We start from the raw sequence: 52,588 nt of genomic DNA on the forward strand, positions 1-52,588 counted from the left end.
CGATCAGGTCAGCTATATCGCCGGCCTGAACCAGACCGACAAGCACTTTCCGCAGATGGCGGCAGCAATCGCCCCGCAGGGCAAGATCGCGCTGATCGACGACCCGGCCGCCATCGACGTCCGCTTGCTGAAAGGCAAATCCGCGTCGCTGCATTGGGAATTCATGTTCGCGCGCCCCCTGCACAACACGCCCGACATGATCGCCCAGCACGAACTGCTGAACCAGGCGGCCCGCCTGATCGATAACGGCACCCTGCGCACGACGCTGGGCGAGCACTACGGCACGATCAACGCCGCCAACCTGCGCCGCGCCCACGCGTTCATCGAAAGCGGCAAGGCGCAGGGCAAGGTGGTGCTGGAAGGGTTCTGAACCGGGCCTTTTGCGGGGCATCCCAGGGGCTCCGCCCGTTCCCGGGCGGGGCCCCTCGCCATTCAGGCCGGAAAGCGGTAAAAACGCGGGCGGACTGTTCCGCACGAAAATTACCGGGAGCTTCCCCTGCTTGCCCATTTGATCGATCAAACGCTAGAGCCGCTCCTGTGGGGAATGGTCGCGTTTACCCTGTTGATGCTTCGGCTGGCTCCGCTACAGGGCTGGAAGGCCGTCATCGTCGCCGGCGTGGCTGCGGGCATGGTGTTCGACACCATCCAGTTTCGCGTCGGCCCTCCCCGTCTGTGGGATTCGCTGGTCTTCAGCTCCATGCTGGCGGCCCTGCTGGCGGCAGCTGTATTGGAAACCGCCGTCCACCTGTACGCGCGGATACGCGCCGGGCGTGCTCAACGCTGAAGGGTAGGCTAGCCGCGCCCTTCCCGCTTGGCGCGGGCGTGCGGATCATTGATCTCGGTGTCGAGTTCCGTGATCAGCCAATCGAACCAGCCCTTTTCCGTGCGCGCGTAGACCACCGCGGCTGGCGTCTTGCCGTCGCGCCAGCCGGCCTGATGCGTGTCCATCCACGACGCCAGGCTCTTGTGCGGCGCCAGCAGGCCCGACAACCAGCTCCAGAGGTAGTCGGGCACATTGCGCCGGAAACCCTTCGCGCTGGCATAGATGGTGGGCTCAAGCGGCAGGCTGCCCGAGCGGGCCAGCTTCTCTTGCACCCGGCGCAACGTCTCGGCTGCGGCCTGCAATTGTTCGGTGCTGAGCTTTTTCACGTAGGGACTCCTGGGTTGGATTTGCCCGGATTATCGCCGGAGGTACCGGCGCTTTCCAAGCACTGCGTTCTGACGCCGCAGGGTTCAGCGCTGGCCGCGCGGCAGGGTCAGGCCCAGCAGACAGGTGGCGCTGAACCGGGCTCCCGGCTCCAGCGTCCGCATGCCCGTGCGCGTATCGCCGTCGGCAGCCCGGTTGAAGGCATCCGCCACATTGGTGACCGGCTCCACGCACAGAAAGTCCGAGCCCGGCGCGGTATAGACCACAAGATGCGCAAACGCGGGATCCGCGTGCAACGCCAATTCACGCCCGTCCGCCCAGTGCAGGGTGGCGCGCCCTTCCCATTGCGACAGATAGGTATCGCACCCTTCGGCCGACTGGCGCAACTCGCGCACATGCTTGACCCGGCTGCCCGTCGGTATGCCATCGGCATCGGCCGGCCACACCCGCCGCGCATTCAGGGTGACCCGCTCGGCGGTGAAGTACGGATGGATGCCCAGACCGAAAGGCATGGGCGTGTCGCCCTGGTTGGTGATGCTCAAGGACAAGCTCAACCCACGCGCGTCCAGCCGGTAGCGCTGCACGCATTCGAACGGCCAGGGCCATCCCAGCACGCCGGCCGGCTGGCTCAGCACCAGATCAATGCTGTCTGCCGCAAGGTTGCGCACCTGCCACGCCTGGAACAGGCCGGCGCCATGTATCGCATTCGGGCGGCCCGCCACGGATTGCAGCGCATGCCGCGCGCCATTGAAGGTGAACACGCCATCGCGGATGCGGTTGGAATACGGCGCCAACGGGTACGACCCTGCCCGCGGCCATTTGCCCGCCGGCCATTGGGTTGGCGTCAGCGGTACGATCCAATCCAATGCGCCAGTCGACAAGCGGGTCAGACGTCCACCGCCACCGGGCGCGAATTCGGCTTGGTGCCCACCGCCTGAAATGACGACGCGCTCGGTCGCATCCAAGGGGTCGGCAAAAGGGTATTCCTGCATCAGCGGCTCCCGCGGCAGTCACAGTGCCACGTCGCAAGATTGTGACGCCGGCATCCTGCGGGGGCAAGTTGGGCTAGCGGGACGGCGCCGCCGCAACGTCCGATGCGCCCGGACAAACAAGTCCCACGCCCTTCTCCCTGCCCCCCGCTCCGGCCCGATACAATCACGGGCATGAATTCAGCAACACAAAACACTGCCGCCGACGCCCACGCGGGCCACACCCCAATGATGCATAGGGATGTTTCATAGGGAGCTTCTGGCAATTATGGTATTGGTTACGCCAAAAGTTACGCCAGAAATCCTTAAATCCGACGGTGAGAAAGTCAGCTTGCACCCACCCAATTGGTAACATTTTGCCTCACATCGTTTACTTCCTGCATAATCCTCACGCAAAAGTGAGGACCACATGGATCAACGAGTTGCTGAAGACCTGCCCGTGAACCCTGAAATGGCCGAGCAGCCAGTGAATGAAGCATCACTGCGGACATCCGCAATGAAGTTTCTCGCTTGGGCTCACCAGCGGGGTTTGCTTTCGACCGACGCTTATTATCCAGGCGATGGATACGAGGCACCGGTACTCGCAAATGCGACAGATGCTGCAGTATCTCTCCTACGAGCAAAGCTCATACGCGCCGTTGGAATAAACGTGTCTGTTCCAGAGATAGTGGTATTTCTCCAGCGGGCGGTACCAGGAGTTCGACAAGTACTAACACTGCCGACTGCTTGTGACGGCATTCAGTTGAAGTATCACCAGGGGCAGCCTGACCCGGTCACACCGTCAGCAGTTGGTCAAGCAGCCAACCCGTGCGCAGTCCACCAAGCTCAGGCGGGCGGACAGTTTTATACGTGCGGGAGTTCCATTTCTGTGGGGAACGCGGCCGCCGCCGGAACGCTTGGGTGTCTGGTACGTGATGCCGCAGGCGATCTTTACGGCCTATCGAACAATCATGTCTCGGGAGGTTGCAATTACGCTCCAGGGGGACTTCCCATTCTGGCTCCTGGCGTAATGGACGTCAGCCCGAACATGCCACATCCGTTCACCATTGGCACCCACCAGCGCCAGCTTCCGATGAACATGGGGGATCCAACCACTGTAGATACGCTGATCAATCAAGACGCCAGTATTTTTAAGATTGTGGCGGTGGATCGGATCTCGTCGATGCAACAAAATAGTTACGACACGCCGGCTGCCAGCATGCCTCTGATGGGCGGCATGCATGTCAAAAAGGTCGGCCGAAGCTCCGGCTTTACAGAGGGCGTCGTGTTGGGCGAAATGGTGGGCGCCCACCGTGTAAACTATCAAGCACCGGAGCACGCTTTCAGCGGCCCCGTGTACTTCGACCGCATGTTTGCAGTGGTGGGTAAGGCAGACCGCTTCTCCGAACCGGGCGACTCTGGGTCGCTAGTGGTACATGAAGCTCCTGATGGGATTGACTACGCAGTCGGCATCATAGTTGCGGGGTATACCGACAACCGGGCGCCGGGCAATATCGTTTCGCTGATCATGCCCATCGAGCCTATCTTGGTCAGCTTCAACGTGACTCTTGTTGCTGGCCACAACGTGTGAGAACCAAACCATGGACGCTGCCAGAGAACTTTACGAGAAGCTCGGCACGCCTCGCGGCCAGTTGACGGTGACGTGGGGCTTAGACCCTTTGGGAAACCGCTTTTTGCAGGTATGGATTCAATCGGGCTTTCCTGTGCGAGGAATACCCTCTTCGTTTCGTGGGTACAAAGTTGAGTATTCGACAGCACCACAAACGAAGGCGTTTCGCGGCTTCGCACTAGGCATATAGACCTGGCTCATTCGCCATGTGCTCGCTTTACCGGGCCGACAAGAAGGCCGAGGACGCTATTCCGCGACTATCACCAGGCCGGCAAGGAAAAGCGCATGGTCGTCATCCTGCCGGAGGGCGCGTACAGCGATTGGCTGACCGCGCCCGCTGACGCCGCCAAAGAATTCCTCGCGCCCTTCCCGGCGGATAAGCTGGTCGCCACCCCGATGAAGTGAAGCGGCGCGAGGCGGACTATACTGGATATATAACCAGTGTTCTCCGCCATGACGTTCAAACCTCCCCTCACCCACGCCGACCTCCGGACCATCCGCGAGCGTCAGCCCTGGAACCCCGATGTGATCGCCCTGCTATGGGAGGTCAAGCGGCTGCGCTCGGTCCTGCTGCGCGCCTACCAACTGTCGGACGACTTCAAGCGCCCGGCCGGCATCACGGGCGGCCTCTACGACGACTTCATGAAAGGGCTGCGGGAAGAACCCTGTGTCATCGAGCGAGACAAGGACGTCCAGGAAATGATGGAAACGCCGGACAAGCTGCGCAAGGGGATGGCGCCGCGTTAGAAACAAGGTGCCTGACTCGCAGTGTTCAAGTAGGCCAGATTTGGCTGCGAAGCTATGCGATCACTCGGACAATTGAGCGCGGCGCGCTTGCTCATCACGCTGGCCAAACTCAGCCCAGACGCAATGTCTGGCCAAAGTTACGTGTTGACGGCTTCGTCAATTTTGAGTAAATTCCGCTTAGCCCTTCGTTCAGCGAACGCCCAAGTTCCACTTGGGACACTTATGTAGCTGGCGCGGGGCTTTTCTATTTCCGCTTGGCAAATTGGGGCCGAATCTCAAGCTCCGCGGGCTTGAAAAGCCAATGACGATACGGATGTTGCCAACGCATCTCTGGCTCCCCACCAGTGCTAATCCCGATGTTGAAATTGGGATACATCTCTCTAATTCGGCCGTTGATGTGCTTGTAAACAGCCTCTTTTGCCCTAGTTCGCTTCCCTCGTACTCGAGCGCCCTCCGGCTTCTCCTTGTGCTTTTCGTTCAGACGAAACTGCATTGCACCGAGAACAACGTCGAGGCACTGCAAAAGCACATGTTCCTTCGAATCTACCTCAGCTAGTTGGTCCTCAGCGATCGTCAATCCGGCGCCTCGGAATGCTTGGCTGCCATTGAGCCCGGACACATACCCCTTAAATGCGAGGCACTTTTCATCGGTATCCGGAAGTTTGTCAAAATAAATGCGCACCTTCGCCGGCCCAAGATCGCCGCCACAATATCGGAAGCCGAAGGCATGTTTGACAAACTGATAGTAAAGCAGAAAGAAACTATTTTCCCGTTGAGCCGGCGTAAGTTTCTTGGCTCCGAAATAGTTCTGAGTGAACATGACGCGCATTTTTAGCTTGCCTGCGCGCATTAGCGCAAAGGTTTCGTCCATCAGCTCCATGTACTTACCGGCATAGGCCTCGGTGATTTTTTGCCATTTGACTTCAGCCCCCAGATTCAGACGATTCTTGGCCGCCTGCAGAGTCGTAATCACTTCATGAAGGTGAGCGGACTCGACCAACACTCCTCCATAAAAATTCGCGAAATGCTTGCCTGAAATATCAGACTCGTCGCAATAAAGAATCAGCTCACGGGACATATTGTTTGTTCTAAGCCGCTAAATGGGATTGCCCATTCTACCCATTGCGTACAATTCCAGGCACGAGAGCAAACCAAGCCATTGGTTCTGGCTGGCCCAACGCGCGGAGAGGGTCTAGCTCCGAGCAAGCTGCGTAAGAGACTGGCGCCCCGTAGAAAGCGCCGAAAGCTCATAGACCGACGCGTTAACAGTAAGACAAAAACCAAAACTGTTAACTCTAGGAGCGTCAATGAGCTTTTTCTTTTGCCGAGCATTCATCACCGTCCGCCTCAAACCCTGGGCCTTTATTTCTTTGTGCGCGCTGTTTGAGCCTCGCCTCGGAGAGTTGGCCTTATCGATTGCGCGCCTGGCATGCTGCTAACTGCGCTGTCATTCGCTGGATCCCAGCCCGGAGGGCGAAATAATCCGATCGAGCAGCGGGAGCAAGTTCGGCGCGGGCTCCATCACCCATGCCGGCGCCGGCTCCGGTTTTGGGCACTCCACTGCCGGCGGCGGGGCAGGTGGCAGCGACGTGCAGCCGCTGGCGCCCAGTGTCAACATCAGCCCGTAGGCCGTCATCCTGAACTTGCGCATTGCGCATCCCCCCGTAAGCGGCCCATTCGGCCTTGGCATTCCGTTCGTTGATCTGGCCAACTTCCGCGACGCGCTGCGCCAGGATCTCGCGCGCATGGCGCTGCGCCTCGGCGACAAGGGCCGACCGATCGGCCTGCATTGCCGCAATCTCGGCGCCATAGCGCCAGCTCTGCGCCTTCCAAGCCGCTCCGCCGGCCACGATGGCGCCCACCGCCAGAGCCGCGGCGTAGCCCTTCCAACCGGCCAAGGTGGCAACGTTCGACAGCGCGCTCATGGCACCACCTCGGCCACGGCCTGGCGGTAGAAGTCCGGCCAGGTCTGCGGGTGCGGCTTGCCGGGGCGCCAGGTGCGCAGGTACAGCGCCCAGGCGGCATCCGCGTCACCCACAGCCGGCAGGCGGCCGGGATCGCTCCATAGAAGCAGACGCGCCAGGCCAGCGGCCAGAACATCGTCGTTCTCGATTGCATCCCACACAGCCGCATCACGGGCCGGAACGCCGCGCGCTTGATACAGAGCCGCGGCGGCCGCGCTGGTGGCGGTGTGCAGGCGGACGCCATGCACCATGCCCCCGCCCTGCTCCGCTTGCCAGAAACTCTTGGCCGGGCCGGTCGGGCGCGGCGGGTTGCCCACGAGCTGGCGGCGATGTTCGAACCGGCTTTCCTGCAAGCCGATGGCCAGCAGCATCACGCGCGCGGCCGGCGTGTCCATCTTGGCCGGCAGCATCGCCAGCGCGGGGGTGATCGCCTCGTCCGTAATCGTCTTCAGATCCACAATCACCCCTCCCCACCAGGTCGCACGCCGAGAATCTTCGTGCGCACCTCGGCCAGCCATTCAAGCAGCCCTTTTTGGCGCATGCTTGCCATCCATCGCATATACGCCCCCAACACCCACCACGCAGGTAAGCCGGCCAGCAGCATGCTCGGCCCCAACACATAGAACTTGGCCAGCAACGCGTCATCGGTGCCGGCGCCGTGTTGCGACAGCCAGATCATTGCGTCCATCAGCCCCGGCTTCCAGGCGATGACGCCTGCGGCGAGTGCCGGACCGAACATGAACGAGCAGGCAACCGTCGAAATCGTGCGGACCGTGAACTCGCGCGCGGACTGCGGCGGCATGATCAGCAAGCCCAGCATGGCCGCCACCGCCGCCGGCACGCCATACGCCATCGCGACCTTCAAAGCCGCGAGGCCTCCCAGCCCCGTAGAACCTGGTTCCATAGTTGCACTGCTCCTGTAGACGGTGCGCATGATTGCCTCCCGTATGGACGAAAAAAATCCCGCCGGAGCGGGTTGTGTCATCGCGCACCGATCAAGCCGGTATGGATGGCACCGGCTCCACTTGCGTCAGCCAATCCGGCAACGGCCCCCAACCGGGGTAGCTGACATTGCCGCCGGCCCCATCAAGCACGGCGCCGATCGAGTACGACGCGCCCGTCTCCACCACCCACACCGGCGTGGTGCGAAAGTCTTCCACCATGACCCACGCGTCATCCACTCGACGCGGCCACTTACCCGAAGACGGCTTCGGCGGCTCGTCTTCATAAGCTCCATAGGGGATGTTGAACGCGCCGGGCGTCAGGTCCAACTCGTTGGCGACGGACCGGAACAAGAGCAGACCTTCGTTGTCAGTCTGGAATACGATTTTTTGCATACGGCAGTCTCCTAGTTATCAGACGTGGATGCGAGGGTGGTAAGCAGCGTTAGCGGGCCGTGTCTCCGTAGATGTGCGAGCGACCCGGCTCGCATCAAAGCTCACGGTGTTTTGAGTAAGGGGTGATGCATTGGAAACCATGCGGGCCGCTCCGGTCGATCCTGCGGCGGTAACGACGTTGAATGCACCGCTGGGCGTATTGAGGATCGGCGCGCTGCCGGTGTCATCCGGCCGCAATTGCAATTGACCGGATATTTGTTGCAAGGCATCAGCCTGCTTGCTGCCGAGCGCCCTCGCATTTGCAGAGTCAACATCTGTGCCGGAGAAACGGCGGAACATGTTGCGCAAATCAGGGGTCCGAAATTGCGTGCTGTTGACGTCCACGAAGTAGTGAGCACCACGGTTTGCATCCCAAACTGTCTGGGTCACCACCAGTGCATTCTCTTTGGCGTAGCCCCACAGCCTTGCGTATGACGCCTTCGACAACAACCCACCAATTGCATCCACCTCGCTTATCAGCGGAACCGCCGTGTGCCCATCCAGAGGTCGACCACAGAGCGAAGACCGGTAGCCGTTGAAATAGGCACTCGCAGACCAGCGCCACACCTCTTCGCACTCGGCGACGATGATCGGGCCGATGTCTTGCGCGGGGAGCGTCGTAATGGAGAAAATCGGCGGTCGGTTTTCGAGAGCCGCGGCAATCATCTTCTGGATCGCCTTTAACAGCAATGTGTTGTCGCTGCGATTCAGCACAAGGCCGCTGCCCTGGATGACCCCGGTCAACTCTTCCTGCATAGCGTTAAACGCATATGCCGGCCATTGCGTCGCGGGCTTGTTCGTCGCCGGATTGCCATCGGTCGCCCACCCGGGTGTGCCCGCGGCGGGCGCCGTGTCGGCCTGCTCCTTGATGACGGTGTAGGGTGCAATCAAGAGATCCATTCAGCTTTGCTCCAAATACGAGAAATTGAGCAAGGTGTGCGCGGGCTTGGCGGCCAGCAACTCACATTGCAAAACGTTGTTGTTCCAGTATGAAAAAGGACCGCCGAACGAATCGCCGAAATGCAGGCGATTGACGGTAAAGGTCGGCGCGTCCACCTCCCATGCATGTGCCCAGTCCTTTCCCCCGAAGTGCGTCCCAAATCGCTTTCCAAATCGGGAGGGCATAAATTGCCTCACCGCCACCCCGTAGCCCAGGCTCCTAGCCAAGCCAATGAAGTACGGGATTGACTGGCCGCCGGTGGCGGTAAGCCGCGCAACTACCTGCGCCCGGCGAGCTTGGATCGTGGGAGCAGGGCCGGCGCAAGGGTCGGGCAGTCCCATGGTCAGCTCCCACTCGGGAAGCAGTTCGTAGGTCGACCCAGGGAATGCGTCGACAAGTAGTTGATTTGCACGAGCCGTGCTGGTTTCATAGACCGTCACCAAGCCGAGCAACGCACGGCCTTGGACGCTGCTGACATCTCGCGACCAGACCCGCCCCCGAGGCAGAAGACTCATGAATGCCTGGAGGAAGTCCCCAGCTCGCAGTTTCATACCCATACCTCGCCCCTTATAGGTAGGTGACCCCACCAAGCGTTGCCAGCTGCCCAATTTCGTTCGTGACATTGCCCGGGTACACGGTCACAACGCCATTCACCGTGCCGGCGACCTCGACCAGAAGCCAACCTGAAGCGCCCGAGACGCTGTTAATCGCCCCCTCGATGTCATTACGGTTGATCGCCCCTCCGCGGGCATCGCCTGTTCGGAACAGCACATCGGCCAGCGCGGCAGCAATCGCGCTTCGAGTTGATGCGCCAGCACCAGACAACCCAGACAGTTTGAAGTGCAAGCTGTTATCAACTGGCGCACATGCGAACACGAGCGCCGTGACAGGCTGCAGGCCGATCAGAGCGTCGGCCAGCACCAGCTGGTCCCCCGTCCCGATCACGTCGCGCGGCAGGCCGTCAGGCCCCTGATCGTGCTGCGATACGCCATTGGATCCCTGAGGAAAGCCGCCGTGTTGGGACTGCGCTGTATCCAGCATGAACCGCAAGACCACGGTGCCAGGCCCCATACCGTTGGGCGAACACCAGGCGCGACTGACCCCGGGCACTGCGAGCGCCCAACGAACGTAGTCGTCCCGATTGCCGCCGTGTGGCGTCTCCTGATATGCCGCGATCACCCGCTCGCTGTATGCGTCCTGCGACTCCACATCGGCCCCGGTTGAGACTGCCCCCATGACCGTGCCCGTGGATTGCACGCCGCTGATGGTTGAGGACAGGGTCACCGGCGTACCCGCGGGGCAGTTGCCCTCAATACCAGCCGCTACAGCACGAAGGACGACTACCGCCTTTCCATCCGGCCCAATCTCCTTCGTTTCTCCGACGGTGTAGGCGCCTCCGTCCGCACGCTTGACCTCTATCCCGGCGCTGATGACAACTCCAACTGTGCCGCTGAACTGCGCCGTTACCACAGCCGCTACAGCGTCCTTCCGAAATACATTCTTCATCGCCCCCCAGCCCGCGAGGTACTCGTCTGTCGCGGTCCAGGGAACTGCCTGCTTTGAAATCCAATCGATATAGCCGAAGTGCAGATGTGCAAGTCCTGCTTGGGCCACCCCCAGCACGCGCAAGACCGCCTTGCGCAGTAGTGCGTTCGCCCCATCAAGGGTCGCGTTGATATCTGCCAGAACCTGATTCCTCAGTTCTGACAGCGTAGGACGAGAAAAAGGCATATCAGTTGATTCCGTTCCAGGCCCACAGGTACTTCCCTGTATGTAGGGAAGTACCGTCAGGCGAATAGGCAATGATCTGGGCGCCAAGAAAAGACTCTCGGACCCACTCCACGGTGATTTCAAAGCGAGCCACAACCCCGTCATCGACCAGCCACTTCAACGCTTCGACCAAATAGTCGTATGCGCGATTCAGCGTCGTCCTGGTCTGCTTTTCACGGTGCAGAAGCCAGAGCTTGCTGCCGAGCGGTTCATCGGGGTCGAACTGATCACCCCACCATCCCCGAGGGTCGCCCGTTCCATCTGGAATGACGTCGTCAGATGCCGCCATCGCGTCGGTGAAAATGCTGAGAAGCATCGCTGTTGCGAGGTCCGCGCCCGACTCAAGATCGCCTGTTCCTACGGATATAGGCTTTGAATAGCTGCCGGTCCAGGTCAGGGCCGCGCCGATAGCGGGGACTTGCCCCATGGTGATCAGGCCGGTGGCAGAGGCGGAATAGTCCGTAACCGTCACAGCAGCATTGCCTGTGGGGATGTACGGTGTAGGCGCAAGCCCTACTTCGACCTGCGCACCGAACACCCGCATGGTGTTGCCGATGTCAGCAGTAAACTGCGTGCCGGCATTGGTGGCCAGATACGCATACAGCTGCCCGTCGAGATCCGCCCCCGTCATCGCAGGCGCGATCGAGCATCTGTACCACCCGCCTTGAGACGCCTCGATCTTGCCGATGAGCGGATTGCTAACTCCACCTGTCGCAAGGTTGAAAGTCACGATTATGTTTGTGTCGAAGCTTACGTAACGCAGAGTTAAGGTGCTGGAGCTCCCCGGCGCGACATAGAGGCTGAAGGCACTTTGAGCCTCTGGCAGTACGACGGACTGGAAAATGGCGCAGCTGTTGGCGTGTTGGACCGTTATTAATGTCCCGTTGTCCGAACCGTCAGGTGCGGGATATCCAGTTGTCCGAATGGCAGTTGCATTTCCCCAAGCGGCATTGGAGAAGTCGTTGCTGTATCGAAACAGATTCGTGCGCGGTGTCGGGTACAGCCGCCGATTGCCCTGCCAGTCGTTCCGGAATATTTTTTCCGCCAGATCGATGACGGGAGGCTTGCTAAGCTGAAACTGCGTTCGCACTCCATCCCCAGTGCCAAAGACAGCAGGCTCGGAAACGACGACGTGTTCAGTACTACTCGACAGAGGTCGAAGCAGCCAGTCACCGTGCGCAACCGCGTCATCCCAAACAATTCGAATATCGCTCATTGCGGCTCCCCAGGCCTATCGGACGTCACAGTCGAGCCACCGGACTGCACATTGCGTACAGGATGATGGTGATCGTTAAATACTTCGCGCATGCCTTTCATGGTGCGATCGTTTGACTGAAAGTTGTCCTGCATGTCACCAGTCGACTTCACCATGGGTGCATGCAGCTCGACCCCGCCTGGCGCAACGATAGTTAGCTTGCCACTCAAGGTCCATGTCACGTTCTTAGCGTTGTTCACCACAACGTCTTGGCCCTGGGCCTCGACGACGATGCCGCCATCATCGGTCAGGTAGACATACTTGCCATCCTGGCTATAGAGCTTGGTCTCACCCGGCTTCAGATCACGGGGTCGGCTCTCCTGATGATTGACACCCACAACGATCGTGGATGAGCGGTCGCCCGACACCGATACCAATGCGGCATCAGATCCGAGGGGCGGGTAAGAGGAAAGGCCGAATTCCTGGGGCCGCACTCGTCTATCGGCCACTTCCAGTCCGCTGGCTCGCACCTGCATCATCTGCACCGGGCCCCTATCATCCACGGACGTGACAACACCACGCCCAACCATCATCTGAAGCCTGCGCCACAGCCGCTCAATTGCTTGCTCCATATCACCCCACCACTTGATCGGGCGCAAATTGCGCCCAGATGAACGGCTGCTGGTAGAACGCTTGCGGCGGCATCAGCACAACGTCGCAGGTCGTACCGGCGCGGCCGCGGTTGTATGTAGTCTCGGCGATCAGCCAGGGCGCCGGCGCGGCCACCGATCCTAGCTTTAGCGAGGGCAGGACAAGCGGGGCCATCGTGTTGGGGGTATAGAGCGCCCCCGCGGAGTCCCGCCAAGAATCGGTATTCAGACGGACATAGAACGACCGCCCCTGCCTTCTGGACATTTCCCACTTCGCACGGTCCTCTGCCACCATGCTGCCGCCCAGCAGGTTCTCCGAAAGAACAACCCTGGGCCGATACCGAGGCACACTCGCATCTACCAGATGGGCAATCTGGTTGGGCGCGCCACCGACATCGCTGAATTGGTCCAGACCTTGATAGATCGCGTAGTAATCGCTGAACTTCTGATCCATGGAGTACGACGCAACGGCCGAGCCGACATTCACCCCCTCCTGAAACCCGCTAGCAGCAGTCTCAAGCCCGATTCCTGACAACATCAGGTCGCCGGATGGGGTGTCGTACAGCAGCATTCCCCGATACCGGCAAACCCGCTCCAAGACGTCGTAAGCACTTTCTCCTGCAATAATCACCACCTGTTCGATCGGTGCCCCTTGGTTCGTCCCCTCGGCCAAACTGGCCTTGATACCGAACGGCGCGCATAGCGTCTGGGCGATGTACAGCGCTGTGGCATTGGTGAGCTGAAAGCCGTCGAACACGGCGGCGCAATCCACGATGTCCTGGCACTTTCCTCGCCCGATCAGCGTGACGGAATGCTGGCCGTCGTTGAATGCCGGCACAAAGCGGTCGACCCAGCCGGTGGATACTCGATCGTCTCCCAGGAAGACTTCGCAGTAATCCCCAGGCTGCACCTGCATATCTGGCCGTGTGGCGATGGGATAGCGATCGGTCATCTTCACCAGGAAGTCTGAGGGACAGCGCTCCACCCCTCTCGTAAAGCGCACCTCTTGCCAACCGCCGAGGAGCCTTGTGTTGGAAAGCTCAAAGCCGTTTCCCACGCGAGTAGACGTGGAAATGCGCAACGTCAGATCGTCACCTGTCATTTCGACAATGCCTCAAAAGCGGGTGGCATGAATGCCGGATGAATAGGGTTGACTTGGCGCACCAGTTCGCCAGCCCGAGCTGGATCTCGATATATTCGATTCGCCAGCACCAGTGAAGGCTGGGAGGCATTGAAGGAAAACACCCCCATCTCAGCCAGGTCGCCGCCCCGCGACTGCAAATCGGCGACAACCGCCTTTCGAAGCTGCCGAAGCGCTTCATAACTGGTGTCGTCCCCGGTATCTCCCGCGATCAATATCTCGGAATCAAGGATCCCAACCACGTCCGTCTGCACCCTGGTGGCATCCTCCTGCGAGTACGGCTGATAATCGACCGCAGACTGCGCCAGCGCAGCAATTGCTACGCGGCGAAGGTGAGCCGAGCACGCCACATTCGCCGTCTTGATGGCTTGCCCGATTGGCGACTCGGTCGACTCGCCTACAGGCTGGAAGGTCGCCAGACGGCCCAGCATCGCCATGCCGTCAGCAGGATCTACGGCAGTTGCAGCTACCGACTGCACAAACGCATTCGCCGCATCACCGTATGCTGTGGTGTCGCTTATGTTGGCCGCTGCCCGTTGTAAGGCCGCGCCGGCAGCAACCACAGCCGCACTGGCAGCCACGTTGGCGGCCAACAGATCAGCAGCCGAAGCGCCACCAGACGCCTTGCGGTTGGACGTCAAAAAGCCAGAATTGCCACCTCCGAACAGCCGCCCGAAGTTACCCCTTAGGCTGGACACCGCATTGAAGACCCGGCGAACGCTATTCACAATGCCGACGGCCGTCTGGTAGTAGCGCAAGGCAGTATTGACCGCCTGGCGGACAACCGCCGCCCCCTGCTTGATTGCCACCGCAACCTTCCGGGCCATATCCAGTAGGCTGCCCTTGCGGACTGCGTCCGCAGCCTTGGTCACTTGATCACCCGTCGATTCGCCGGCCTGCGGATACTTCCGTTCACCGCTGACGATAAGAGCCATCGTGAACTCGAAGACGCGACCCAGATCTTTACGCTCTTCCAGTTCCAGATCCAGGCACACCACGTTCGCGACATTCCCCAACGTCGGATGTACCAATGTCTTCGGGCCGGCCGTCTCGCAGACCGTCAGGAAGGCTTCCCGCTGACCGACCACGCCCCCACCACCGTATATGGCGCTGTCCTCGATGAGAAAGCCGTGGATCCGGAACTGCCTGGGCAGCTTCCCCTGATCCTCGGCCCACACCTCGTCCCGATATGGGTAGACATGGACGGCCTGGCGCCGTCCGGCGTGCAGGCGCGCCCCGTTCACGCCGAACGGAACGCCACCGTATGACGCTTGCTGCAGCGAAGCCTCCCAGCTACCGGCGCCAGGTCCAAGGAGGTCGCTGACGGCGTTTGCCACGCCGCCAATACTGCCCGCGACCTTTACAACGTCAGAGATTTTCATGGCATGGCTCCCAGGCCCATTGAATAGTTCACGCGGGCCGACATTCCTGCGCCATCACCACTGGTTGCGTCAACGCGAGTTCCAGGCGGCGCCGAGACGTTGACTTGCAACGTCAGCTTTTGCAGAGATGCATCCAGCGCATCCTTCAGGCCATCAAACCCTGGACCATTGCCCATTCCAGGCGCACCCACGGCCGCTCCCGTCGCAACGTTGCCCGCTTGGCCGGAAGCCGCTGCGCCCCCTGTCATGGCTCCGAAGATCCGGTCCGCCATGATTCCGCGCTTGTACTTTTCCCCCTCTACGTCTTTTGGACGCTCGTGGTACTGGGACACGATGGCGGCGGCACGATTGGCGTCGGTCGCCCTCGACAAAAGGTCACCAGCAACACGCTGCTGGCCTGGCCCGTTGCGCAGTTCCCAATCGAAGAACTTCAACTGGTCGTCCAGCGTGGAATCGCGAATATCGCGCTTGAACACTCGCTTGAAGTCCTCTTGACGGTCTGGGTGCCACTGGCCGATCCCATATGCCTTGCCACCATCCCCGACGCTGAAGGGGTTCCCGCCAGACTCCTGCAGAATGTTCGCGGCGATACCCGAGGCCTGCTCCTTGGTCCACCCCATACCCATGAACTTCTGGGCGATATCCAAAATCTTCGGATCGGTCGTGCCCCCGGGGGAATACTCTCCCGGCGTCAGGTAGCTCTTGCCCTGCGCCCGACGCGCACTTTCCAGCACCGCGGCCTCGCCGCCATTCAGATCCTTGCTGTAGAACAACGCGCCGGCGCCAACGGCATACGGGTTCAGGAATCGGGCGAGCCATGGCGCACGCGCAGCCGCCGCCCCCGCCCCAGCTGCGCCCGCGGCACCTGCGGCAGCCGTACCGCCTGCAGTCGCCTTAAGCGCAGCCGCCGCGGCCTCGGCAGCCGTTAGGCTGGCAACGAATGCCCCGACGGCAAGCCCCCACTCGGCCAGGGTGGCGACAAACTTGATGCCGACGATCCCTGCCAGCACATTGCCCCACCCGCCGAATGCGTCGGCAATCTTGTTCACGCGGTCGTACCAGGCCCCCCAGTCGACACTGGTAATCCACGTAGTCAACTTGCCCACCGCGTCGGCCAGCCGGTCCGCAATGTTCACGCGGTTCTCATCGAGCCAGGCGGTTAGCTTCTCGACCATAGGGGTCAACACAGGAATGAGCTTGTCCCCAATAGTGTTCGCCAGTGCCCCCGTGCTGCTCTTGAGGTCGTTGACCTTGTCATTGAACGCCGTGGCCCGTTGAATTGCCTCGTCGCCGAATACGTAGCCCTTGCGGCCGGCTTCGCTTCGATCTGCGTCGAATGTCCCGCGCTGGATCATGGGGAGCAACGCCCCCATACCGAGAGCGTCGGCTGCCGTTCGTTGGCCGGCAGGGTTCTTGACTTTCCCAAGCGCGGACAAGATGTCTTGCTGGGTTCGCTCATAGTCGATCTGTCCATCCTTGCCACGCGATATCCGCACGCCAAGGCGACTCATGAGCATCATTGCCTGCGGGTTGGCTCCGAACGCCGCCTCTCGGATGGTGTTTTGCGACGACAGCATGCTTTGGTCGAACTGCTCCGCCGTCACACCGGCTCGCTTGGCCGCGTAATGCCACGCCTGCAGCCGGCTTGTGGACATGCCGAGTTGCCGCGATGTCCTCTGAAGACTGGTGCCGAGGTCGCCCCACCGTTGCGCCAGCGCCCCTACCCCAGCGGCGCCGGCCAGTCCGACCAGCGCCGACATGCCGGGAATGATCGACGAGATGCGGTCGGCCGCGGTGCGCGCCCCTTGAGAAATCGAGTTCAGGCTGGTGGTGATCTTGCCCAACGCAGTGACGCCAGTTTTGCCGATGCTCGTCAGGCGCGTCGACATGCGTGTGGCGCGGTCACCGATTCGTGAGAACGAATTTCCGACCTTATCCCCCACCTTCGACGCGTTATCAATCGCAGATATGCGGAAAGCTAGTTCATTGGCCATTTTGTGCCTCCAGGCGTTCTGCCATGTCGTACCACCACCGCAGTTCGCTCAACCGCAGGCCGAGGACCTCTCGCGGCGGCCAGGCATAAAATTTCGCCGTTGCCGCAGCGATCAGTCCCCAGTCTGGCACTGGCCGGACTACTTTCCCGCAGTGTCGCCCTCGACGCCGTCGACGGCCTCGTCGCCGACTTCTTCCTCGGCCATGAACGAAGTCAGGTAGTTGGCCGCCTTGATGAAATCTCGCGCGCCTATGCGGTTGATGACCGCTAGCGGCAGCGTGGAGACCTTGGCGATCATCTTACGAAGGGCGTCGCCAGAATCCTTGGCGTTTTCCTTGTTGAATGCGAGGACCTCTTCCACCACCGGTTCGCGCAAGACCATTTCGGTGAAGGTTTCTGCGTCATTCCCCTGGCCCAGCGTGATGGCCTTGCGCAGGGTGATGGTCAGTTCTTCAGGAATTTCTTTCTTGGGCATGTCAGTTCGCAGTCTGTTCGGAGACGAGGGGACCTTCGAACTTGACATCGAAGGTGGCTTCGGTAGTGTCGACTTCCTGCGCATCAACGCAGGCCATGCTGCGGCCCACCACGGTCTTGCCGTTGGCGAGTTGCAGCACCACCGTCGCATTACGCATACGGTTGAAGTCGTAAACCGTCAGATCCCCAGCATCGCGGGCGGTGAAGGAAATCGAGCCAGCGACGGGCATCTCCTTGACCCCGTGATACCCGTCCTGGCCCACGAGGCTGGTGCGAGTGACAGTGGACGGGCTGTACTTCGCCGCCCCCTCCAGCATGTAGGAATTGCCGTCCACCGTGATTTGGGCGGTGCCGGCCAACAGATTCGCCATAATCGGCTCCTATAAATGAACACGCCGCCCGAGGGCGGCGCAATGCCACTACCGCGCGTACTTACGCGCTGGCGGCCTCGCTGGCCGGCACGATGTTGCTGAACTGCATGAGCAGGGCGAAGATGCGTAGCTGATTGATCAGAATCGCCGGATACAGCACGTCCACCCGGTTGGGATTGGTACGGTTCTGCTCCACGATCAGACCTTTGGCGAACACATCTGCACCCTGCACCCAGCCGCTGTCGTCCTGCATGGACTGATAGTCCGCTGTCAGGTCCGCACGGATGGTGCTCGGCGTCACGATGTTGGAGCCGGGCGCCGGGCGCGTGCCGTTTGCTGCCAGCTTCTTGCGGGCGTACTTGGACGTAACAACCAGCTTCAGGCGCCGCAGCACCGCCGCCAACGTGTTCATCGTCTCGACCTCCAGATAGCTGTTGTCCGGCTGTCCAAACGCGTTCAGCTGGTACGTCGTGATGAGGTTTTCGATTGCCACCGTACCGTCGTCCGCCACGGTGAAGGTGCTGATGCCCGTGTAGAGCAGCGTGTTGCGGTCGGTCAGTTGGAACCGCGATTCCAGCGGCGGCGGCAGGAAACTCGCCAGCGCAACCGTCTGCATCGGCTGGGCCGGATCTGCTCGGCACGATATCGCCGCCGCCGCCGTCAGATCGGCGGCCAGGATCCACGACGGCGTCGGCGAATTGTTGAACCCCATGATGGACACATGCTCGTCGTTGCGGGTGGCGCCGAAGGTATGGCATTCACCCAGCGTGCCGCGGAAGCCGCCGTAAGCGTGCCCATACAGGCCCTGGGACCAGCTCCAACGACCTGTCGTCGTGGACAGAAACGCCTTGACCGAATTCAACGACGCCGCATCGTTGTACGGCATGGCGATGAAGTCGAAGGTCATGTCTCCCAGGTTCGCCAGCGCCGTGGTCAGCGTCGGATTAACCTGCCCTCCGGACATCGGGGTAATGGTGACACCCAGTCCCGCAGGCAGTGCTTCGCCACTGAGAGCGCCATAGAAGTTCAGGCGCACGTCGATGTCGTTGCTCGCCAGGCCCTTGTTCTTGGCCGTCAAGTTCACTTTCGTGGTGGTCCCTGCATCCACCGCCGCCGAGACCGGCAGGTCCGCCACTGCGTTGATTTGCGCAGCCAGTGCGGTCGCCAGTTGCGCGGTCGTCATGCTCGGCGTGCAAACCAACGAGATTACCGGCGAACCGGAGAATGCCGCGATGTACAGGGACAGCACGCCGGTGGCCGTCGCTGCCGCAGTGAAGCTGATCGCGCCCTTGGCCTCGGTCGCCGACGCATCATCAGCCACCGGCAGATACCAGACCTCGCCGAAGCTGTCACGCGCGCGATACGCCGCGGTCATGAGCGCCAGCATCGAACCCTGGCCGCCCAGTACCTTAGCCTCGTTGGAACCCTGGGAAATTGCCGGCTTGCCGGGAATCGCGGTGCCGGCGCTCGTGATCTGGCCGATGATCAGCGCTCGCTGGTTGATCTGACCAGTGTTCGCACGACTGGGGTCGATATCGGCGTAAAACAGTGGAACCCGCAAATTCTGCGGGATATTGGGAAACTGGATCATTTACTTGCCCCCTTTATTGGGCAGTGCCGGAAGCACGTCAGTGGTCGGCGAAGCTTGAACACCACGGGCGTCCGCCTTGACCACATCGCCGTCGCGCAGCCGCGCAGCCCAGTACAGGTCGTTTTCGTCCACGGGCATGCCCTCTTCGGGCATGAACTGTTTGCGTACCGGATCGAACACCTTCAATCCCGAACGAGGTTTGATGTACATACGAAGCTCCTATTGCGGAAGGTCGATATCCACGCCGGGAATGGCGGTGCCGTCTGGCATCTGAATTCGCGTATCCACCCCTTCCAAGGGGTTGGTCGGCACGGGGAAGAAGTCCTCCGGCCCCTGCACAAACTCCAGCCCCAACTCCACCGTCACCGCCCCCAGGTGGTGCCCGGCATCATCCGGGCCAGCCGTAATGCGAGTGCGGAAGTAAGAGAACTGGTTGAGTTCCTGCATGAGCGGCGGGAAGTTGATGACAGCGGCCTTGATCTGATCCCGCAGGGCTTCCAGCTTGACCTGCAGGGCAGCTGCGCCGGCGTCGTCCAACTCACCAGGGTGCTCTGCCCTTGACTCGACAACCAGCGCCGAAGTCACCGTAAAAGCAGGAGCACCGCTTCGGCCAAAGGAAACACCATCCTCACCGTCCGTTCTCACGAAAACGACGGGGTACTCGCCATCCCAGGTTGCCTGATCGCGTGGCGAATACACCCGCGAGCCTGCTGCGGTCGTGTTCGTCAGCGCCTGCACCGCCAAAGCGCGCAGTTGATTTGTCGTGGTCATAGCTTTTTCAGTTTCAGATGGACCCAGCCCATGCCGTCTGGCTGCTGTTCGAAGACAAGGAATGTCTCGCCCGTCTTCTTGCGGGTGATGCGGTCATCCTTCGTGGGCGCACGCGGGAGATCGGCCAGGCGAATGCCCGCGCTAGGCGCAGTCGTCACCCAGCCGACACCGCCCTGACCGTCTTGGAATGCCGTCTTGTAGGCATCCGTGAAGACGCCAGGCACCGGCTTAGGCGTGCCGCCCACGGGTTGATAGACCAGCTCTTCGCCAAACGCACCGTTGATGGCCTGGTTGACCTGGTCAAAATCAACCATGTCAGCCTCGGCGGATCTGCGGGCCAGCGGCCGAACCGAAGCGCGGGCCGTTGTCCCGGCGGATCACGGGTGCGTCAGGATCTTCCAGGAAGCCGAGCAGCTGCAGCCGCTCGACCTCGTCAGCCGGCAGCTCCAATTCATCGCCGGCCACCAGCGATTTTCCGTCTTCAGCCTGGAGGATCCGCCCGTGCGCCACCACGGCCGTCACGAGCTTTGGGGCGGCCGGCGCCTTGTCCTTCGGGTTAGTGGCTCCGCTCATCAATCCACCGCCGGATCGCAGACGTTGGCCGACAGGCAGGCATTCACGCGGCTGGGGATGACGATGGGCGACGACTGCATCATCAGGAAGCGCTGCGCCGGGTCTTCCTGGACCCAGGTCTTGGGCGCAAAAGGCAACGATTGGTAGTTGAAGGCCGGATCCTTGATCATGCCGAACGCTCGCGTGCCTTGCAGGTTGGGGCCGGACATGACCAGGTCACCGTCGTACAGCATCGGCCGCTCGACGTCGTTCTCGTCCACAAACCAGTCGTTGTAGAGCCACAAGTCGAACTGGCCCCACTTGCCCTTATAGGCCGCGCCCTGCTTGACCTCGGTTCCCGGATTGATCGCATTACCAAACGACGCCTGCGCCGGCAGAATGGTCGCCCCTTTCAGCTTCGGATCGAGTTGAAAGCCTGCCCACGAACTGGGCGTAAACACCAGCTCCGAAACCGTCGCACCGGAACGCTTGAGGATGCGGGTAGCCCAGGCGTCGATATCGCTCGTCGGCGAAGCCGTGCCTGCGGCAATGTTGGCGGCTGTCCACTTGCGACCGGCGGTCAGCGCAACCGTCAGGTCGGACGCACGACCGAAATCGACAATCACGGTTTCGAAGCCTTCGCCCTCGATGGTCACCTGCCCCAGACGCAACGCACTGGCGGCCATCCATTCGAGGCGGCGCGTCAGGATATCCACCTGGTCGGACATTTCTGCTTCCAGGTTGGCCATCTCGCGCTCGGCGCCCGTCAGGTCACCGCCGACGCGTTCACCGATCAGGCGGCGCACCGGCTTGAGCAGATCGGGCGCCCGCTTGTCCTTGACGTATGCCGGCTTGAAGCTGTTGGTCTGGAAGCGGCGCTGCTCGACCAACTTGCCTTCGACCAAGGGCGAGACGAAAGGCGCCATACGGCGCTTGCCGATGTCGACGTCGATGGCGACCTCTTCGGTATCGGACGTCACGATGTTGGGGAAGAACCGGTCCAGCAGGAAGGACTGCGCGGTTTTAAGGTTCGGAACGACCTGGATCAGGTCGATGGTGCTGTAGATCAAATTGGAAGGCATTCGTCCTCTCCGTGCAATTTTGTCCAGACAGAAAAAAGCCCCGCTAGCGGGGCATTCCTCGTGACTGGCGCGTGGCGTTAGGTCGGCTCGGCGGCCGAGACCGATGACTTGACGTGAATGGCGTACTGGCGCAGGGCGGCGGTCAGCGCGGGAAGCGTCCAGCTCGGGTCGTAGTGCAGCGCGCGGCCGTTCACCTCGACCTGCACATATGCACCGGCGTTGACCGGGCCGGCCGTGGCATCCGAATAATCCGCCAGAATGGCCGAGGGGACCTGGCTGCCGTCGGTCGCCCCCTTCACCGAAAGAACAAACTGGCCAACCGCATCGTTGACATCGATCACGAACGAATCGCCGGCCACAAACGCCGTGGCGCCAGCGGCGATGGTGAATCCCAGGCCACCCAGCGTGTACGCCGTGCCGACCGTCGCATTGGCGAGCGCGGCCCCTTCCGGGTCCACCACCTTGAACGTGGTGGCGCCGGTGGCCGTCAGTTGGTAATTCCCCAGCTTGGCGTCGGCGCCGACAGTAACCGCACCGATGGTGCCATTACCGGTATTGGCGCCGGCGGGATTGGCGACCGCGGTGCTGCTCGCGATCATGCCCAACACGGCACCACGCGGCAGCTTGCCAGCGGCGAGGATGATGGGCTGCGAAACGATCTGCAGACCGCCCGCAATCAGTTGATCGGGGACGAAGACATCTGCCCGGATGCCGGGCTGTTGGGGACTGTTCCCCACGGGATTGACGGGAAGCGTCATGAGTATTGCTCCTGAATGGCTGAATTGCGGGGATTAAGCCTCGCCGCGGCGCTTCTTGCCCGCCGCGACGATCTTCTGGGCGAGGGTCATTTGACCGCCACCACCACCCGAACCCGGATTGGGAACGGTCGTAGCTTGCATGCGCTCCGACAAGCCGCGATGTGCCGGCGGCGTTTGGTCCGCCCGGCCGGCGTCCAGCGCAGCCACGGCGGCCTTGGACGACATCCCGGTGTCGAAGGCGAAGACGGCGGCCTGGCGGACCACGCCCAGCCGCAGACCGTGGGCGACGATCCGGGCGCAGCGTGCCCGTTCAGCTGCCCGCGCCGCCTTCTTGGACTGGTCCTTTTCCTTGTCGTCGCCGTCGTCTTCGGATTCGGCATCCGGGTCTTCCCCGTTTTCCAGCACGTCGTCGCGTTCGTCGTCTTCGCGGTCGAGTTCTTCCATGCGCTTGGCATAGTCGTCGTCCGACTCGTCCTCCCGCTGCTTGCGTTCGTCGTCGAGCTTGTCCTTGTCGTCCTCGTCGTCTTGCTCGGCGCGGGCGCTACGAGCGCGGCCCAGGCCCAGCAGCGAAGCAAAGGGGGCAGAAGCAAAGGTTTTCTTCTTCATTGCAGTAGTCTCACAGGTTGTTTACCGGCCCAGCAGGTCCAGCAGTTCAAGAAAGGCGGCGTCGGGCGCCATGACTGCGTCCGCCAAGCCGCGGCCGACGCCGACCGCCCCCATGAAGCAGGCGGCCTGGGTGTCGCGCACAGACTCGGGCGCGATGTTCCGATTGCGGGCGACGGTTCCCACGAACAGCTCGCCCATGGTGTTGATTTCGGTCTGGACGCTGTTCAGCGCCTCTTCCGATAGCGGGAGTTCCGGGCGGAAATCCGCCTTGTGACTGCCGTAGGTGATGAAGGTCACCGCCACCCCAGACGCTGTCAGCGCCTTGGATAGATCGACGTGCATCACGATCACGCCGATGGAGCCAACGCCACCGGTGCGTGGCAGGATGATCCTGTCAGCGGCGCTGGCAATCGCATAGCCCGCCGAATAGGCCGACTCCGTCAGGATGGCCCAAATGGGCTTATCACCCCGAAGGCCGTAGATGGTGTCGACCAGGTCGAAGCAGCCCGCGACCTCGCCGCCCGGTGAGTCCACATCGAGCACAATCGCCTCGACTTTCGGGTCCGCGTGAGCGCTGAGAATGCTCTGCCGGATCCCGTCATAGCCGGTCATGCCCGAGTAGGGACGAAGTGAGCCGAGCTTTTGCACCAGCGTGCCGTGCACCTTGATGCAGGCCACCGGCGTATCACCCACCATGTCATAGCCGGCGTCGCGAATCGTCTCGCCCGGCCTGGTCAGGTCGTCGTCATAGTCGTCCCAGGCCATCGGGCGAAGGTTCGCTCCGTCCAAGCGCATGATCTGGCTAACTCCCAGCCGCTCGGCCAGCGCCGCCATGATGACCTCGGCCTTATCCTGGCGAATTGCCAGCGGCGTGTTGAACAGCCGCTGTCCCAAGTGCGCAAAACGCATTTATTTTTCCTCCGGTACTTGGGCAGCCTCTTTCGAATCCACCCCTTGAAGCACAGCGGGAATGGGAAGCCCCAATCTTTCGTAGCGCTCCATTTCGATAGCGCGACGGTCGGCGACGTCTCGCCAGTCCGTGCCAGAAATCTCGGCGCATTCATCCTCAAGCGACGACATGCCGCCGTCGATGCCGAGCAGCGCGCCTTGACGTTCCTTCACGATGTCGACCAGCCCCCGCCCGGGTCCCATCCACTTGGCTCGCGCATACGCCGCGCGCGCCTCTATGAACTCCGGCGCGTTCTTCGGCATCGGATAGTCATCCACTTCCATGGATTCTTCCAACCATGCGCAATAGATCGGGTGGGCCTGCCCGGAGGCGAAGCCGATCCGTCGACGGGAGAAGGTTTTCCACGCCTCCAGCATGGCGGACCGATAGGCGCTGTAGTTCACCTCGGCCCAGTTCTGGCTGATTTGCTGCGCCGCCAAGCCGGTGCCGGCCGAAAAATGCCGCAACATCGCGCTTTCGAACGACGCGAAATTGCTGCTCGGCCTACTTGATGCGACCGTGCCGATGGTCTCGCCTGGGTACAGGTGCGTCATACCGACATCGCCCATGCGCGTTCGGCGTTCTTGGTGAAACTGCGACCGTTCGTGTTGATACGCGCTCACCTTTTCCGAGCCGGACAGCGCCTCTTCGACCAAGTCGGGATCGAACGGACTTTGGATGTATGCGGCAAAGAACGCATTGATGATGGCCGCGTCAAGCTCGGTGCTGTCGTACTTGATCAACATCTTGAATCGCTGTATCACCGGCGTCAGAAAACCCACGCCGCGATGCTGCGAGGCCCGATCATGATCGAAGCTATGCACCACAACCGGACGCCCCCAATCCGTCTCTCTAGGAATGCGATCCCATCGCACGCTGTCGCCTGCGCTGAACCAATCCCCCTGATGCGCGCGGCGGATGTGATACCAGGTCGGCACGCCATAGCCATCGACCTCCACACCTCCCCGCATAACCTGTTGGTCGAAGTTCTGCTGCGGATTGGAGAGACGGTCCGGATCCATGATCTGCACAGCGGTTGCGTAGCGGGCGCGCCCGATCCCGATACGCTCCGGCAGCCAATGCAACATCGAGAGCGAATCCCCGTCGATGAGGTGGTGCCGAAACCCCAGCTGCATCATCTGGGGAAACGACAGCATCCGTTCCGAATCGCAGTAGAAGGCCGGGTCGTTCGCCCACGACCTCCAGTTCGCTTCCACCGCCTGACCAAACTCGTCGGCCCAGCGATGGTCGAACGCCTTGATACCAGTCACCGTCCGCAGCCAGCGATAGTCGGGCTTCGAAATTGGTCGGAAGTCCGGCCCGATGACGTTGTCGACGGTCCGCATCACCGCAGCCGTTGCCCAGCCGTCATTGCGGATCAGGTCACGCGATCTCGCCGCCAGGCGGTCGCGGTACATATTGACCTCGCCGTCCGGCGACCCAAGGTATGGATGCCAGTCGCGAACGTGACCACCGTTCTGATCGGCAGCGTCATAGGGCGCGTTGCTACCTGGCGCCAACATGGCCCCACGGCGGCGGACGGTGGGCAAAGGCTTACCGTGCCTGTCGAGGATAGAAATTGAGTTTTCCATCAGCGCATCACGAAGTTGATCTGCCGGCGCCCCCGAGGGGCAATCCCGAGCAGCTGCTGCAGGAGAGCGATTTCGCCCTGGAGCCGGCTCAAGTCCGCCGCCCTATAGGTGACAGACTTCGACCCGTCCGACTGCGCGTAGCTGGCCGCGGCCACCTGCTTTCCCGTCAGAAGTTCAAAATAGGCAGCTTGCAGGGCGGCCAGCCGCGCCTGCATGTCCGCCCGGCTCATTCCGTCATAGACGCTCATTGCGTACCTCGTTATGCAAGTTTGCTCACCCGCGAGCGCGCTGGAACCGCTGCCTTGACTCGCACCGTTGGACCACCCTGGACGACGCCAGCCGATGGAGTCGGCGCGACGGAGACCTCGCCCTCAGGCAAAGGAGGCGCTCCATGCAGGACCTCGGCCAGTTCCTCGACAGTTCGATTCAGCTTGAGACCGAAGTGGATCAGCGCGCATAGCGCGGCATAGGCGTAGACCCGGCAATCCAGCGCCTCATTGGCGCGTCCCGATGGCAGCTCCCACACCCGGAACTTGTGCCCGCTCGCTTCCTTGACCACGATTCGCTCAGACGTGAGCTGCGCGTAGTAATTCAGGTCGCGGTCCGCTGGGAAGTGCATAAATCCAGGCCCCGGCGCGTCCTTGTTCAACCGGTTCCGAATCGTGTCCTTTGCCGTGTTGACGCCGATGATGGTCGGGCGATACGTGGCCTTGTTTCGTCGGCTGGGCACCTTCGTGGGCCAAACCGGCGAGCGCTGCCCGTTCCGTGCAGATTCTCCCTTGATGGCATAAATCCGTCTCCCCAATCGGGCCTTGGCGAATTCATACACGCGCTGCGTGTTATGACCGCCAGAGTCGATACACGCCGCCGACACGCTGTACGGCCTGCCGTCGTGGCGATACCACTTCTTCAGCAGATATGCGTCAACGCGCGCCCACAGTTCTGGCGTTTCCGGATCACCTTCGAACACCTCATAATCGATGGACCAGCTTTCTTCATCCCGGCCCCACCCGACCACCTCACACTCAACACGGTCCGGCTGAACATCCAGGCCGGCAGTTAGCACCCCAACGCCGAAGGGCACCTGAGCGGCCCATAGCTCGCCACGCGCAGCCAGCGTTTCCAGATCCAAATCCTTGCCGCTGTGCGCCCGGTAGGGCATGCCCATCTGCGTGTTCCACCATGCCTGCTTCAGATCCTCATCGTCCTTCGCCGCCAACCACTTGGCGGCGATGTCTGAGGGTTTGTCCTTCGTCCAGGGCGAATACAGCTTGCTGGCTTGGAAACCGGCGTGCTGATTGTCCACGGCCCAAGTACCGCAGTCCGGGCACTTCGACCGATAGACGGCATGGCGATCGCTGACCCACCAGTCCCAGACGTCATCCACTGCAGCGATGCCGCCGCTGCCGGGGTCCTTGGCTTCGGCATCTCGCCAGGCACGCTCGTACATATCTAGAGGGACGTGACGGCCACCGCAGCAGCTGAACGGCCGCGTCTGGTGCCACCGCACAGTTTGAAGCGCCCGCAGTCGATCGCCCTCCGACCAGCCCAAGCCGCAGGCCTCGCAGAAGATCCGAGCGGTCTTGGGAAAATGCTCCTGCACGACGCCCTTATCATCCTTGCGCTTCTTCCAGTCGACATGACGAAAGAAATCCAGGAACTGACGATGGCCACACCCAGGGCAACACACCGAGGCGCGCCGCTGGTCCGATGACAAGTAGCTTTTCTCGATGCGGCTTTCGTCCTGTACGGTCGGCGAGCAAGCACGCACCGACAGCCAGTTGGCGCCGAAACTCGCGGTGCGTTCCTCGGCAAGCGAAATCGGATCACCCTCGCGGGTGACCGGGTACTTGTCCACTTCGTCAGCGAGAATTACCCGTACCGGCCGACGCGCCAGGTTGTCAGGGCTACCGGCGCCTGCCAAAGCCAAGAAGCCACCGGGGAACGACTTAAACAGCAGCGTTTCGTCGGCGGTTCTCGTCTTGCTGGATCCCACCAGTTCGCGCAGCACCGGCGTCACACGCACCATGGGGTTGATACGCTCCTTGCTGAATTGCTCTGCGGCGTCTTCCTTGGGCTGCAGCAGCAGCATCGGGCAAGGGTCCAGGTGTGCGAAGTACCCGAAAATGTTCTCCAGTAACGCGGTCTTCAGCATCTGCGTGCTGACCATGGCCGTGATCACATGCACGCCAGGTTCCGTCGGCGCGAGCATGGGGCCACGCGCGACCTCTACAGTGCTGGTCGACCAGTTCCCCGAGGTACTGCCGGCCTCTTTCGCCAGCTTCCGAAAGCGATCCGCCCAGTCCGGTACGCTGATACGCGGTGGTGGCGTCCAGCCCTGGCGCGCAGCCCGCAACAGTGCGTCCCGCTTATCTCGGGCTGAAGTCGGCGGCGGGTTCGCCAAGTTCTGAGATTTGTTTGTGGACATGCGCAGTCAAAGCCTCGGTGACCCGGTCGGCCTCTTCCAGCCCAAGCTCGGCGGCCAGCAGCGGCCCAATCTTCGCGGGCCAGTTCAGCCACGCATCGCGCTGCCCCCGAGAGGCTTCGAAAAGTACGGCCTGAGCCACGGCAAGCTCCACCAGCACCCCGGATTTCTGTTCGTATTCAAGCTGCCGCAATAGCGCCAGCCAGTTTTCCTTTCGACGCAAGGCCTCGGCGTAGTCGACGCCGTCGCCCTCGTTCAATATCCGGGCGGCCTCGGCCTCCAGCGAATCGCCATCTCCAGCCGCCCCATCTGCGGCGCCCTGGGGATCGACCGACTGGCGACTCGCCGGTGGCTTCGCGGCCTTTGCCGCAGGCTTCGAAGCCGTCGCATTAGCCTGACGCCATGGCGAGCCGATAAGAGCCGGGTCGAGGGTTCCATCCTTCTTCGCCTTCAGCCGCCCTTGCGTGATCGCGCGCCGCACCAGCGTGTCGGAGCAGCCTTCCCGACGAGCGAACTCCCGGATCGACAGACCCTTTTCCGCTATTGCCACGGTGCGAACACCTCCTAATGTCATGTTCGCACCTCAATTCCAGGCGTGATTGCAGCGGCGCAAAACACCGCAAGCCCGCACGGGCATTGCGTTTCAACTGAAAGCGCGAACGTGCCCGTGCGAACAGAATGCGAACACCAGTGCAAACACCTGTTTGCACCCCCAGAAATGCGCTAGAGCCGCGTAAATGCGCGCTCCTGGCCTGTTTGATGTGTCGGTGCGAACAGGGTGCGAACACCTTTAGCACCTCAGCGCTGGGCACAAAACGCGGCGCGCAATGCCCGCGGTGCTTACCCCCCCAGAGGGGACCCATCGGCGTTGAACCTGGCCGCGTATCCAACGATGGTCGCCACGACGCCGTCCACCTGCTCACCAAGCGGCAGCGCTCGGGCTTCGCTGTCCTGCACGAATGCGTCGCGGTCGGCGCGCACGTCCAGTTCCCAGGCGTTCACGGCAGCGCGCAGCTGGGCAGTGGTGATTGCGGTCATACCTTCCATGTGCTTCCTCACTTTGCAGTTTTCAGGGCCTGCGCCAGGGCGGCGTCGAAGTCCCCCGGGAAATGCCGCTCGACCACTTCGCGCGCGGTCGTGCCGAAGTTCAATTGCTTCTTCACGGGGAGCGCATCGCCGAAGCGGATCAAGAGCCTCAGGCTTCCGCCCCGGTTCTGCTGGTTGGCCAGTTGCCCAGTCTTCACCGCCTGGCGCCGCCCACCTGCCTTCACGCCACGCGCCCGCTTGGGCGCAACGCGCTGCCACACCCCATTTACGGCCTGGCCATTGCGCGTGCGTATCGAGCCTACATAGACGTCCGGCCTTGCCTTCAGGCGCCCCATTGCGGCGCGCGACAGGTTGCCGTAGCTATTCAGCTTCACCCCCTTGGGATTCAGCAGCGCCCGGCTATTCAGCTTATGGACACCGCCTGTCTCGTAGGGCAGCAGGTAGGCGGCCGCGATCTTCTTGATGTAGACCACTGCCGCCGGGGAAGACTTGCGCGCCTTGCTTACCCCGACAGACTTCTGCGTGAATGGCGTCGGGCTGTCGAAAGTCGCCTTGATGTTGTCCTGTTCCGCGGCTTGGACACGTGCAGCGGTCGCGTTGATGGCCTGCGCCATCGCAAACGGCAGCTGCTTCGAAGTGAACGTGTCAATGCGCCGCAGGACGTCTTTCAGGTTGGACGTGATCTTGATTTCGATCATCACTCGCCTCAGCCAATGTCATTTCTTACAAAGTCGTAAGAATTCATTGCTATGGTGGATTGGTGCTTCCACCTTTTGGAGAGCCAATATGGCTGACTACAAGATCGCGCATATCAGACAACAAGGGCAAGACATGATCATTGTCCCGCTTGATCCAGCGTTTGGAACAAAGCCGCCCGGCGTCCAACAAGACATCATCGATCAACTTCAGATTTGCGCTCAGTCAGCGGGATTGGCCGGAACAGTCGTCCCGGTTTGGAGATACGGAAATGGATTCAAGTTCATTGCACCCACGCCATGGAAGGCCTTCTTCCAGAGCCTGCACTGGAACGACATCATCCACAATCTCAACAAGACACTCACCTCTCATTAAGAAACCGTCTCTCCGTCGCATCATGCGCTGTAGATTGGCCCAGTTATTTCGAGCGACACGGTCACCGTCAAGAACCGGCTCCGTCAATAGTTGTGCAAGAGCTTTCACTTTCACCTCACTTTGGGATCTCGCATGGCGCATTTCATCGTCACTTTCAGATTCAAGAACGACTCGACCTACCAGGACCGCTACGATTCTTTTGTCGACAAGGTAAAAGACCTTGCCATGCTCTCGCCCTGGGATGAAACATCTTCATTCTTCGCCCTCCAAGCCGACGACAATGCCGCCGGCCTGTGCAGCACTCTGTATCTAGAAACGAGGTTTGACTCCACCAAAGACCGCATGGTGGTAATTGATCTAGATCGGAAAGAAAAGGCCACAAAGGGGAATTTTGACTATCTCCCCCTACTCAACTACGGTCTTGGCTTCTGAGCAACGAGCGGCCCGACGCTGCCTTGATTATTTTGCGGTCCACGTAAAAGGTACCGGGTGCCACCAACCGCACACCGCCCGGCGGCGATGATCCCATACCCGCACGCCATGCCCAGCGTGCGGCCCTCGATGGCGAAGGTTCGGATTGATTGGGGCCGTCAGTCGGCCCAGTTCTGAATCAACAGCTCGGCGCGCGGCACGCCCGCGCCCCCGCCAACCGTGTGCCGGATGTCCAGCACCTGCATGGAAAAGCCGGCGAAGGCTTCGCGCATCTTCGGGTGGTCATTGACGCTGACCAGCGCGCGACCTTTCATCGACCGCATGGAATCAGCCATCGCGGCGTACTGCTCGATGCCGAACTCCACGCCGTAGCCGGCCGTGTCCCAGTACGGCGGGTCCATGTAAAAGAGCGTATGCGGCCGGTCGTAGCGCTTGACGCAATCCAGCCATGGCAGATGCTCGACGTAGATGCGCGCCAAGCGCAGGTGGGCTGCGGACAGCGTCTCTTCCAAGCGCAGCAGATTCAGGCCCGGCGGCGCCGTCGTGGCCGTGCCGAACGACATGCCCTCCAGCTTGCCGCTGAAGCAGTTCTGCATCAGATAGTAGAAGCGCGCAGCCCGTTGAATGTCGGTCAGCGTCTCAGGCCGTGCTTCCTTCTGCCACTTGAACATCTGCCGGCTGGTCAGCGCCCACTTGAACTGCCGCACGAACTCTTCCAGGTGGTGCTGCACCACTCGGTATAGGTTGACCAGGTCGCCGTTGATGTCGTTCAACACCTCGACCTTGGCCGGCTCGGACCTGGCAAAAAGCAGGGCTGCGCCCCCGGCGAAGGGTTCGACGTAGCAGGAGTGCTTTGGGAAAAGGGGAAGAATCTTGTCGGCCAGGCGGCGCTTGCCACCCAGCCAGGGAATGATCGGTTTTGCCACTTGTGAGCGTCCATGTAAACTGGCCCCCGCCTGTACAGGTGGGACGGCCTTGGGTCGATCACGGCTTTCCCCGTGTTTCGGCTGTCAGCTGGGGAACTCGCGATTCTCCGGCTGTCGCCGTCTTCTATAGCTGCAATGAAAAAGCCCCGACCGGAGAATCCGAATCGGGGCTTTCGTTTGTCTGGAGCGGGCTGCAGGGATCGAACCCGCGTAGGCGGCGTGGAAGGCCGCAGCCTGACCACTCGGCCAAGCCCGCAAAACCACAGGAAATGCTGCACCGCTTTGAGCGGGACGTGGCCCAAAGGTGTATTGACGCCACTTGGCAGAGGTGCCCCAATTGCCTAAAACGATGCAAATGTACGAAGGAGGTGCGCGATGATGAACAACTACAGCAAGCCCATCCTTGAACTAATAGTGGCAGCCGACGATGGCACGACATACCGGATAGAAAGGCGATGCCGGTTCCTGCCAGGGGAAGAGCATCCCGCCTTTTTCTACTGCTGCCTGCCCGATGGACAACACGTCTCTTGGCTTGGGTCTGGTCGCTACCAGCTCCCGGACGGCACAATCGTTCAGATGGTCGCGTCACACATTCGGACTTAGTTGACCTCTTGGCGGCCCGCGGCCACCTCAAAAGCACGTGCGACCTCATCCGACACGTCAGTATCTAAAACGTCGTGTTTCCATCCGCGCTTGGGCGGCCACGGCACGCCCAATATAGTCAGCTGCCTCTTGTTGTAGCCGCCGTTCGGGGTCTGCCAACGCAGCAGCCAGTCATTGGAGATCTTCATTGGCCATTCAAAAAAAGTCAAAAGCCCGCTGGATCAGCTGGAGGGCTTTGGGAGACGCAGCGATACGACATATCGCTACCGCCCGACTTTTGCGTGGCGAGCCAACCGAAGTACAGCCGTCTCGACCCGCGAGGATGCCACTGCCACTTCGATCACCTTCATGGTGCCCATTTTGCGATCAATGACGTGCACGATTGTGCCGGACTCTTTGGGAGCGGCTGCATCCTCCGCCTTCAGTTGCCCCATACGCCGATACAACGTCCAAAGCGGGAGATCTATACCCATACCTGTGAGTTCACGCTGGACCGCTGGCGCCCTCAGGTATGCGTGAGACCGAATCACGCGATCTATCAATCTTCGGTCCTTTGGGGACATCTGTGAAAGCTCCTGCCTGCGCGCCATAACGCTGTAGCCTCCTACTGAACTGCTCCGAGTTTAGCGGACGCCCACCCCATCATCCAACGGCTGGCCGTGCCTTTTCCCTGGGCCAAGAACGCAAAAAGCCCGCTGCTTTCGCTGGCGGGCTTTTGGGTAGGCGGAGTTCTGAGGAAACCCGTTATGACGGATTATGGCGGGCGTTTTCGCCAGTGTCAACGTTTACGGGATAAATCCGCCGTCTCGTAGCAGCTTTTCGGCTGCAGCATGCGCGGCCTGCTCTACGCCATAGATCGGCTCGATGCCCTTCTTCTCACGGGTTCCCCGCAACCAGTTGGCCGCTTTGGCGCTTGCCCGCTCGACACTGCGAACTTTGCACGCGTAGTCGTCGGCCAGGGCCTGAAGGGTTCGAACGCTGCCGCTGTCGTAATAGCGACGCACAATGGCATACAGAAGCTCGCTATGGGCGGTGCGCATCGAGAGGTATCCGCCTAGCGCCGTTGCGACCTTGTACATCGCTCCAACCCACTCGGGATGATCGCCTTCGGTGTTGCAGTGCTTGCAGCAGGCCTTGCGCTGCCCATACCGCGCAAACAGCACCGCAAAATGCAGTGGGTCAAGGCCACGCCCCAGGAACTGCCGGACCTTTGCGATTTCGGCTGCTCCATCCATTCCCGAAAGTTGCCCCGGCTCACCAAGGCGATCATCCGCCGCGCGAGCCATTGCGGGTCGATTGGTGGTGTGCCGTTCGTCACTGAATGCGTAGGCCAGCGCAACGGCCACGCGCGGGAACGGCGTATTGCGTTCGCTCATGCGTCCTCCGGCATCGAGTACACGGAGTATTCCGGCTCTGCTTCACCGCTTCCACCAGCGATGCGCACCCAAGTTTTCAATTGCTCCCGCGCGTCCGCGTCATGGCGAGGGTGTCCGGCCCACATGAGCAGCCATTGCCCGCGCGCCGGCGCACTGAGCGTCATTAGGTGTTTAGCCAGGAGCCGATCCAGCGTCGGGCGGTCAGCAAGGGCCACGCCCCCGCGGCAGCGCCAGCAGCGGCACGGCGCGTATGCCATGGCATGTTCGACGGGGGGCGAGTTGCGCGGCACGGCTTGCGCGGGCGCGGCTGCGCCAGTTTGCTGATACGGGATTTCCAGCCAAGCTTCGGGATTGTTTTGATCGAGCATGATCAGTTCCTTAAACGATTCCAGGGTTGTAGGGAGGGACGCGCAGCAAGCGCGCCACAAGCTCAACCGCAGAGCCGTCTCGGACGGTGCTCTCGGTAAAGCGCAACGCCGGCCCACTGGAAGCAGGTGGCGATGTACCGCATAAAACTGCTAAGCCGGCTCAGCCTGTGTGCTGAACTCGATGTATGAACGACCTCGCCGGTTGTTATCCGGCGTGAACTGCTGGGCCTCACGGCAAAAGAACAGGTATATCTTTCGATGCCCAGCCTCGCCGTTCCGATCCTTGACAAGCTCCAGGCTGGCGTCGGGCTTTTCGTCTTCGTGACCTACCTCCTTTCGGGCAGACCAGACGACAAAAACGTTGTCAGCACCATTGGTGATATGGCCGCTACCGGCAACATCCAGCTTGCCCGGTGCCTTGTCCTCCGTTTGGCCCTTCCGCGGATGGGCAACCAGGTGAACGTGCGAATTCGTCGCGTGGCAGAAAGCGACAATCTTGCGCATTGCTGTCTTTTGGGCGGTCATCGCCCCCGGGCCGTCTTCCGGAACATCCGTGGTCATCAGACTGTCTATGACGAAGTGCTTGATGCCGTATCGGCGAGCGCCGTACCTGAACACGTCTAAAAGTCGGTCTATGGTTGCCGCGCCGACCGTATCGAAGACCCAGGCGCGGTCTTCCAGCCAGTCCGCGACGTGGCGCAAAAAGGGCTGCGATGGCCGATCAAGGCCCGTGATCTGCTTGGACAAGCGCTTCAACTGCACTCGCGCAGGCAATTCGCCTGAGAACACACAGATCCGCTCGCCGGCCTGCATGACCGGTATGAGCGCCTGCATCAGCATCAAGCTCTTGCCGTGGCCGTTGATGCCAGTCCACACGCTCACCTCTGCCGGGCGCCATTCCCACCAGTCGTAGGTTCTTCCGCAAAACGCCAAGGTGGGCAGCCGTGGCGCGTCGTGTGATGGGTAGAACATTCCCATCACGTCGCCCATGAAATCGGAAATCGGCCGCAACTCCTCCGGGTCCATGTATCGCGCGGCACGGATAGCGTGGTCGAAGTCCTCACCGCTGGCCTTGTATTCGGTCAGGTACTCGTTCGCGTCCTTAGCCTGGCCGAACACGGCGATGCGGCAGCGCTCGACGCCCAGACGCTGGGCTACTTCCCTGGCCCCCTTCTGGCCCGCTTCGTCGTTGTCGTAGCACAGGACGATGTCGCTAAACTGCTGCAGGCGGTCCCAGTCATTCTCGATCCATTGATGGTTTCCCGCCCCCGCGTTCACCGACAGGGATGGAATCCCCATCTGGTGGCCGGTCATGGCGTCAATTTCGCCTTCGAAGATCGCCACTCGCCGCGCCTTCAGGTCGATCAAGTGCCAACCGAACAGGCAGGGCTCTGCGCCTCCCTCCTGCAGCATGTCCTTCTTGTCGTCAGGATTGCGCCGCTTCGCGTTCACCAACTCGCCATCGCGAAGGTACGGAAACACCGCGTAGCTTTTCCCTCCCCGTTCCTGTTCGCCGATCTTGAACGCGGCAATGGTCTCCTCAGTCAAGCCGCGGCCAAGCAGCCACTCCCGGACTCTGGACTTGGGGGTGTGACACTGCGGCTTGGCCGGACGCTTGTACGTCGGCGCAGCCCGCGGCGGCATTTCGTCTCGAATGCCCAGGTGCGATTTTGCATCGCGCATCGCATCTGCCACGCTGCAGCAACGCACCGCAGCCCACAGGTCCAGCAGGTCGCCGGACTCGCCGGTGCTGAAGTCCGACCAAACGCCCGCCTTGTTGCCCGTCAGGCGCACCGACAGTGACGACCCCGCCTCGCCTCCGACGCTGCCGACTTTCCACTCCGGACCGGCCTTCTTGCCTTGGGGCAGCAGGTACGGCACGAGGGCCGACGCCGCTGCCGCCATGGCACGTGCGAGTTCGCCGGCGTTCATGCGGCCTCCTTGGGGATGCGTTGGCCGTCACGGAACCACCGGTACGTGTGCTCCGTGCACCCGTCGCTGATCGCCTCCCAAACACTGGCGTAGCCCGTCTGAGCCAGCCAAGCCGGATTCGTATCGATGTCCAATGGCGAGCCAGGAGCAACGCCCGCCGATTGACCCTCGCCCTCTGGGCTATGACCAGGGCGGGATTCCGAGAAATCCCGGAATCGCAGGTCGGGGCCGAAGAAGGTTGCTGCCATCATCACGAACGACGTTCCGACCCTGCCTTCGGCACGGCAGTGCGTAGCGTATGCCCGCACCCCAGCGATCATCTCGGTTGGCGTCACGCCGCTGCGCAAACGAGCCTTCCACGCCTTCACAGCAGTGCCGCGAGGATTGCCGCCTTGACGTTTCGGATACGCAGCCCAAGCCTCGGCAAATCCTTCCGGCTCGCCCTCATCCCCCTTGGGGGGAATAGGGGGGGTTTTTCTTTCTTTTGTATAGTTTCCTTTTGTGGTGACCAAATCGGTCACCCCCTGAGAACCAATTTGGTCACTGTGACCGATTTGGTCACCCCCGTGACTATTTTGGTCACCTCTGGTGGCCGGTTCGGTCACCTCGGCAACGGTGACCGATTTGGTCACGGGGGTGACTTTTTCGGTCACTGCGCTTGGGGTGACTGATTTGGTCACTCCGGTGACTCCTTTAGTCACCCCGGGAGCAGCGAGTTGCCATTGCCCGTACCGCTTATTGATGCTCAGACGATGCCCGTGAACGCCCGAGTCTCGTCGCAGCACGCCCGCAGCGCAGAGTTCCCGCACGGTCTTCCCTACATGGGTCTTTGCGATACCAGTCATCTGTTCCAACTGTGAAAGGCCTATCTCGTCGCTCTTCTTTCCGTAGCCGTAGGTCTTCCGTACCACGGCCATCACAACGGCCCACTGGCGTGCCGAAAAGCCCGCCCGGCACATTGCCTCTAGCAGCTCGTTGGCGATGCGCGTATGGCCGTCCTCGACCTGCGGAGAAGTGCTGTCGTGTGTCAAAGCACTGCCCTCAGAACGGCAACCCGTCGTCAGGAACCCAGACCACGCGGAATCGACCCGCAAGAGGCGGCAGGGTGCGCAGTGCCATTTCCGCTACGTCGCGGACGCGTGTGGCGTCTAGTTCGATGCACTCCGGGCCGTCGCCTATCGGTTGCACGATCGGGTGATCGTTGATCGTCACGCCCAGCATTACGTCTAAGGGCACATTCAGGTCATAGCAGCTTGAACCGGTGCCGGTGATGATGCGCGGGGGCTGGTCGTGCTGATGCTGGACCAAAGAAACCTCATGCTCCTTGCCGCGCGCGTCGGTATATCGGAGCAGCGGGACAATAATTCGCGGGGTCATAGAACCTCCATCACTCCACAAAGAAGGCACGGCGGCAGGATGGGTGGAGGAGTCCATCTTTTCGGGAGCTACCCTAGCCGTGTGCACACCAATATCCGCCTACGGCCTGAACCGATGGCGGCGTTGAAAGTTGGCCCGTGCGTGCTCTTCGCGCTCCAGACCTTGATCGAAATCGGCAATCCACTTGCGCATGCCGCGGCGGCGCCACAGCACCCATACGCCGACGCAGCATCCAGTGATCAACATCAGCAGCCACGTAAACGCAGCGATCAGGATCAGAATCGAGACGGCGGTATTCATATCGTCGGCGGCCAGTTGCCCAGCGCTAGCACCGCCAGCACTAGGACAAGAATGAGGAAGTCGAAGGTGGCCATGTTCACGCGTCCCCCGAGCCGATCCAGATGGCGCCGGGTGCTGGCGGTGTCGTGATGTCGCCAGGGACATGGCGCCACAGAGATTCCGCACGCGGGAAGCCATCGAACGACTGCGGCGCGCAGCCTTCGAACCGCTTTGCCACCACCTCACGCGGCGACTCGACGTGGCGCACGCCGCGGTGCTGGACCTGTCGCGTCTCGGTGTAGGTGGCCAGCGAAACCCCGGCCTCTTCGGCGCGGTCGATGAGGGTGGTGTCGGCGTTAGGCATGGGCAGGGTCCAGGGCAGCGAGTTCGGAAACGGCCACCCCGCGGCGTTTGCGTGCCCGTCCACGTTTACGAAGCGCCGCCCAGTTAAACGACGGCAGCAGTTCTTCACAAACAACTTGGGCCGCTACAGCGGCTTCAATTCCCAAGCATCGTTCGAACGGTATGGGGCGCACGAGAGTGACCCATTGATTTACCGTCGACGGGGCAACGCCCAAGAGGCGCGCTAGTGCAGCTTGCCCGCCAACAAGGTGGCAAGCCCGGAGCAAAGGTTCGTGGCAAGGTTTCGTGTCCATGCCGTATTATTAGGCGCCGCCTATCTACTGTCAATAGGTATTGCCTAACTAGAAAAACACTTTAAAATTAGGCGATGCTTAACGGAAAAGACCTTGGGGCCGCAATTAAGACGGCCATCGAATTGAAGCTGGCGAGCGGCGGTGCCGTGTCGCAAGCGGCAATCGCGCGCCACTTCAATGTGAAACCGCCTTCGATCCATGATTGGATCAAGAAAGGCTCGATATCGAAGGACAAGCTGCCCGAACTGTGGAGATATTTTTCGGACGTGGTTGGCCCCGAGCATTGGGGTCTTAAAGCTTGGCCAGATCTCGGCACGGCAGAACCAACACTCGCACAAGCCAAGCCTTGGCCATTCCCGTTCGTTTCCGAAGACGATATTCGTGCGCTTTCATCAGAACAATTGACAGCTTTGGGGGGAGCGATGGCGCTAGCTATCGGCCAGATGAAGTTAGGCCTCAAAGTCAGTCAACAGCCAACCGCACTCACCGGAGCGTTGAAACGCCCTCTAGTAAGTGGACTGGTCGACATGGACAGCGCAGCTGACGAGTTCCCAATGCGAATCCCTGGACTTCCGCCGGCCCCATGGGAGCCGGGCGGCAAAGCTACAAAACAATCGGAGAGCAGATCCGGTCTGCGCCGTTTCAGCATGGCTGCAGACGTAGTAGCCAATGTCGGTCCTGGCGAGCCTCACGCTGCTAACGACAAGTTCGAGAAGGTTCCTGAGTTAGCGGACGTCCGCTTGGCAGCGGGCGACGGGATCGAGAACGACAACGAGCTTGCAACCGGAATGATCCAATTCCGCAGTTCGTTCCTACGCTCAGTGGGCGCAGACAAAGGACGCGGCCGGGTGGTGTATGCAAAAGGCGACAGCATGGAACCGGTCATCAAAGACGGTGCCGCGTTGCTAGTCGTTCCAAACGAGAGCCTGACTCTCCGCGACTTGGCGAACGGTGGTGTGTACGCAGTCAACTACGAAGGCAAGATGCTGGTGAAGACCGTCGCCAAGGACAAATTGACGGGACGCTGGGTAGCAAGGTCTTTCAATCCCGCGTATCCCGACATCGCCTTAGAGAACGGCGTGGACGTCCGGGTGCTAGGGCAGGTTGTGTGGGCCGGGGCACGACTCAGGGATGATGAGGCAGGGCATTGGATTCGCTCCTAGCGTTACCCCTATGCATACACGAGGCGAGGCTGCACCCTAACACCAAGACGGGCAAGAAAAAGCCGTCCCTAACGGACGGCTAAATACAGATCCGCAAACGACGCGAAAGCCGTCAGGCGATAACAGCTAGCATCGCCTGGTAAGCGTTGGGCCGAATCTTTTGGTCATCTCGATTTATTTCGCTCATGACATCGTTGTAGGCGATGGTCCGCAGCGACTCGATTTCAGGCGCATCAGTCTTTCGGGCTTCGGCCAGCAGCGGCAGAATTTGTTCCGCCGTTAGCCCCTGGGACTTGGTCAGAAGTTCGTCGTACTTCTTGATGTCCATTTCATTCGGCACCGCCTTGTCGGCCGGACGAATAACAATCACCATGGCGCCGAATACAGCGGCAATTACCGCCCCCGCAACAGAAACCCAAGCAGGAAAATTTGTGGCCATGGCCGACATCACGCCAGCACCGCCAAGTATTGCCAAAAAGGTTGATATGGCCTGGATGCGCCGATACAGCCTGGCTGTCCGTTGGGCCAGGCGCTGCGCGTACCGAATCTCTCCAAGGACCTGGTCCTTAGACTTCATGATGGTCTCGCTCATACGCACCTCCTATCGCGACGGTGGCGGGGCTGGCGGCTGCGGCGCCGGGATCGGCCGCGGCGGCACATGACCCTTTACCGGGTAACTAAGGTAAGACACCCAATTAACTCCAAAGTTTCGCAACCGGTCAAATCATAACCGGTTGCGCGAGCTTCTTGGTCGCACACAACGTTAGGCAACGCCTATTGACAAATCATTAGGCACCGCTTACTATCGATTCGCACTTGAATGAAATGTTCGACCCACGGACCCGCAGCCAGCAGTCAGGGCATCGCCTTAAGCGGGAGACGTACAGCCACCACACATAGAAAGGCGGCATGGGTAAGGCGAGAAACGCTCTTTGGAATGGCGCTGGCGTAGGCCAGTAAGGCAAAACCCCGCACAAGGCGGGGTTTTGTGAAGCACAGCGGCTGGAACCCGCTGCACCTCAATCGGACTTTTGGAGGGATCCATGTCCAAGCAAAAAATCCGCCCCACGGGGATGGAGGGGATTTCTACGCCTGCAAATATACAGCAGGTCGCACAATCGGGGAAGACCCCGGCGCTTTCCCCGAGCGAAGTTGCGAACGCGCTGGGGCGTGCCGCCGAGGCGCTGCGCCGCGCTAATGCGTTGCTCGTAGTGATCGGCGAGGGCATTTCGTCCGGGAGGGTCAACGTCCTCAGCATCCCCGAGATCGTTGACATTGCGCTGGATCTCACCGGCCTCGAAGCCGAAAGCGCCCAGGAATGGGCCGATCTGGCCGAGAAATCGGCAGGCGGAGGTGCGGCATGAATCACTATCTCGTCGCCGATCCCTGGGCCGCGGACAGTCTGCCCGAACTGGGCGAGGTTCACCTCGCTTCAATCCACCGCATCGAGCGCACCATCGCCGCAATCCACGTGATGGCTCGCATGGTCGGCAACAGCTCCTACGAACCCGAGGCCAACGATTGCCAGCCGCTCGACCCCTGGGCCGTCCAGGGCTTGATGGCCGGCGTTGAAAGCCTGTGTCACTACGTGCAGATGACCACGCAGGGCATGCTTGATCAGGCAGCACGCATTGCCAAGAACGGGGAGGCTTCGCAATGACCCGAGCCGCCTCGAACACCACCCCTGTCGACATGGGGATGGCGCAATGGATCGTCGATGTGCTCCAGCAGCGTGATGCTCGCATCTACTCCCTGCTGAATGCCATCGGCGACGTCATCCCACCCGAAACCCATGAGCACGTCCTGTACCGCCTCGCCTTCGAGATGACCGAGGACGAAACGAACTGGGCCCAGTTGCGCGAAGCGTTGGGCCTGCCCGCGTACGCCGCGAGCGGAGGTGCAGCATGAGCAACCGCCAATTGCTGACCACGGCCGGCAATGTCGTTGACTTGCTGCGCAAGCTGACCAACGACATCGACGAAATGAACGCGCTGCTTTGCGCGATCGAAGACCGCGCGATGGATGGCGGCGGCGGCCTGGAACAAGGCTCCGTCGCAGCCCTTCATCTCGAAACCCTGGCCCGGATCGGAACCGACATCGCCGAGCGCAATGCCAGTTTGGCCTGCGACACGATCTGCGCGCTGCAGGCAGTAATCAGCGCGTCCAACAGCGAAGGGGAGGCAGCATGAACCTCGCCCCCAACTCCACTCTGGTTGCCGCGAGCAGCGCGCTGGAGGACATCCGCGAAACCTCGCTGCGGCTCCGTGCCCTGCTCGACATGATGACGGGCAACGGCTATGCGATCTTCGAGGAACTGGACGGCGACCTGCGCGAAAGCCTGATCGCCCAAGCGTTCTTCCTGGCAGCCGAGATCAACGACAAGTCCGGCGCCGCCATTGCCGCAGTCAATGGAGGTCAAGCATGACCACCTCCAAAGAAATCGCATTCCTGGAGCGCGCGCGGCAAGGCTTTGTCCATGCCCTGGCCATCCTCGACGCTGCGGACAAACTGCCCAACCCCGATATCTCTGACATCGACACGCTGATGAACGCCACCCGGGATCTGCTGGGGCACCATCTGGAAGAGATAGACGACACCCTTGACGTCTTGCGCGCGGGAGGTGCGGCATGAGCTATCTCGCCACCTTCACCGCGGCGGAACTCGCCGGCCACCGGGCCGCAGAGGCGTGGTATCTCGACCTCGTCACCCGTGCCGACGCTGCCGCCGGCAACTTCGTCCCATCCATGCTGCGCGAAACGCATGACGCCCTGCCAGAGGCGGCGCGGAGCGGTTTCCTCGACGCAATCGGTGCGCTGTTGGTCACCGCCGAAATCAGCAGCGATCCTGTGGCCGGCGCACAAAATCTGACCGAGGACATCTACATGTACTCGCTGTCGCCCGCCGAGCAGCAGCGGTTCGTGCAGGAGGGCCCGCGCGATGAATAAGCCCCGCACCCCTACCGAACAGCTGGCGGCGGCCGTCCGCGGCCGCGCGCTGTACACGCGGCTCTACGACGAAGCCAAGCGCGAACTCGATCAGGTCCGCGAGCAGATGACCAACGAGCGGATCCAGCACGCCCAGGCCACCGCGGCGCTGGGCAACGTGGCCCATGCCCTGGAAACCGGCACGGCGCCGGACGTCGTTCTCGCCATGGTCCGCATCGCGCTGCGTATCACGCCGGGAGGGCGGCCGCTATGAGCCTCGCTGATGACATCGGCGACCTGGTGGTGGTTGCGGCTGCCACCGCCTCGGTTGGTTTTGCGCTCTACGTCACCCGCGACGTGACGCCCCCGGCCATATCGGCGGCCACCAGCTTTATCGCGGAGTGCCCGGCCGTCACCCAATACGAATTCTGGCATGTTGGCCTGCGGCGGTCCATGCAGATGACTTGTGAAGGAATCGCACTATGAACCACATTTCCCTTTCCCGTCTGCAGTCGCTGCTGCGCATCGCTGAACGCGCTGTCGAACTGCACAAGCTCGGAGATGCCAGCCGGCACGCGTACAGCTTGTTTGACGACGCTTGCAACGCCTATAAGCGCAAGCACAACCTCGGCAGGCTGGAACGCGACAGCGCGCAATGGGACGCCATGATGGACGCCGTATCGGGCGAATACGCCGTCCTGGCTGGCTTCAAGAAGGCCGAATACAACGGCAAGCGCCGACTGGCCACCGCAGTCCGCGCCTACCTGAACGGCGGTGTGAAATGAGCAACATCACCCGACTTTTCAATCCGGAGTTCAGCTTCTCGGTGCGCGCCGTCGAGATTGACGGAGAGGTATATCTTGTAGGCAGGGACGTGGCGCTGGCTCTCGGCTACGCCGACACCGTCAATGCCATCAAACAGCATTGCCGTGGGGTGGCGAAACACCACCCCATCCCCGACAGCCTCGGTCGCGTGCAAGAAACCCGTATTCTCTCCGAGGGCGACATGTACCGCCTGATCGTGAACAGCCATCTGCCGACGGCAGAGAAGTTCGAAGCCTGGGTGTTTGATGAGGTGCTGCCGACGATCCGCAAGACGGGACGGTATAGCGCCCCCATGTCTCCGGCGGAGCTGCTCGTCGCCCAGGCCCAGGCACTACTGCAGCAGGAACGCCGACTGAGCCAGGCCGAACAGGCCGTCGTGGAAGTCCGCCAGCAAGTCGGCCAGCTCGCTGAAACCCGCGTCTGGGACCACTGCCCGCAGAACTGCGAACCCATCACCAAGATCCGCGCCAGGATGAACAAGCGATACGGTCTGCCGGCCTGGGTGGTCGACATGGTCATGCGCGAACTGCCGCTGAGCCTCAAGGTTCACGGCATGGTGCGCAACAACCACGAAAGTGCCGAGGGGTCGCACTACGAGGTGTGGGCCGTTGCTGACGTTACCCGGGTGTTCAAGCAATTCGTGAGCGAGTGTACGCAGGAAACCGCCTGGTTCGCCACGCATCCGATGATCCCGGAGCGGTTCAAGCTGCGCCAGGTCGAGGGGGAGGCAGCATGAAGCAACCCGACCTCAACCACCTGCGCCGAGAATTAACGACACAGCAGCAGCGCGTCCTACAAATCATCGAGGCCGGCATCGCACGAGGAACCCCGCCCACGCGCAGGGAAATTGCCAACGAGATGGGGTTCCGGTCTGCGAACGCGGCTGACGAACACGTGCGCGCTTTGGCAACACTAGGTTTTATCGTTGTTGAGCCGGGTAAGGCGAGGAACATTCGGCCGGCCAACGACGTGCCTAAAGGTGGTGCTGCCATGCTCCGCGCCACCGCCGAAAGCCGCGCCGTTATTGACGTTGCTCCTGGTGCTACCGCTGGGCCGGCGCAGCCGCTTTCGGACCTCGCTATGGAGGAAGGCTTAGCCGAGATCGGCATTACGGTATGGGGCCCACGCGCGGAGGACTGGGCGGCCGGCGCGGAGTATGCGGTCCGGCTAATGCGCGAGTGCTTGCCGAAGGCGGCAGCCGAGACGCTCCAGGACCGCCCCGACGCGGCAGACACCCCGGTGGCGCCCCCTGCCCTTCGCCGGGATGATGCCGGCGGCGCGGGCGCGGCCTGCCGGGGTGCCTCTGTCCACGGCGACCCGTTCGAAGGGAGGATGGGTACCGCGCACCAGGCCAGCGAGGCGGTGTCAACGGGGGGCCGCGCCATCGGCCATGTGGCGGTCCTGCATTCACCATGTGGCGCACGATATTTCTCGCGCATCACAGACAAGCATCAAGCCGAGGTATGTGCGCAGCAGTGGGCAGCGGAATACGCGGATGTGAAGCCTGGCCCGTGGCCAACAAAAGCTTACGCCGTCTTTGTAGCGCCTCAAGCCCCGAGCAATGCGGAGACGGAAGAAGCTCTAGCGCATTTACGAACCATCGCTGGCTTTGGTGGGACTTTCCAGCAAGCAAAGGAGCTGGCGGAACGCGGTCTGCAACGATGCGTCGCCCTCAAGACCCGGGCTAACAAGGACGGCGGGGATTGCGCGAAGCGTGCGGGCGGTGTGGACAAACTGCGGGCTGCGCTCATATTGGCCCGCGACAGTCACGGTGTGGTGCTTCTCTCAGATCCGCCACAAGACGCATGGAAGGCCCGCAGGGTGGATGAAGTCATCCGTGCAGCCCTGGCCGCGCAAAAACTGGAGGGCGGGGCATGCTAATGTCCCACTTTTCCCACTTCGACCAGGCCAAGCAGTTCCGCTGGCCCTTTCCGCCCCATGGACGAACCGAAGAAGCCGCGCCGCCGCAAGAAGGACCCCGACACGCTGTATTGCTCGTTCTGCAACAAGTCACACCACGAGGTCAGCAAGTTGATTGCGGGGCCAAAGGTGCTGATTTGCGACGAGTGCATCGAAATCTGCAACGAGATCATCGTGGAAGAGCAGTACCTGCTCGCGGAACGGAAGGGCACCCTGGCGGCGTACATCGTGGAGCAGCAGGAAGAAGTGGCCGAAATCCAGCAGCGCATCCTGAAGGCCGCTCGCGCGCTTGGTGCGTCGGTAGCACCTGGAGGCGATACGCGGCACTGACTGTATTGACGTTAGCCTTGGCCGGCTGCTCAAAAGATCCGGTCTCCGTGTCCAGCACGGACAACCAGGGTATCCCGGTAGCCGAGTTGTTCACGCATAGCGGCGTGACCGTCTTCCGCTTCTACGATGCCGGCCGCTGGGTCTACTTCACCAGCAAGGCTAGCGACGTGACCGCCACGCATACGGAGCATTGTGGCAAGGGATGCGTGCGAAGTGTGAACGTCGAAACTAGAGAGGGCGAATGGCTCGTGCAGGAGGATCACGATGAACACTGACGTGCGAATCGAGCCCGTGTATGTAGATCTGGCAACCGCCTCGGCGATCACAACGTTGGCAGAGTCCACTATCCAGTCGATGGTCACGCGGGATGAGTTTCCGGCGCCCCGGGAACTCTCGGGGCGCCGTGTAGGTTATCTGTACGCGGAGATCGTGGAGTGGGCGCGCAGCCGGCCGAAGTCTACGATGCTTCCACCCCCTAACACTGGGGCGAAAAAGCGGAAGGCCGAACCCGCCCAACCGGAAGGCGGTTAGCGTCCGCGCGCAGCCAGCTTTTCCAAGTAGTCCGACAAGCGCCGCAACCAAACGCGGCGCTCTTTGTCGTAGGAATAGCGGTTGTAATCGCCTTCCACGCCTTCCAACATGTGACCGAGGATCACCTCGGCCACGTCGCGCGGACATTTCAATGACGCAAGAAATGTGCGCGCGGTGCGACGCAGATCATGGGGCGCCCAATGCGTTACGGTTAGCCTGAGCCGTTTCCGCTCGGGTGCGGTGTTGCTGTAGGGCTGCTGGTAATACACACGAGTTTGCACCGACTTCTGCTCCCAATGTCCTGACGCGCCATAGGACGGAAAAAGGTAGCCCTTCGGATAGGCTTCCAATCGGCGGCGCACGATTTCCTCTGCGCGGCCTACTAAGGGCACCCGGAAATCCGTGGCCTCCACTCGCCTGACGTTCTTGGTCTTTGCCTTCGGGACTGTCCACCACAGGCCGTCAGCCTCCTCGGTAATTTCTCCGGCCTCCATAACCGTGATTTCCGCCCCCCGCGCGGCCGTCCATAGATAAAGGGTCAGGATGTCATGTATATCCCGGGAAAAATTGGGCAGCCAGCGGATCAGTTCACCAGCCTCTGCCGGCGATAGCACTCTTTTGACTACCCCGGACTTCACCCCATTGATCGCCTTGCCCTTGGATTTAAGTTTGCCACGCAAAATGATGCGCCACCAATTCGGCACTGTCTCCGGTAGCCTGCCGGCATCGTGGCAATATTCCCACGCCGCCCCCAACTCGCGCCGTAGGATCTGCGCCTGGACTGGAATGTGGGCATACGAATCGATCAATTCAAAAGCCTGAGCGCGCGTCACAGAACTGGCCGCTTGACTGGCCAGGGGCCCTAGCATCGTGGCGAAGGTCCGCTTAATCTCATCTTGGCCCTTCTTTGTCCGATTCCTAGCCACATGACCCTTGAAATATTCTTCGCAGGCATCAGCGACCGTAAACCGTAATGCGGCCTTTTCGGCAACTAGAGCATCTTGCGCGGCCGCGGCGGCCGATCGTGCTTCCTTCTGCAGTTTGACCAGATCGACGCCTTCCTGCCGCTGTCGGCGCAAGGCATCCCACGCCCCCGCCGCTGCAGGAAATGAAGTTTCCGGCCAGCGTCCTATTTTCTTTTGACGCATTTTCCCGTCTACCGGACTCTTGTACCGATACAGCCAAGTCCGTGTCGTGGCCGTGGCGATCAGGCGTAAACCCGGGCACCCATCAATGGTAAGGTGTTGCCCGGGCTCAAGAAGCTTGGCAGCGCGCGCGTCGAATTGCATATGTCTGGTGGTCTCGTTGGCGTAACTTTCCAGAGGATGCTAATCGAAGCGGCGTAACTTTTCAAAACGACACCCAAAAAGTTACGCCAAAACGGCAAGTGACGATGGGTTTTGATGGGTGTCGTTGGGTCAACCGTCATCCAAACGAATCAAGGCTACCCCTCTGTAAATGCAAGCAGCACAAGGCAAAACGTCGAAAACATCGGCCGACATTGACGAAGTCACGGCAGGCCACACCCCAATGATGCAGCAATACCTCCGCCTGAAAGCGGAGGCTGGTCCCTTGCTGCTCTTCTACCGTATGGGCGACTTCTATGAAATGTTCTATGAAGACGCGGAGCGCGGCGCGCGTCTGCTCAACCTGACGCTGACCAAGCGCGGCTCGTCCAACGGTATTCCCATCCCGATGGCCGGGCTGCCCGTGCACGCCATGGAGCAATACCTGGCCCGCCTGGTCGCGATGGGCGAATCCATTGCCATCTGCGAACAGATCGGCGATCCGGCCGCGTCCAAGGGGCCGGTTGAACGCCGCATTGTGCGCATCGTCACGCCGGGCACCCTGACCGACGACGCCTTGCTGCCCGCCAAGGCTGACCGCGCGCTGGCCGCCGTGTTCGTCACCGGCAATGCCCGCGCCCCGCGCGCCGGCTTGGCCTGGCTGAACCTGGCCAGCGGCGAATTCCGCGTGACCGAATGCGCGCCGGCGCAGCTGGAATCCGAATTGCACCGCATCGCCCCCGCGGAAATCATCTGCGCCGACAGCGCCGACTTCGATTTCCCGTTCGAAGGCGCCCGCGCCCGGGTGCCGGACTGGCACTTCGAAAGCGACGGCGCGCGCGCGCACCTGCTGGCGCATTTCAAGACGGATACGTTGGCCGGCTTCGACATCGAAGACATGCCTGCTGGCGTCTGCGCCGCCGGCGCGCTGCTGCGCTATGCGGCGCGCACCCAGTCGCAGGCGCTGGCCCACGTGCAAAGCCTGTCGGCCGAGCGCCCTGGCCAGTACGTGTTGCTGGACCCGGTGACCCGCCGCAACCTGGAACTGACGCAAACGCTGTCGGGCGAAGATTCGCCTACGCTGTTCTCGCTGCTGGATGGCTGCCGCACGCCCATGGGCAGCCGGCTGCTGCGCCGGTGGCTGCACCATCCGCTGCGCGAAAACGAGCAGGCGCTGGCGCGCCAGCAAGCCATCTCGGCGCTGCTGGCTGGCCGCATGGACGTTGAGCAGACGTTCGGTTCGGCAGGCCTGCTGGAAGCGCTGCGCGCGGCGCTGAACGCCTTCCCCGACATCGAACGCATCGCCGCACGCCTGGCGCTGCGCTCGGTGCGCCCGCGTGAGCTGGCCAGCCTGCGCGATGCGCTGGAATCCCTGCCCGCCTTGCGCGACCTGGTCGAACCCATGGCCGACTCCCCGCGCCTGGGTGAGCTGATCTCGCACCTGTCCGTGGACCCGGCGCTGGCCGCGCTGCTGGTGCGCGCCATTGCGCCGGAGCCGGCCGTGGCCATCCGCGACGGCGGCGTGCTGGCCGCCGGGTTCGATGCGGAACTGGACGAACTGCGCGGCCTTGCGGCCGACGGCGGCGACTTCCTGATCCAGCTGGAAGCCCGCGAGCGCGAGCGCACGGGCATCAACAACCTGCGCGTGGAATTCAACCGCGTGCATGGCTTCTACATCGAAGTCTCCAAGGGCCAGACCGCCAAGGTGCCGGAAGATTACCGCCGCCGCCAGACGCTGAAGAATGCCGAGCGCTACATCACGCCTGAACTCAAGACGTGGGAAGACAAGGTGCTGTCGGCCCAGGACCGCTCGCTGGCCCGCGAAAAGTGGCTGTTCGAGCAACTGCTGGACGTGCTGGCCGAACACGTGCGGCCGCTGTCGGACTGCGCGGCCGCGCTGGCCGAACTGGACACGCTGGCCGCCTTGGCTGACCACGCGCGCCGCCACGACTGGATGGCGCCCGACTTGTCCGAGCAGGCCGACATCGATATCGAAGCCGGCCGCCATCCGGTGGTGGAACATGCCATCGAGCGCTTCACGCCCAACGGTTGCCGCCTGGACCCGGCACGCCGCATGCTGTTGATCACCGGCCCGAACATGGGCGGTAAATCGACCTACATGCGGCAGGTGGCGCTGATCGTGCTGCTGGCGCGCATCGGCAGCTTCGTGCCCGCCACGCGCGCCCGCATCGGCAAGATCGACCGCATCTTCACCCGCATCGGCGCCGCCGACGATCTGGCGGGTGGACGCTCGACCTTCATGATGGAAATGACCGAGGCGGCCGCCATCCTGTCGGCCAGCACGCCCAACAGCCTGGTGCTGATGGATGAGATCGGCCGTGGCACGTCTACCTACGACGGCCTGGCGCTGGCGTGGGCCATCGCCTGCCGTCTGTTGGCGCACAACCGCGCGCTGACGCTGTTCGCCACCCACTACTTCGAACTGACCCGCCTGCCGGCCGAACAGCCCGCGTCCGCCAACGTGCATCTGGCCGCGGCGGAATCGGCCAGCGGCATCGTCTTCCTGCACGAAGTGCGCGAAGGCCCCGCCAGCCGCAGCTACGGGATCCAGGTGGCCCAGCGCGCCGGCGTGCCTGCAGCAGTGATCCGCCAGGCCACGCGCGAACTCGAACGCCTTGAAGCACAGGGTGCGCCCACGCCGCAATTGGGTCTATTCTCGGCTGCGGCGGATGCTGACGCGCAAGCCTACGCCGAAACCGAGCGCTCGGACGCAATCGAGGCGCTGGACGCCTTGCGTGAATCGCTGGCCGCCATCGATCCCGACAGCCTTACCCCGCGCGAAGCGCTGGATGCCCTCTACCGTCTTAAGAAGCACCTTCAATGAACCTCGACCAACGCCTGCCGCTGCTGGGCAACCAAAGCCCCAACGACTTCATGCGCCGCTACTGGCAGCGCAAGCCGCTGCTGATCCGCCAGGCCATCCCCGGCTTCAAGCCGCCGCTGACGATCGCGGCCATCAAAAAGCTGGCGCGCCGCGACGACGTCGAGTCGCGCCTGATTTGGCGCGAGAACGGCGAATGGCAGATGGAGAACGGCCCGTTCGCGCGCCTGCCCAAAGACAACGAAGGCGATTGGACGCTGCTGATTCAAAGCGTGGACCTGCTCAGCGACGCGGCATCTGAACTGATGGGGCTGTTCCGCTTCATTCCCGACGCCCGCCTGGACGACGTGATGATCAGCATCGCCAGCCATGGCGGCGGCGTGGGCCCCCACTTCGATAGCTACGACGTGTTCCTGCTGCAAGCCGCCGGCGAACGCGAATGGCGCTACGGCCGCCAAAAAGACCTGTCCCTGGAACCCGGCCTGCCGCTGAAGATCCTCAGCAACTTCCAGCCGGAAGAAAAGGCGGTGCTGGTCCCCGGCGACATGCTGTATCTGCCGCCGCAGGCGGCCCACGACGGCATCGCCGTGGGCGACGGCTGCATGACCATCTCGATCGGGTTCCGCGCCCCCACGCAGGCCACGCTTGCGCGCGGGCTGCTGGAAGCCGCCGCCGACCAGGTGATGGCCCGCGTCGGCCTGCTGGGCGGGCCTTACGGTGAACCGGCCCTGCCCGGTCCCAAGCTGTCCGCCGTCTATCGCGACCCGGGCCAGCCGGCCGTCGACACGCCGGCTGCACTGCCCGACGCTCTGGTGGCTGCCACGCTCGAGACCGTTGAAAAGCTGCGCTTCGACGATGCGCTGGCCTCGCGCTTTTTGGGCTGCTGGCTGACCGAACCGCACAATCTCAGCGTTTTCGACGCCCCCGAAGGCATGGACGTGGACCTGGAAGAAGACTGGCCCACCTCCGGCCGCCTGGTGCTGGATCGCCGCAGCCGCATGCTGTATCGCGGCAAGCAGCTGTTCATCAACGGCGAAACCGCGATGACACCCGTCGATGCCGCACTGCGCACGCTGGCCGATGCCCGCAGCCTGGATTGCGCCGACCCGGCCTGCGCGAAACTGTCCGACGACGCCCGTTCTTGCCTAGCGGACTGGTTGGATTCGGGGTGGATCCGCTATGTGCCGGCGTAGTATCCGGACACGTCCACGTATCTGACTTGCACAGAACGCAATCAGGTCTGTGTTCGCAGTCACATAAGGAAAGACATAACACCTAGCTGAAAGGTTTGTTGCCGTTGGGATGCGACCTTTTTAACTTTCACACGCGATCGGCCTTCAGCTTCCTGTAGCCTGGATTCTGGTTTCCCCTAAGGGGGTTTCAAGAGTCGTCATCTACAGGAGTCCAAAAATGATGAGCAAAACCTTGATTATTGCCTCGGTGCTGGCAGTGTCGCTCAGCGCTTGCAACAAGAAGGAAGATGCCCCGGCGCCCGCGACCAACCCCACTCCGGGCGCAAGCACGCCTGCTCCCTCGTCCACGCCTCCGGCCACGTCGCCGGCTCCGGCGCCCGCTCCCAGCACCACGCCTGGCGGCGGATCGAACACCCCGGGCGGCTCGACCACTCCGGCGTCTTAATAAAACAGAGACGAACCCCCGCTCTGAAGACGTGAAAAAGCCCCGGCAGCGACACTGCCGGGGCTTTTTTACGCCTGCCTATTCCCTGCTACTTCAAAAGCGATAGGCCCGCCAGCAGCCCACCCGCGGAGCGCCCGTCGTGAAGCCGGGGCGCGCCAATGAAAAAGGCCCCCTTGCGGGGGCCTTTGCATCAAACCGGCGACCAGGCACCGGTTCGGCGCGCTTTACATCTTGTCTTTCAAGACGCTCAGCAGGCGCTGGGCCGTCGCGCTGTTGTCGCGGGCGCCCGAGGAATCGAGCACCGTCACCGTGGTCTGGTCGCCCGTGGCGGCCAGGTGGATACGGTATTGCGGCGCCTCGGCCTTCTTGTCGCCCGAGAACATGCGGCTGAAGAAGCCCGGTTGCTCGTTCTTTTCGCCCGTGTCGGTATCGACGTAGCGCACGAAGTAGTCGCCAGCAGAGCGGTCGCGGTCGTCCACGGCAAAGCCGCCGCCGTCCAGCGCCACGCCGACGCGGCGCCATGCACGGTCAAACGATTCGGCCACCAGCAGCGATGCGCCCTGCGCACGGACATCTTCCTGCACCGCCGGCTTCTGCGGCGCGGCTTCCGCCTGCTGCACCAGCTTGCGGGCGTTGTCCACGTCCGAACCCAGGTAGACCATCATGCGGGCGAGCATGGCGGCGTTCAGGCCCGGATCTTCCTTGCCGTTCTGCCACTGCACCTGGCCGCCGTCGGAGCCGACGCGCTTTTCGAGCATCTGGCGATGGCTCACATAGACCTCGGTATGGCCATTGACGCGCTCGACGCGGGTACGGAATTTCTCGCGTTCGCCGCTATCCCAAGCCGATTCCAGCACCGCGCCCAAGGCCTGGCGCAGCCAGCTTTCCGGGATCTTGGCGCGGTTTTCCGCCCAGTCGGTTTCAATCAGGCCGGCGCTGGGGTTGTTACTGGCCACGGTGAAGCCGTTCTCGGTCCAGAAGTCCACCA

Annotated in this window: 70 protein-coding genes, 1 tRNA gene and 1 pseudogene (2 of these 72 only partly in view); 26 read left to right on the plus strand and 46 right to left on the minus strand. The window is 61.8% G+C overall.

The genetic code is table 11. The annotated features are described in order from the left end of the window. Both CEY09_RS14375 and CEY09_RS14380 read left to right on the plus strand, forming a co-directional pair. Positions 1-370: the end of a zinc-binding alcohol dehydrogenase family protein gene (locus tag CEY09_RS14375; protein WP_088589118.1), read on the plus strand. The gene continues 644 nt to the left of window position 1, outside the view; only the last 370 of its 1,014 coding nucleotides appear in the window; its start codon lies beyond the left edge, outside the window; its stop codon occupies positions 368-370. Between the two features lie 174 nt (positions 371-544). Beyond that, positions 545-784: a hypothetical protein gene (locus tag CEY09_RS14380; protein WP_088589119.1), complete on the plus strand. Its 240-nt coding sequence runs from the start codon at positions 545-547 to the stop codon at positions 782-784. An 8-nt stretch (positions 785-792) separates the two neighbouring features. Here CEY09_RS14380 and CEY09_RS14385 read toward each other — a convergent pair whose 3' ends face one another. Beyond that, positions 793-1,149, minus strand: coding sequence for a hypothetical protein (locus tag CEY09_RS14385; protein WP_088589120.1), 357 nt, complete (start codon positions 1,147-1,149; stop codon positions 793-795). A gap of 84 nt (positions 1,150-1,233) precedes the next feature. Further along, the gene (locus CEY09_RS14390) at positions 1,234-2,139 is read right to left on the minus strand and encodes an aldose 1-epimerase (RefSeq protein ID WP_088589121.1); all 906 of its coding nucleotides are present in this window, start codon (positions 2,137-2,139) and stop codon (positions 1,234-1,236) included. 406 nt (positions 2,140-2,545) lie between these two features. Here CEY09_RS14390 and CEY09_RS31930 point away from each other — a divergent pair, with 406 nt between their 5' ends. The 3 genes from CEY09_RS31930 (at position 2,546) to CEY09_RS14405 (ending at position 4,492) form a co-directional block, all read left to right on the plus strand. Further along, positions 2,546-3,706 (plus strand): Nal1-like putative serine protease, encoded by a 1,161-nt coding sequence (locus CEY09_RS31930; protein WP_127185210.1) that lies wholly within the window; start codon positions 2,546-2,548, stop codon positions 3,704-3,706. Positions 3,707-4,030: 324 nt separating this feature from the next. Beyond that, positions 4,031-4,150, plus strand: coding sequence for an SOS response-associated peptidase (locus CEY09_RS32505; RefSeq protein WP_234818302.1), 120 nt, complete (start codon positions 4,031-4,033; stop codon positions 4,148-4,150). A gap of 48 nt (positions 4,151-4,198) precedes the next feature. Beyond that, positions 4,199-4,492 (plus strand): hypothetical protein, encoded by a 294-nt coding sequence (locus CEY09_RS14405; protein ID WP_088589123.1) that lies wholly within the window; start codon positions 4,199-4,201, stop codon positions 4,490-4,492. A gap of 244 nt (positions 4,493-4,736) precedes the next feature. On the opposite strand, the gene CEY09_RS14410 is transcribed toward CEY09_RS14405, so the two are convergent. From CEY09_RS14410 to CEY09_RS14555, 30 genes are all read right to left on the minus strand, one after another. Continuing rightward, complete coding sequence (locus CEY09_RS14410) at positions 4,737-5,570, minus strand: DUF3800 domain-containing protein (RefSeq protein ID WP_088589124.1); 834 nt, start codon at positions 5,568-5,570, stop codon at positions 4,737-4,739. A gap of 331 nt (positions 5,571-5,901) precedes the next feature. Continuing rightward, a complete protein-coding gene (locus tag CEY09_RS32390; RefSeq protein WP_088589125.1) occupies positions 5,902-6,417 on the minus strand; it encodes a lysis system i-spanin subunit Rz in 516 nt (171 codons plus the stop codon). Continuing rightward, positions 6,414-6,914 carry a hypothetical protein gene (locus CEY09_RS14420; RefSeq protein ID WP_167390078.1) on the minus strand — a complete coding sequence of 167 codons (501 nt, stop codon included), beginning with the start codon at positions 6,912-6,914 and terminating at the stop codon, positions 6,414-6,416. Before CEY09_RS14420 ends, CEY09_RS32390 begins: the two co-directional genes overlap by 4 nt. A 2-nt stretch (positions 6,915-6,916) precedes the next feature. Next, complete coding sequence (locus CEY09_RS14425) at positions 6,917-7,360, minus strand: hypothetical protein (protein WP_088589126.1); 444 nt, start codon at positions 7,358-7,360, stop codon at positions 6,917-6,919. 91 nt (positions 7,361-7,451) lie between these two features. Further along, complete coding sequence (locus CEY09_RS14430; protein ID WP_088589127.1) at positions 7,452-7,793, minus strand: phage tail protein; 342 nt, start codon at positions 7,791-7,793, stop codon at positions 7,452-7,454. Between the two features lie 18 nt (positions 7,794-7,811). Next, entirely contained in the window at positions 7,812-8,732 is a 921-nt protein-coding gene (locus tag CEY09_RS14435) for a phage tail protein (RefSeq protein WP_234818303.1), read from the minus strand. Then, positions 8,733-9,329: a YmfQ family protein gene (locus CEY09_RS14440; protein WP_175216739.1), complete on the minus strand. Its 597-nt coding sequence runs from the start codon at positions 9,327-9,329 to the stop codon at positions 8,733-8,735. It lies immediately after the preceding gene. A gap of 10 nt (positions 9,330-9,339) precedes the next feature. Continuing rightward, complete coding sequence (locus tag CEY09_RS14445; RefSeq protein WP_088589128.1) at positions 9,340-10,503, minus strand: baseplate J/gp47 family protein; 1,164 nt, start codon at positions 10,501-10,503, stop codon at positions 9,340-9,342. A gap of 1 nt (position 10,504) precedes the next feature. Next, positions 10,505-11,758 carry a phage GP46 family protein gene (locus tag CEY09_RS32510; protein ID WP_234818304.1) on the minus strand — a complete coding sequence of 418 codons (1,254 nt, stop codon included), beginning with the start codon at positions 11,756-11,758 and terminating at the stop codon, positions 10,505-10,507. Continuing rightward, positions 11,755-12,369, minus strand: coding sequence for a phage baseplate assembly protein V (locus CEY09_RS14455; RefSeq protein ID WP_088589129.1), 615 nt, complete (start codon positions 12,367-12,369; stop codon positions 11,755-11,757). Before CEY09_RS14455 ends, CEY09_RS32510 begins: the two co-directional genes overlap by 4 nt. Position 12,370: 1 nt before the next feature. Then, the gene (locus CEY09_RS14460; protein WP_088589130.1) at positions 12,371-13,489 is read right to left on the minus strand and encodes a phage baseplate assembly protein; all 1,119 of its coding nucleotides are present in this window, start codon (positions 13,487-13,489) and stop codon (positions 12,371-12,373) included. Further along, a complete protein-coding gene (locus CEY09_RS14465; protein ID WP_088589131.1) occupies positions 13,486-14,910 on the minus strand; it encodes a DNA circularization protein in 1,425 nt (474 codons plus the stop codon). Before CEY09_RS14465 ends, CEY09_RS14460 begins: the two co-directional genes overlap by 4 nt. Next, entirely contained in the window at positions 14,907-16,904 is a 1,998-nt protein-coding gene (locus CEY09_RS14470; protein ID WP_088589132.1) for a phage tail tip lysozyme, read from the minus strand. The genes CEY09_RS14465 and CEY09_RS14470 overlap by 4 nt, the downstream gene beginning before the upstream one ends. Before the next feature lie 138 nt (positions 16,905-17,042). After that, positions 17,043-17,378, minus strand: coding sequence for a phage tail assembly protein (locus CEY09_RS14475; protein ID WP_158218670.1), 336 nt, complete (start codon positions 17,376-17,378; stop codon positions 17,043-17,045). A gap of 1 nt (position 17,379) precedes the next feature. Continuing rightward, entirely contained in the window at positions 17,380-17,748 is a 369-nt protein-coding gene (locus CEY09_RS14480; protein WP_088589134.1) for a phage tail tube protein, read from the minus strand. 61 nt (positions 17,749-17,809) lie between these two features. Beyond that, positions 17,810-19,339, minus strand: coding sequence for a phage tail sheath subtilisin-like domain-containing protein (locus CEY09_RS14485; protein ID WP_088589135.1), 1,530 nt, complete (start codon positions 19,337-19,339; stop codon positions 17,810-17,812). Next, entirely contained in the window at positions 19,340-19,549 is a 210-nt protein-coding gene (locus tag CEY09_RS14490) for a DUF2635 domain-containing protein (protein WP_088589136.1), read from the minus strand. A 9-nt stretch (positions 19,550-19,558) separates the two neighbouring features. Then, positions 19,559-20,110 (minus strand): ATP-binding protein, encoded by a 552-nt coding sequence (locus CEY09_RS14495; protein ID WP_088589137.1) that lies wholly within the window; start codon positions 20,108-20,110, stop codon positions 19,559-19,561. Beyond that, the gene (locus CEY09_RS14500) at positions 20,107-20,424 is read right to left on the minus strand and encodes a head-tail joining protein (protein WP_088589138.1); all 318 of its coding nucleotides are present in this window, start codon (positions 20,422-20,424) and stop codon (positions 20,107-20,109) included. Before CEY09_RS14500 ends, CEY09_RS14495 begins: the two co-directional genes overlap by 4 nt. A 1-nt stretch (position 20,425) precedes the next feature. After that, positions 20,426-20,683, minus strand: coding sequence for a hypothetical protein (locus CEY09_RS14505; protein ID WP_088589139.1), 258 nt, complete (start codon positions 20,681-20,683; stop codon positions 20,426-20,428). Continuing rightward, entirely contained in the window at positions 20,683-21,744 is a 1,062-nt protein-coding gene (locus CEY09_RS14510; protein WP_088589140.1) for a major capsid protein, read from the minus strand. Before CEY09_RS14510 ends, CEY09_RS14505 begins: the two co-directional genes overlap by 1 nt. Before the next feature lie 77 nt (positions 21,745-21,821). Next, on the minus strand, positions 21,822-22,502 hold the full coding sequence (locus CEY09_RS14515; protein ID WP_088589141.1) for a head decoration protein: 681 nt from the start codon (positions 22,500-22,502) through the stop codon (positions 21,822-21,824). 33 nt (positions 22,503-22,535) lie between these two features. Continuing rightward, positions 22,536-23,108 carry a hypothetical protein gene (locus CEY09_RS14520; protein ID WP_088589142.1) on the minus strand — a complete coding sequence of 191 codons (573 nt, stop codon included), beginning with the start codon at positions 23,106-23,108 and terminating at the stop codon, positions 22,536-22,538. 21 nt (positions 23,109-23,129) lie between these two features. Next, complete coding sequence (locus CEY09_RS14525) at positions 23,130-24,017, minus strand: S49 family peptidase (RefSeq protein ID WP_088589143.1); 888 nt, start codon at positions 24,015-24,017, stop codon at positions 23,130-23,132. Next, positions 24,018-25,649, minus strand: coding sequence for a phage portal protein (locus CEY09_RS14530; RefSeq protein WP_208625058.1), 1,632 nt, complete (start codon positions 25,647-25,649; stop codon positions 24,018-24,020). Further along, the gene (gene gpW / locus CEY09_RS14535; RefSeq protein WP_088589144.1) at positions 25,649-25,897 is read right to left on the minus strand and encodes a gpW family head-tail joining protein; all 249 of its coding nucleotides are present in this window, start codon (positions 25,895-25,897) and stop codon (positions 25,649-25,651) included. The genes CEY09_RS14530 and gpW overlap by 1 nt, the downstream gene beginning before the upstream one ends. Positions 25,898-25,908: 11 nt before the next feature. Continuing rightward, positions 25,909-28,077 carry a phage terminase large subunit family protein gene (locus CEY09_RS14540; RefSeq protein WP_088589145.1) on the minus strand — a complete coding sequence of 723 codons (2,169 nt, stop codon included), beginning with the start codon at positions 28,075-28,077 and terminating at the stop codon, positions 25,909-25,911. Beyond that, complete coding sequence (locus tag CEY09_RS14545; protein WP_088589146.1) at positions 28,019-28,648, minus strand: hypothetical protein; 630 nt, start codon at positions 28,646-28,648, stop codon at positions 28,019-28,021. The genes CEY09_RS14540 and CEY09_RS14545 overlap by 59 nt, the downstream gene beginning before the upstream one ends. A gap of 266 nt (positions 28,649-28,914) precedes the next feature. Further along, the gene (locus CEY09_RS14550) at positions 28,915-29,112 is read right to left on the minus strand and encodes a hypothetical protein (RefSeq protein WP_143219558.1); all 198 of its coding nucleotides are present in this window, start codon (positions 29,110-29,112) and stop codon (positions 28,915-28,917) included. 17 nt (positions 29,113-29,129) lie between these two features. After that, on the minus strand, positions 29,130-29,819 hold the full coding sequence (locus tag CEY09_RS14555; protein WP_088589148.1) for a hypothetical protein: 690 nt from the start codon (positions 29,817-29,819) through the stop codon (positions 29,130-29,132). Positions 29,820-29,907: 88 nt separating this feature from the next. On the opposite strand from CEY09_RS14555, the gene CEY09_RS14560 reads away from it, so the two are divergent. Continuing rightward, on the plus strand, positions 29,908-30,192 hold the full coding sequence (locus tag CEY09_RS14560) for a hypothetical protein (RefSeq protein WP_088589149.1): 285 nt from the start codon (positions 29,908-29,910) through the stop codon (positions 30,190-30,192). 132 nt (positions 30,193-30,324) lie between these two features. After that, positions 30,325-30,624 (plus strand): hypothetical protein, encoded by a 300-nt coding sequence (locus CEY09_RS14565; RefSeq protein WP_088589150.1) that lies wholly within the window; start codon positions 30,325-30,327, stop codon positions 30,622-30,624. A 158-nt stretch (positions 30,625-30,782) separates the two neighbouring features. Here the strand turns inward: CEY09_RS14565 and CEY09_RS14570 are convergent, their stop codons facing one another. The 11 genes from CEY09_RS14570 to CEY09_RS14630 all read right to left on the minus strand — a co-directional run bounded on the left by CEY09_RS14570 (position 30,783) and on the right by CEY09_RS14630 (position 38,141). Next, positions 30,783-31,550 carry a DNA adenine methylase gene (locus CEY09_RS14570; protein ID WP_088589151.1) on the minus strand — a complete coding sequence of 256 codons (768 nt, stop codon included), beginning with the start codon at positions 31,548-31,550 and terminating at the stop codon, positions 30,783-30,785. A 182-nt stretch (positions 31,551-31,732) separates the two neighbouring features. After that, positions 31,733-31,806: transfer RNA gene (locus tag CEY09_RS14575), tRNA-Gly, on the minus strand. Between the two features lie 343 nt (positions 31,807-32,149). Beyond that, positions 32,150-32,341 (minus strand): hypothetical protein, encoded by a 192-nt coding sequence (locus CEY09_RS14585; protein WP_088589153.1) that lies wholly within the window; start codon positions 32,339-32,341, stop codon positions 32,150-32,152. Between the two features lie 597 nt (positions 32,342-32,938). After that, positions 32,939-33,529 carry a hypothetical protein gene (locus CEY09_RS14595; protein ID WP_088589155.1) on the minus strand — a complete coding sequence of 197 codons (591 nt, stop codon included), beginning with the start codon at positions 33,527-33,529 and terminating at the stop codon, positions 32,939-32,941. Continuing rightward, positions 33,526-33,897 carry a hypothetical protein gene (locus CEY09_RS14600; protein WP_088589156.1) on the minus strand — a complete coding sequence of 124 codons (372 nt, stop codon included), beginning with the start codon at positions 33,895-33,897 and terminating at the stop codon, positions 33,526-33,528. The genes CEY09_RS14595 and CEY09_RS14600 overlap by 4 nt, the downstream gene beginning before the upstream one ends. Before the next feature lie 150 nt (positions 33,898-34,047). Continuing rightward, positions 34,048-35,829 carry a toprim domain-containing protein gene (locus CEY09_RS14605; RefSeq protein WP_088589157.1) on the minus strand — a complete coding sequence of 594 codons (1,782 nt, stop codon included), beginning with the start codon at positions 35,827-35,829 and terminating at the stop codon, positions 34,048-34,050. Continuing rightward, entirely contained in the window at positions 35,826-36,860 is a 1,035-nt protein-coding gene (locus CEY09_RS32395; RefSeq protein WP_158218671.1) for a replication protein, read from the minus strand. Before CEY09_RS32395 ends, CEY09_RS14605 begins: the two co-directional genes overlap by 4 nt. Before the next feature lie 10 nt (positions 36,861-36,870). Continuing rightward, positions 36,871-37,206 carry a hypothetical protein gene (locus CEY09_RS14615; RefSeq protein ID WP_088589159.1) on the minus strand — a complete coding sequence of 112 codons (336 nt, stop codon included), beginning with the start codon at positions 37,204-37,206 and terminating at the stop codon, positions 36,871-36,873. A 99-nt stretch (positions 37,207-37,305) separates the two neighbouring features. Next, on the minus strand, positions 37,306-37,506 hold the full coding sequence (locus CEY09_RS14620) for a hypothetical protein (RefSeq protein WP_088589160.1): 201 nt from the start codon (positions 37,504-37,506) through the stop codon (positions 37,306-37,308). 76 nt (positions 37,507-37,582) lie between these two features. Then, the gene (locus CEY09_RS14625; RefSeq protein WP_167390071.1) at positions 37,583-37,912 is read right to left on the minus strand and encodes a hypothetical protein; all 330 of its coding nucleotides are present in this window, start codon (positions 37,910-37,912) and stop codon (positions 37,583-37,585) included. Continuing rightward, positions 37,842-38,141, minus strand: coding sequence for a helix-turn-helix domain-containing protein (locus CEY09_RS14630; RefSeq protein WP_088589162.1), 300 nt, complete (start codon positions 38,139-38,141; stop codon positions 37,842-37,844). The genes CEY09_RS14625 and CEY09_RS14630 overlap by 71 nt, the downstream gene beginning before the upstream one ends. 74 nt (positions 38,142-38,215) lie before the next feature. Between CEY09_RS14630 and CEY09_RS14635 the strand changes: the two genes are divergently transcribed. Continuing rightward, positions 38,216-39,304, plus strand: coding sequence for a S24 family peptidase (locus CEY09_RS14635; protein WP_088589163.1), 1,089 nt, complete (start codon positions 38,216-38,218; stop codon positions 39,302-39,304). Between the two features lie 112 nt (positions 39,305-39,416). On the opposite strand, the gene CEY09_RS14640 is transcribed toward CEY09_RS14635, so the two are convergent. Continuing rightward, a complete protein-coding gene (locus CEY09_RS14640; RefSeq protein WP_088589164.1) occupies positions 39,417-39,896 on the minus strand; it encodes a hypothetical protein in 480 nt (159 codons plus the stop codon). A gap of 451 nt (positions 39,897-40,347) precedes the next feature. Here CEY09_RS14640 and CEY09_RS14645 point away from each other — a divergent pair, with 451 nt between their 5' ends. The 15 genes and pseudogenes from CEY09_RS14645 to CEY09_RS14715 all read left to right on the plus strand — a co-directional run bounded on the left by CEY09_RS14645 (position 40,348) and on the right by CEY09_RS14715 (position 45,834). Beyond that, a complete protein-coding gene (locus tag CEY09_RS14645) occupies positions 40,348-40,668 on the plus strand; it encodes a hypothetical protein (RefSeq protein WP_088589165.1) in 321 nt (106 codons plus the stop codon). After that, the gene (locus CEY09_RS14650; RefSeq protein WP_026383231.1) at positions 40,665-40,964 is read left to right on the plus strand and encodes a hypothetical protein; all 300 of its coding nucleotides are present in this window, start codon (positions 40,665-40,667) and stop codon (positions 40,962-40,964) included. Before CEY09_RS14645 ends, CEY09_RS14650 begins: the two co-directional genes overlap by 4 nt. Then, on the plus strand, positions 40,961-41,212 hold the full coding sequence (locus CEY09_RS14655) for a hypothetical protein (protein ID WP_088589166.1): 252 nt from the start codon (positions 40,961-40,963) through the stop codon (positions 41,210-41,212). Before CEY09_RS14650 ends, CEY09_RS14655 begins: the two co-directional genes overlap by 4 nt. Further along, positions 41,209-41,493, plus strand: a complete 285-nt coding sequence (locus tag CEY09_RS14660) for a hypothetical protein (protein ID WP_088589167.1) — start codon at positions 41,209-41,211, stop codon at positions 41,491-41,493. Before CEY09_RS14655 ends, CEY09_RS14660 begins: the two co-directional genes overlap by 4 nt. Beyond that, complete coding sequence (locus CEY09_RS14665) at positions 41,490-41,729, plus strand: hypothetical protein (RefSeq protein WP_088589168.1); 240 nt, start codon at positions 41,490-41,492, stop codon at positions 41,727-41,729. Before CEY09_RS14660 ends, CEY09_RS14665 begins: the two co-directional genes overlap by 4 nt. Then, positions 41,726-41,935, plus strand: a complete 210-nt coding sequence (locus CEY09_RS14670) for a hypothetical protein (protein WP_026383227.1) — start codon at positions 41,726-41,728, stop codon at positions 41,933-41,935. Before CEY09_RS14665 ends, CEY09_RS14670 begins: the two co-directional genes overlap by 4 nt. Next, complete coding sequence (locus CEY09_RS14675; protein ID WP_088589169.1) at positions 41,932-42,249, plus strand: hypothetical protein; 318 nt, start codon at positions 41,932-41,934, stop codon at positions 42,247-42,249. Before CEY09_RS14670 ends, CEY09_RS14675 begins: the two co-directional genes overlap by 4 nt. Beyond that, positions 42,242-42,502 carry a hypothetical protein gene (locus tag CEY09_RS14680; RefSeq protein WP_088589170.1) on the plus strand — a complete coding sequence of 87 codons (261 nt, stop codon included), beginning with the start codon at positions 42,242-42,244 and terminating at the stop codon, positions 42,500-42,502. Before CEY09_RS14675 ends, CEY09_RS14680 begins: the two co-directional genes overlap by 8 nt. Continuing rightward, positions 42,499-42,714 (plus strand): hypothetical protein, encoded by a 216-nt coding sequence (locus CEY09_RS14685; protein WP_088589171.1) that lies wholly within the window; start codon positions 42,499-42,501, stop codon positions 42,712-42,714. The genes CEY09_RS14680 and CEY09_RS14685 overlap by 4 nt, the downstream gene beginning before the upstream one ends. After that, on the plus strand, positions 42,711-43,013 hold the full coding sequence (locus CEY09_RS14690) for a hypothetical protein (RefSeq protein ID WP_088589172.1): 303 nt from the start codon (positions 42,711-42,713) through the stop codon (positions 43,011-43,013). The genes CEY09_RS14685 and CEY09_RS14690 overlap by 4 nt, the downstream gene beginning before the upstream one ends. Further along, the gene (locus tag CEY09_RS14695; protein ID WP_088589173.1) at positions 43,010-43,789 is read left to right on the plus strand and encodes a BRO-N domain-containing protein; all 780 of its coding nucleotides are present in this window, start codon (positions 43,010-43,012) and stop codon (positions 43,787-43,789) included. Before CEY09_RS14690 ends, CEY09_RS14695 begins: the two co-directional genes overlap by 4 nt. Next, positions 43,786-44,934 (plus strand): LexA family protein, encoded by a 1,149-nt coding sequence (locus tag CEY09_RS14700; protein ID WP_088589174.1) that lies wholly within the window; start codon positions 43,786-43,788, stop codon positions 44,932-44,934. The genes CEY09_RS14695 and CEY09_RS14700 overlap by 4 nt, the downstream gene beginning before the upstream one ends. A 57-nt stretch (positions 44,935-44,991) precedes the next feature. After that, positions 44,992-45,156, plus strand: a pseudogene (locus CEY09_RS32515) (ClpX C4-type zinc finger protein); the annotation flags it as partial. A 194-nt stretch (positions 45,157-45,350) separates the two neighbouring features. Beyond that, complete coding sequence (locus tag CEY09_RS32175; RefSeq protein ID WP_158218672.1) at positions 45,351-45,578, plus strand: DUF4884 domain-containing protein; 228 nt, start codon at positions 45,351-45,353, stop codon at positions 45,576-45,578. Further along, positions 45,568-45,834 (plus strand): helix-turn-helix transcriptional regulator, encoded by a 267-nt coding sequence (locus CEY09_RS14715; RefSeq protein ID WP_272938458.1) that lies wholly within the window; start codon positions 45,568-45,570, stop codon positions 45,832-45,834. The genes CEY09_RS32175 and CEY09_RS14715 overlap by 11 nt, the downstream gene beginning before the upstream one ends. Here CEY09_RS14715 and CEY09_RS14720 read toward each other — a convergent pair. Further along, on the minus strand, positions 45,831-47,123 hold the full coding sequence (locus CEY09_RS14720) for a tyrosine-type recombinase/integrase (protein WP_088589176.1): 1,293 nt from the start codon (positions 47,121-47,123) through the stop codon (positions 45,831-45,833). The two genes, CEY09_RS14715 and CEY09_RS14720, sit on opposite strands and share 4 nt — an antisense overlap. Before the next feature lie 169 nt (positions 47,124-47,292). On the opposite strand from CEY09_RS14720, the gene mutS reads away from it, so the two are divergent. The 3 genes from mutS (at position 47,293) to CEY09_RS14735 (ending at position 51,600) form a co-directional block, all read left to right on the plus strand. Further along, positions 47,293-49,965 carry a DNA mismatch repair protein MutS gene (gene mutS, locus CEY09_RS14725; protein WP_415830505.1) on the plus strand — a complete coding sequence of 891 codons (2,673 nt, stop codon included), beginning with the start codon at positions 47,293-47,295 and terminating at the stop codon, positions 49,963-49,965. Continuing rightward, positions 49,962-51,155, plus strand: a complete 1,194-nt coding sequence (locus tag CEY09_RS14730; protein WP_088589178.1) for a ribosomal protein uL16 3-hydroxylase — start codon at positions 49,962-49,964, stop codon at positions 51,153-51,155. Before mutS ends, CEY09_RS14730 begins: the two co-directional genes overlap by 4 nt. A gap of 217 nt (positions 51,156-51,372) precedes the next feature. Beyond that, entirely contained in the window at positions 51,373-51,600 is a 228-nt protein-coding gene (locus CEY09_RS14735; RefSeq protein ID WP_081534137.1) for an endopeptidase, read from the plus strand. Positions 51,601-51,824: 224 nt separating this feature from the next. On the opposite strand, the gene bamC is transcribed toward CEY09_RS14735, so the two are convergent. Further along, positions 51,825-52,588: the 3' portion of an outer membrane protein assembly factor BamC gene (gene bamC / locus CEY09_RS14740; RefSeq protein ID WP_088589179.1), read on the minus strand. The gene runs 361 nt beyond the window's last position; only the last 764 of its 1,125 coding nucleotides appear in the window; the start codon falls outside the window, past its right edge; the stop codon is at positions 51,825-51,827.

The sequence above is a fragment of the Achromobacter marplatensis genome (assembly GCF_002209535.1).
Classification (GTDB): domain Bacteria; phylum Pseudomonadota; class Gammaproteobacteria; order Burkholderiales; family Burkholderiaceae_B; genus Achromobacter; species Achromobacter marplatensis.

Bases quoted from the DNA above. Each gene is read 5' to 3' on its own strand.
- CEY09_RS14515 (WP_088589141.1), bottom strand. From the start codon at position 22,502: ATGACGCTTCCCGTCAATCCCGTGGGGAACAGTCCCCAACAGCCCGGC.
- CEY09_RS14715 (WP_272938458.1), top strand. From the start codon at position 45,568: ATGAACACTGACGTGCGAATCGAGCCCGTGTATGTAGATCTGGCAACC.
- CEY09_RS14615 (WP_088589159.1), bottom strand. From the start codon at position 37,206: ATGACCCCGCGAATTATTGTCCCGCTGCTCCGATATACCGACGCGCGC.
- CEY09_RS32505 (WP_234818302.1), top strand. From the start codon at position 4,031: ATGGTCGTCATCCTGCCGGAGGGCGCGTACAGCGATTGGCTGACCGCG.
- CEY09_RS14670 (WP_026383227.1), top strand. From the start codon at position 41,726: ATGACCACCTCCAAAGAAATCGCATTCCTGGAGCGCGCGCGGCAAGGC.
- CEY09_RS14475 (WP_158218670.1), bottom strand. From the start codon at position 17,378: ATGCCCAAGAAAGAAATTCCTGAAGAACTGACCATCACCCTGCGCAAG.
- CEY09_RS14595 (WP_088589155.1), bottom strand. From the start codon at position 33,529: ATGAGCGAACGCAATACGCCGTTCCCGCGCGTGGCCGTTGCGCTGGCC.
- CEY09_RS14630 (WP_088589162.1), bottom strand. From the start codon at position 38,141: ATGGACACGAAACCTTGCCACGAACCTTTGCTCCGGGCTTGCCACCTT.
- CEY09_RS14620 (WP_088589160.1), bottom strand. From the start codon at position 37,506: ATGAATACCGCCGTCTCGATTCTGATCCTGATCGCTGCGTTTACGTGG.
- CEY09_RS14430 (WP_088589127.1), bottom strand. From the start codon at position 7,793: ATGCAAAAAATCGTATTCCAGACTGACAACGAAGGTCTGCTCTTGTTC.
- CEY09_RS14530 (WP_208625058.1), bottom strand. From the start codon at position 25,649: ATGGAAAACTCAATTTCTATCCTCGACAGGCACGGTAAGCCTTTGCCC.
- CEY09_RS14390 (WP_088589121.1), bottom strand. From the start codon at position 2,139: ATGCAGGAATACCCTTTTGCCGACCCCTTGGATGCGACCGAGCGCGTC.
- CEY09_RS14505 (WP_088589139.1), bottom strand. From the start codon at position 20,683: ATGAGCGGAGCCACTAACCCGAAGGACAAGGCGCCGGCCGCCCCAAAG.
- CEY09_RS14695 (WP_088589173.1), top strand. From the start codon at position 43,010: ATGAGCAACATCACCCGACTTTTCAATCCGGAGTTCAGCTTCTCGGTG.
- CEY09_RS14465 (WP_088589131.1), bottom strand. From the start codon at position 14,910: ATGAAAATCTCTGACGTTGTAAAGGTCGCGGGCAGTATTGGCGGCGTG.
- CEY09_RS14665 (WP_088589168.1), top strand. From the start codon at position 41,490: ATGAACCTCGCCCCCAACTCCACTCTGGTTGCCGCGAGCAGCGCGCTG.
- CEY09_RS14550 (WP_143219558.1), bottom strand. From the start codon at position 29,112: ATGACCGCAATCACCACTGCCCAGCTGCGCGCTGCCGTGAACGCCTGG.
- CEY09_RS14700 (WP_088589174.1), top strand. From the start codon at position 43,786: ATGAAGCAACCCGACCTCAACCACCTGCGCCGAGAATTAACGACACAG.
- CEY09_RS14660 (WP_088589167.1), top strand. From the start codon at position 41,209: ATGAGCAACCGCCAATTGCTGACCACGGCCGGCAATGTCGTTGACTTG.
- CEY09_RS14540 (WP_088589145.1), bottom strand. From the start codon at position 28,077: ATGTCCACAAACAAATCTCAGAACTTGGCGAACCCGCCGCCGACTTCA.
- CEY09_RS14525 (WP_088589143.1), bottom strand. From the start codon at position 24,017: ATGCGTTTTGCGCACTTGGGACAGCGGCTGTTCAACACGCCGCTGGCA.
- CEY09_RS14585 (WP_088589153.1), bottom strand. From the start codon at position 32,341: ATGAAGATCTCCAATGACTGGCTGCTGCGTTGGCAGACCCCGAACGGC.
- CEY09_RS14460 (WP_088589130.1), bottom strand. From the start codon at position 13,489: ATGACAGGTGACGATCTGACGTTGCGCATTTCCACGTCTACTCGCGTG.
- CEY09_RS14545 (WP_088589146.1), bottom strand. From the start codon at position 28,648: ATGACATTAGGAGGTGTTCGCACCGTGGCAATAGCGGAAAAGGGTCTG.
- CEY09_RS14495 (WP_088589137.1), bottom strand. From the start codon at position 20,110: ATGACCACGACAAATCAACTGCGCGCTTTGGCGGTGCAGGCGCTGACG.
- CEY09_RS14655 (WP_088589166.1), top strand. From the start codon at position 40,961: ATGACCCGAGCCGCCTCGAACACCACCCCTGTCGACATGGGGATGGCG.
- CEY09_RS14560 (WP_088589149.1), top strand. From the start codon at position 29,908: ATGGCTGACTACAAGATCGCGCATATCAGACAACAAGGGCAAGACATG.
- CEY09_RS14425 (WP_088589126.1), bottom strand. From the start codon at position 7,360: ATGGAACCAGGTTCTACGGGGCTGGGAGGCCTCGCGGCTTTGAAGGTC.
- CEY09_RS14490 (WP_088589136.1), bottom strand. From the start codon at position 19,549: ATGTACATCAAACCTCGTTCGGGATTGAAGGTGTTCGATCCGGTACGC.
- CEY09_RS14520 (WP_088589142.1), bottom strand. From the start codon at position 23,108: ATGAAGAAGAAAACCTTTGCTTCTGCCCCCTTTGCTTCGCTGCTGGGC.
- CEY09_RS14555 (WP_088589148.1), bottom strand. From the start codon at position 29,819: ATGATCGAAATCAAGATCACGTCCAACCTGAAAGACGTCCTGCGGCGC.
- CEY09_RS14440 (WP_175216739.1), bottom strand. From the start codon at position 9,329: ATGGGTATGAAACTGCGAGCTGGGGACTTCCTCCAGGCATTCATGAGT.
- mutS (WP_415830505.1), top strand. From the start codon at position 47,293: ATGCAAGCAGCACAAGGCAAAACGTCGAAAACATCGGCCGACATTGAC.
- CEY09_RS32510 (WP_234818304.1), bottom strand. From the start codon at position 11,758: ATGAGCGATATTCGAATTGTTTGGGATGACGCGGTTGCGCACGGTGAC.
- CEY09_RS14635 (WP_088589163.1), top strand. From the start codon at position 38,216: ATGCTTAACGGAAAAGACCTTGGGGCCGCAATTAAGACGGCCATCGAA.
- CEY09_RS14690 (WP_088589172.1), top strand. From the start codon at position 42,711: ATGAACCACATTTCCCTTTCCCGTCTGCAGTCGCTGCTGCGCATCGCT.
- CEY09_RS14675 (WP_088589169.1), top strand. From the start codon at position 41,932: ATGAGCTATCTCGCCACCTTCACCGCGGCGGAACTCGCCGGCCACCGG.
- CEY09_RS14480 (WP_088589134.1), bottom strand. From the start codon at position 17,748: ATGGCGAATCTGTTGGCCGGCACCGCCCAAATCACGGTGGACGGCAAT.
- CEY09_RS31930 (WP_127185210.1), top strand. From the start codon at position 2,546: ATGGATCAACGAGTTGCTGAAGACCTGCCCGTGAACCCTGAAATGGCC.
- CEY09_RS14650 (WP_026383231.1), top strand. From the start codon at position 40,665: ATGAATCACTATCTCGTCGCCGATCCCTGGGCCGCGGACAGTCTGCCC.
- CEY09_RS14645 (WP_088589165.1), top strand. From the start codon at position 40,348: ATGTCCAAGCAAAAAATCCGCCCCACGGGGATGGAGGGGATTTCTACG.
- CEY09_RS14605 (WP_088589157.1), bottom strand. From the start codon at position 35,829: ATGAACGCCGGCGAACTCGCACGTGCCATGGCGGCAGCGGCGTCGGCC.
- CEY09_RS14405 (WP_088589123.1), top strand. From the start codon at position 4,199: ATGACGTTCAAACCTCCCCTCACCCACGCCGACCTCCGGACCATCCGC.
- CEY09_RS14730 (WP_088589178.1), top strand. From the start codon at position 49,962: ATGAACCTCGACCAACGCCTGCCGCTGCTGGGCAACCAAAGCCCCAAC.
- CEY09_RS14380 (WP_088589119.1), top strand. From the start codon at position 545: ATGGTCGCGTTTACCCTGTTGATGCTTCGGCTGGCTCCGCTACAGGGC.
- CEY09_RS14455 (WP_088589129.1), bottom strand. From the start codon at position 12,369: ATGGAGCAAGCAATTGAGCGGCTGTGGCGCAGGCTTCAGATGATGGTT.
- CEY09_RS14685 (WP_088589171.1), top strand. From the start codon at position 42,499: ATGAGCCTCGCTGATGACATCGGCGACCTGGTGGTGGTTGCGGCTGCC.
- CEY09_RS14600 (WP_088589156.1), bottom strand. From the start codon at position 33,897: ATGCTCGATCAAAACAATCCCGAAGCTTGGCTGGAAATCCCGTATCAG.
- CEY09_RS14435 (WP_234818303.1), bottom strand. From the start codon at position 8,732: ATGGATCTCTTGATTGCACCCTACACCGTCATCAAGGAGCAGGCCGAC.
- CEY09_RS14720 (WP_088589176.1), bottom strand. From the start codon at position 47,123: ATGCAATTCGACGCGCGCGCTGCCAAGCTTCTTGAGCCCGGGCAACAC.
- gpW (WP_088589144.1), bottom strand. From the start codon at position 25,897: ATGAGCGTCTATGACGGAATGAGCCGGGCGGACATGCAGGCGCGGCTG.
- CEY09_RS14640 (WP_088589164.1), bottom strand. From the start codon at position 39,896: ATGAGCGAGACCATCATGAAGTCTAAGGACCAGGTCCTTGGAGAGATT.
- CEY09_RS14410 (WP_088589124.1), bottom strand. From the start codon at position 5,570: ATGTCCCGTGAGCTGATTCTTTATTGCGACGAGTCTGATATTTCAGGC.
- CEY09_RS14470 (WP_088589132.1), bottom strand. From the start codon at position 16,904: ATGGCCAATGAACTAGCTTTCCGCATATCTGCGATTGATAACGCGTCG.
- CEY09_RS14510 (WP_088589140.1), bottom strand. From the start codon at position 21,744: ATGCCTTCCAATTTGATCTACAGCACCATCGACCTGATCCAGGTCGTT.
- CEY09_RS14485 (WP_088589135.1), bottom strand. From the start codon at position 19,339: ATGATCCAGTTTCCCAATATCCCGCAGAATTTGCGGGTTCCACTGTTT.
- CEY09_RS14680 (WP_088589170.1), top strand. From the start codon at position 42,242: ATGAATAAGCCCCGCACCCCTACCGAACAGCTGGCGGCGGCCGTCCGC.
- CEY09_RS32390 (WP_088589125.1), bottom strand. From the start codon at position 6,417: ATGAGCGCGCTGTCGAACGTTGCCACCTTGGCCGGTTGGAAGGGCTAC.
- CEY09_RS14735 (WP_081534137.1), top strand. From the start codon at position 51,373: ATGATGAGCAAAACCTTGATTATTGCCTCGGTGCTGGCAGTGTCGCTC.
- CEY09_RS14445 (WP_088589128.1), bottom strand. From the start codon at position 10,503: ATGCCTTTTTCTCGTCCTACGCTGTCAGAACTGAGGAATCAGGTTCTG.
- CEY09_RS14500 (WP_088589138.1), bottom strand. From the start codon at position 20,424: ATGGTTGATTTTGACCAGGTCAACCAGGCCATCAACGGTGCGTTTGGC.
- CEY09_RS14565 (WP_088589150.1), top strand. From the start codon at position 30,325: ATGGCGCATTTCATCGTCACTTTCAGATTCAAGAACGACTCGACCTAC.